The organism is Oribacterium sp. NK2B42, from assembly GCF_000424445.1.
Lineage (GTDB): Bacteria > Bacillota > Clostridia > Lachnospirales > Lachnospiraceae > Oribacterium.
The window spans coordinates 1-50,425 of record NZ_AUJX01000032.1; the positions used below are offsets into that span (position 1 = coordinate 1).

Annotated in this window: 30 protein-coding genes and 3 pseudogenes; 30 read left to right on the plus strand and 3 right to left on the minus strand. The window is 45.7% G+C overall.

Annotation, left to right across the window (positions count from 1 at the left end):
* Positions 1-346: 346 nt before the first annotated feature.
* Positions 347-1,591, minus strand: a pseudogene (asnB, locus tag G625_RS19190) (asparagine synthase B); the annotation flags it as partial.
* A 465-nt stretch (positions 1,592-2,056) separates the two neighbouring features.
* Here asnB and G625_RS0109315 point away from each other — a divergent pair.
* From G625_RS0109315 to G625_RS0109345, 7 genes are all read left to right on the plus strand, one after another.
* Positions 2,057-3,259 carry an LL-diaminopimelate aminotransferase gene (locus G625_RS0109315; RefSeq protein ID WP_029200912.1) on the plus strand — a complete coding sequence of 401 codons (1,203 nt, stop codon included), beginning with the start codon at positions 2,057-2,059 and terminating at the stop codon, positions 3,257-3,259.
* A 170-nt stretch (positions 3,260-3,429) separates the two neighbouring features.
* Positions 3,430-5,538 carry a glutamine synthetase III family protein gene (locus G625_RS0109320; protein WP_029200913.1) on the plus strand — a complete coding sequence of 703 codons (2,109 nt, stop codon included), beginning with the start codon at positions 3,430-3,432 and terminating at the stop codon, positions 5,536-5,538.
* A gap of 251 nt (positions 5,539-5,789) precedes the next feature.
* Positions 5,790-10,511: a glutamate synthase-related protein gene (locus G625_RS19195; RefSeq protein ID WP_084152835.1), complete on the plus strand. Its 4,722-nt coding sequence runs from the start codon at positions 5,790-5,792 to the stop codon at positions 10,509-10,511.
* Between the two features lie 561 nt (positions 10,512-11,072).
* Positions 11,073-12,680: a CTP synthase gene (locus tag G625_RS0109330; protein ID WP_029200914.1), complete on the plus strand. Its 1,608-nt coding sequence runs from the start codon at positions 11,073-11,075 to the stop codon at positions 12,678-12,680.
* 176 nt (positions 12,681-12,856) lie between these two features.
* Entirely contained in the window at positions 12,857-14,071 is a 1,215-nt protein-coding gene (locus tag G625_RS0109335) for a glutamine synthetase family protein (RefSeq protein ID WP_029200915.1), read from the plus strand.
* 158 nt (positions 14,072-14,229) lie between these two features.
* Positions 14,230-14,832, plus strand: coding sequence for an ANTAR domain-containing response regulator (locus tag G625_RS19200; RefSeq protein WP_049895823.1), 603 nt, complete (start codon positions 14,230-14,232; stop codon positions 14,830-14,832).
* A 181-nt stretch (positions 14,833-15,013) separates the two neighbouring features.
* Entirely contained in the window at positions 15,014-16,345 is a 1,332-nt protein-coding gene (locus tag G625_RS0109345; protein ID WP_029200916.1) for an MATE family efflux transporter, read from the plus strand.
* A gap of 152 nt (positions 16,346-16,497) precedes the next feature.
* Here the strand turns inward: G625_RS0109345 and G625_RS0109350 are convergent, their stop codons facing one another.
* Complete coding sequence (locus tag G625_RS0109350) at positions 16,498-18,294, minus strand: hypothetical protein (RefSeq protein WP_156885084.1); 1,797 nt, start codon at positions 18,292-18,294, stop codon at positions 16,498-16,500.
* Between the two features lie 348 nt (positions 18,295-18,642).
* Here G625_RS0109350 and G625_RS21240 point away from each other — a divergent pair, with 348 nt between their 5' ends.
* The 23 genes and pseudogenes from G625_RS21240 to G625_RS23500 all read left to right on the plus strand — a co-directional run.
* Positions 18,643-21,924 carry a zinc ribbon domain-containing protein gene (locus G625_RS21240; protein ID WP_029200918.1) on the plus strand — a complete coding sequence of 1,094 codons (3,282 nt, stop codon included), beginning with the start codon at positions 18,643-18,645 and terminating at the stop codon, positions 21,922-21,924.
* 122 nt (positions 21,925-22,046) lie between these two features.
* Positions 22,047-22,595 carry a hypothetical protein gene (locus G625_RS22745; protein ID WP_049895824.1) on the plus strand — a complete coding sequence of 183 codons (549 nt, stop codon included), beginning with the start codon at positions 22,047-22,049 and terminating at the stop codon, positions 22,593-22,595.
* A 79-nt stretch (positions 22,596-22,674) separates the two neighbouring features.
* Positions 22,675-24,420 (plus strand): zinc-ribbon domain-containing protein, encoded by a 1,746-nt coding sequence (locus G625_RS0109365; RefSeq protein WP_029200919.1) that lies wholly within the window; start codon positions 22,675-22,677, stop codon positions 24,418-24,420.
* A 306-nt stretch (positions 24,421-24,726) separates the two neighbouring features.
* A complete protein-coding gene (locus G625_RS0109370) occupies positions 24,727-25,662 on the plus strand; it encodes a carbohydrate ABC transporter permease (RefSeq protein WP_049895825.1) in 936 nt (311 codons plus the stop codon).
* A 127-nt stretch (positions 25,663-25,789) separates the two neighbouring features.
* Positions 25,790-27,271, plus strand: a complete 1,482-nt coding sequence (locus G625_RS0109375; protein WP_029200921.1) for an ABC transporter substrate-binding protein — start codon at positions 25,790-25,792, stop codon at positions 27,269-27,271.
* Entirely contained in the window at positions 27,264-28,217 is a 954-nt protein-coding gene (locus G625_RS0109380) for an ABC transporter permease (RefSeq protein WP_029200922.1), read from the plus strand. The genes G625_RS0109375 and G625_RS0109380 overlap by 8 nt, the downstream gene beginning before the upstream one ends.
* Before the next feature lie 358 nt (positions 28,218-28,575).
* The gene (locus tag G625_RS0109385) at positions 28,576-28,866 is read left to right on the plus strand and encodes a co-chaperone GroES (RefSeq protein WP_029200923.1); all 291 of its coding nucleotides are present in this window, start codon (positions 28,576-28,578) and stop codon (positions 28,864-28,866) included.
* Between the two features lie 107 nt (positions 28,867-28,973).
* The gene (groL, locus tag G625_RS0109390) at positions 28,974-30,596 is read left to right on the plus strand and encodes a chaperonin GroEL (RefSeq protein ID WP_029200924.1); all 1,623 of its coding nucleotides are present in this window, start codon (positions 28,974-28,976) and stop codon (positions 30,594-30,596) included.
* A 300-nt stretch (positions 30,597-30,896) separates the two neighbouring features.
* Positions 30,897-33,344 carry an ATP-binding protein gene (locus G625_RS21250; RefSeq protein ID WP_049895826.1) on the plus strand — a complete coding sequence of 816 codons (2,448 nt, stop codon included), beginning with the start codon at positions 30,897-30,899 and terminating at the stop codon, positions 33,342-33,344.
* Positions 33,345-33,579: 235 nt separating this feature from the next.
* Entirely contained in the window at positions 33,580-33,855 is a 276-nt protein-coding gene (locus tag G625_RS19220; protein ID WP_029200925.1) for a hypothetical protein, read from the plus strand.
* Positions 33,856-34,108: 253 nt separating this feature from the next.
* Positions 34,109-36,259, plus strand: a complete 2,151-nt coding sequence (locus G625_RS0109405) for a clostripain-related cysteine peptidase (RefSeq protein ID WP_198014885.1) — start codon at positions 34,109-34,111, stop codon at positions 36,257-36,259.
* 283 nt (positions 36,260-36,542) lie between these two features.
* On the plus strand, positions 36,543-38,009 hold the full coding sequence (gene guaB, locus G625_RS0109410; RefSeq protein WP_029200927.1) for an IMP dehydrogenase: 1,467 nt from the start codon (positions 36,543-36,545) through the stop codon (positions 38,007-38,009).
* A gap of 138 nt (positions 38,010-38,147) precedes the next feature.
* Positions 38,148-40,190 (plus strand): NAD(+) synthase, encoded by a 2,043-nt coding sequence (locus tag G625_RS0109415; RefSeq protein ID WP_029200928.1) that lies wholly within the window; start codon positions 38,148-38,150, stop codon positions 40,188-40,190.
* A gap of 3 nt (positions 40,191-40,193) precedes the next feature.
* The gene (locus tag G625_RS22400; RefSeq protein WP_156885085.1) at positions 40,194-40,364 is read left to right on the plus strand and encodes a hypothetical protein; all 171 of its coding nucleotides are present in this window, start codon (positions 40,194-40,196) and stop codon (positions 40,362-40,364) included.
* Between the two features lie 8 nt (positions 40,365-40,372).
* Positions 40,373-40,888 carry a hypothetical protein gene (locus tag G625_RS0109425; protein WP_029200929.1) on the plus strand — a complete coding sequence of 172 codons (516 nt, stop codon included), beginning with the start codon at positions 40,373-40,375 and terminating at the stop codon, positions 40,886-40,888.
* Between the two features lie 14 nt (positions 40,889-40,902).
* Positions 40,903-43,131: an NHLP family bacteriocin export ABC transporter peptidase/permease/ATPase subunit gene (locus tag G625_RS0109430; RefSeq protein ID WP_029200930.1), complete on the plus strand. Its 2,229-nt coding sequence runs from the start codon at positions 40,903-40,905 to the stop codon at positions 43,129-43,131.
* 3 nt (positions 43,132-43,134) lie between these two features.
* On the plus strand, positions 43,135-45,306 hold the full coding sequence (locus G625_RS0109435) for an ATP-binding cassette domain-containing protein (RefSeq protein WP_029200931.1): 2,172 nt from the start codon (positions 43,135-43,137) through the stop codon (positions 45,304-45,306).
* 265 nt (positions 45,307-45,571) lie between these two features.
* Positions 45,572-46,372, plus strand: a complete 801-nt coding sequence (locus G625_RS0109440; RefSeq protein ID WP_029200932.1) for a TrmH family RNA methyltransferase — start codon at positions 45,572-45,574, stop codon at positions 46,370-46,372.
* 26 nt (positions 46,373-46,398) lie between these two features.
* Entirely contained in the window at positions 46,399-47,412 is a 1,014-nt protein-coding gene (gene argF, locus G625_RS0109445; RefSeq protein ID WP_029200933.1) for an ornithine carbamoyltransferase, read from the plus strand.
* Between the two features lie 9 nt (positions 47,413-47,421).
* Entirely contained in the window at positions 47,422-47,727 is a 306-nt protein-coding gene (locus G625_RS0109450) for a DUF6637 family protein (protein WP_044932163.1), read from the plus strand.
* Positions 47,728-47,781: 54 nt separating this feature from the next.
* Positions 47,782-48,990 carry an RNA polymerase sigma factor RpoD gene (gene rpoD / locus G625_RS0109455; RefSeq protein WP_044932164.1) on the plus strand — a complete coding sequence of 403 codons (1,209 nt, stop codon included), beginning with the start codon at positions 47,782-47,784 and terminating at the stop codon, positions 48,988-48,990.
* 154 nt (positions 48,991-49,144) lie between these two features.
* Positions 49,145-49,924: an epoxyqueuosine reductase QueH gene (locus G625_RS0109460; protein WP_044932165.1), complete on the plus strand. Its 780-nt coding sequence runs from the start codon at positions 49,145-49,147 to the stop codon at positions 49,922-49,924.
* Positions 49,925-49,995: 71 nt separating this feature from the next.
* A pseudogene (locus tag G625_RS23500) lies at positions 49,996-50,094 on the plus strand (HPr family phosphocarrier protein); the annotation flags it as partial.
* A 42-nt stretch (positions 50,095-50,136) separates the two neighbouring features.
* Here G625_RS23500 and G625_RS22845 read toward each other — a convergent pair.
* Positions 50,137-50,425: pseudogene (locus G625_RS22845) on the minus strand (hypothetical protein); the annotation flags it as partial.

Sequence of the window (50,425 nt, forward strand, 5' to 3'; positions counted from 1 at the left end):
CATCCATTTCCCCACAGGGTGGATACGCAACCTAGCGGCTTATACAGGTATAGCCTGAGGCTCCCAACCAGCCAAAACATAAATCACCACCGAATGGACTGACAGACTTTGTTCGAGGTATCACCAACCGAAGTTGGCTCCCAAGGAGGAACCGTCAATGATCCTGCCTCGATGATTATATACCTTTTGATCTGTCTGGAGTATATGGGAGCTACAGACATGTATAACTGTTAGTTAAGCTCCTTGATGATATCTGATGAGAGGGGAATCCTCCCTTCAATCATTACTTAGATTTGGAAATTGAAACTATTAACTGTAGTCCTTAATGACTACATCATTACTATACTAGGAGGTATTTTCCCTTGTTATAGGTGTTGAGCTTTTTTTCGGGATCGATATGCATCACATAGTCTGCAAATGCCAGATCGCCGAAAGGTACACGGGCCTCCAGGGAGTTTACGCTGATGCAGCGGTCTGCACGAAGAACATCGTACATATGGAGCTCACGGACACGCTTTTCCGCTTCTTTTTGGAATTCCTCAGCAGAAGGGGCAAAGTCTGTGTATTTGTAGCCGAAAAGCTCGTCTGAAATCTCACCGGTGAGAAGCACACGGATGTCGGACTGCTCATGGATAGCCTTACAAAGGAGATACATACCTATGGAAGCTCTGACGGTTGTGATATCGTAGGTTCCAAGGGCTTCAATAACAGACTCGATGGCATTTATAACATCATTACGGTTGATTATCACTTCGTGGTGGTTCGAGCCGATGTAATCCGCAACTTCTCTTGCGTACTTAAGGTCGATGGCGTCAATGTCCATACCTATGGCATAGGTTTCAATGGGCTTGTTCAGAAGCTTTGCGGAAATAGCGCAAACTAGAGAAGAGTCGAGACCTCCGGAAAGCAGGAAACCGACAGGAGCATCCGCTTCGAGACGCTTCTCTACACCCTTTATAAGAAGGTCATGAATGTTTTTTGAGATGGCATCAAGATCATCCTGCTTATTATATTTATTTACTTTGGAAACATCATAGTAGCAAATGAATTCGCCGTCCTTGTAGTAGTGTCCCGGCGGGAATGGCTTAACTTCATGGCAAAGCCCCACAAGGTTTTTGGGCTCGGAAGCGAAGGAGAGAACACCGTCTGTGGTTTCTCCATAGTAAAGGGGACGGATTCCGAAGGGATCCCTTCCTGCGATGTAGGAGCCGGTTTCTGCATCATAGATAACCATGGCAAACTCTGCATCCAGCATTCGGAACATATCTGTTCCAAACTCTTTATAAAGAGGCAGAAGGATCTCGCAGTCGGAATCTGACTTGAAGGTGTAACCCTTCTTTATAAGCATTTCCCTTAATTTGCGGAAACCGTAGATTTCTCCGTTACATACAATGAAGGAACCATCCAGCTCAAAAGGCTGCATGCCGGCATCATTGAGTCCCATGATAGAAAGTCGATTAAAGCCAAGGAAACCATTACCTGTGTCGATGATCCTTGAGGCATCAGGCCCTCTGGACGTAGTTTTAAGAAGCGCAGTTTTTACAACCTCATACTGTGCGCGCTTATCACAGAAACCAATGATACTACACATATGCTGATACTCCTGAATAATAGTAATAGGTTAAAAGTCCCTGGTATTATTACCACAACAATGTTGACTTCAGGGGACTTACAAAACAAAAAAGGCGGCAAAGATCCCGGTGATTAAACCGACATCTTTGCCGTCTTTATGGTTAGTGATTATTGCGCAGTACATAATAAATGTCAAGGAAAAAATAAGAAGACCACGGGGAGGGTTCTCGCCGGTGAAAACTCTCCCCGGTGTTTCTTCAGGTGGATTTCTCGGTGGAATAGCTTATATGAAATTTTGCAATCCGAAATATTCTTGACAAGCTATTTGTGTCTCGTATAATGATGACAAAGGACAACGGCGTCCCGGTTATGATACCAGGGGTGTGTTGTCCTTTTTAAATGTATAAGTCAGGCATTGCAAGAGCGAAAGCCGGGCAATATGCGGTACTTATGCGGCATTAACAAAATTACAGGAGCATTCATAATGTCTGCAAATATAAATGAGAACTATTTAAAACTTAACGAGAGCTATCTTTTTTCTGAGATCGCAAGGCGCATCCGTACCTGGCAGGAATCAAATCCTGAGGTTTCAGATAAGCTTATCCGCATGGGAATCGGAGATGTGACGAGACCTCTTCCTAAAACTGTAGTTAATGCTATGGTGGAGGCAGCCAGGGAAATGGGAGAGCCGGAGACCTTCAGAGGTTACGGACCGGAACAGGGATATGATTTCCTTAAGGAAGCTATCAGAAATTACTATACAAAATTTGGAGTGGAACTTAATCCTGACGAAATATTCATTTCCGACGGTGCAAAGTCAGACCTTGGCAACATACTGGATCTTTTCGATAAAGACAATACTGTCCTTGTTACAGATCCTGTTTATCCGGTATATGTAGACACCAACATGATGGACGGAAGAAAGATAATCCTTGCAATGTCTTCAGAGGACAATGGCTTCCTCCCGCTTCCGGCACCTGAATACAAGGCAGACATCATTTACCTCTGCAGCCCCAACAATCCGACAGGTGCGGTTTATGACAGAGAAGGACTCCGGAAATGGGTTGATTTCGCAAGAGAGAATGATTCCGTAATCCTGTTTGATGCAGCCTATGAATGCTTTATCACCGGTGACTACCCTCACAGCATTTACGAGATTCCGGGAGCAAGAGACGTAGCCATAGAGTTTTGCAGCCTTTCAAAGAAAGCAGGTTTCACCGGGACAAGATGCGGTTATACTGTGGTTCCCGATACCCTTACAAGAGGTGAAGGAAATCTCAATAAAATGTGGCTCCGCAGGCAGACTACAAAGTTTAACGGCGTAAGCTATATCATCCAGAGAGGCGCAGAGGCTGTATTCTCAAAGGATGGTGAAAAAGAAATCGAAGAAAATATCAGGTATTATCGTGATAATGCAAAAATTATTACAGATACCATGGACAAACTTGGCATTTACTACACCGGCGGCAAAAATTCTCCATATATATGGTTAAAGTGTCCGGGAAATATGGACGGTTGGGACTTCTTTGACAGGCTCCTTAAAGAAGCTTACGTAGTCGGAACCCCCGGCGCCGGCTTCGGAAAATCCGGAGAGAACTTTTTCAGACTTACGGCATTCTCTACACATGAGAATACAAAGGAAGCCATGGACAGATTCGAGAAATTTGTCGGTGGGATAATGTTTTAACAATTAAATAATCAACTTAATAACAAAAGAGGACAATGGCGTTCGGTTATATAAAACTGTGTCACTGTCCTCTTTTTCGTTATATATAAGTCCGGTATCGGGCAGCTTTTAAACCTTAGGGAATGCCTGAGAGGATGATCATATATGTTTACAATGAGGGAGGAGAAGTTATGAGTACATCTACAATTTCTGACATTTACGGAAGCCTTGTATTTAACGACAAGATAATGAGGGAGAGACTTCCTAAGGATATTTATAAGGCTGTTCACAAGACCATACAGAATGGTTCACATCTTGAAATAGATGTAGCCAATACTGTTGCCGCAACCATGAAGGAGTGGGCATTGGAAATGGGAGCTACCCATTTTACTCACTGGTTCCAGCCTATGACAGGACTCACAGCTGAGAAGCATGACAGTTTCATTACCCCTACCTCAGACGGAGGAGTACTTCTGGAGTTCTCCGGCAAGGAGCTTGTAAAGGGTGAGCCGGATGCATCATCCTTCCCTTCAGGAGGCTTGAGAGCTACCTTTGAGGCAAGAGGATATACTGCATGGGATCCTTCTTCTCCTGCATTTATAAAGGACGGAACACTGTACATACCGACAGCATTCTGCGCATACACAGGTGAAGCTCTCGACAAGAAGACTCCGCTTCTCAGATCCATGGAGACTTTAAGTGAATCTGCCACAAAGCTTCTTCATGTTCTCGGAAAAACAGGAGTTACAAGAGTTGACACGACTGTTGGTTCAGAGCAGGAATATTTCCTTATCGACAAGGATCTCTACAAGGAGAGAGAAGACCTTCTTCTTACAGGACGTACACTTATCGGTGCACCTGCTCCAAAGGGACAGGAAATGGAGGATCATTATTTCGGAGTTCTGAAGCCAAAGGTTTCAGCATTCATGCATGACCTTGATGAGGAGCTCTGGAAACTGGGTATCCCGGCAAAGACCAAGCATAACGAGGTTGCACCTTCACAGCATGAGCTTGCACCTGTATTTGAGACTGCAAACATTGCAGTTGACCATAACCAGCTTACCATGGAGATGATGAAGAAGGTTGCCGACAAGCACAATTTCGCATGTCTACTTCACGAAAAGCCATTTGAGGGAATCAACGGCTCCGGTAAGCACAACAACTGGTCAATGATCACATCAGAGGGCGAGAACCTTCTGGATCCCGGCAAGAACCCTGAGAAGAACACTCAGTTCCTGCTTTTCCTTGCTGCAATTATCAAGGCTATCGATGAGTATCAGGATATCATGAGAGTGTCCGTTGCTTCTGCCGGTAATGATCACAGACTTGGCGCAAACGAAGCACCTCCGGCTATCGTTTCCGTTTATGTAGGTGATGCCCTCGAGAGGGTACTTGAATCCATCGAAAATGGTGAGGCTGATTTCAAGTCGGATGCTGCAGCCCAGATGGAAACAGGTGCACACGTACTTCCTCATTTCAGAAAGGACAACACCGACCGTAACAGAACATCGCCTTTCGCATTTACAGGAAACAAGTTCGAGTTCCGTATGCCCGGTTCCTCACTTTCAGTTGCAGACCCTAACATCGTCCTTAATACCGCTGTTGCCGAGGCTATCGATCAGATTGCAGACAGACTTTCAGGAACAGCACCTGAGAACATCGAGGAAGAGGCCGGAAAGCTTATTAAGGAACTCATTGAGGAGCACAGAAGAATAGTATTTAATGGAAACGGCTACACAGACGAGTGGGTAGAGGAAGCCGAGAGGAGAGGTCTCTTTAACCTTAAGTCACTTCCGGAAGCTATGCCGAGACTTATTGCCGAGAAGAACAAACAGCTCTTCATAAAGCATCATGTATTTACCGAATCCGAGATAGATTCAAGATATGAGATATTCCTTGAGAACTACGCAAAGACCATCCGTATCGAGGCTTTGACCATGCTTGAGATGGTTAAGAAGGATTTTACAGAGGGACTTCTCAAATATCAGACAGAGGTTACAGCTACTGCACTTTCCAAGAAACAGCTGCTTTCAGATGCAGTCTGCTCTATTGAAACAGGCATCCTTGCAAAGCTTGATGCAGAGGCAGTTGAGATAAGCAAGGGCATAGAGAAACTGGAAAAAGACCTTCACTTTACAGAGGGACTCGGGGACAGCCTTTCACAGGCAAGAGCTTACCATGACAAGGTACTGAGCGACATGGAGGAGCTTAGAGCACATGTTGACCATGCAGAAAGCATGATCCCTGAGAGCTGCCTGCCATATCCGACCTATTCAAAGCTTCTTTTCTCATTGAGATAAGAACATACATAAGACAAAGATTTCCTGCATAGCTGCAGGGCAGATCCTGCAGGAGTGGATGCCTGCCTACGACTTGTTTTTTGATCGTGGGCGGTATCATTCCTGCTTGATTTGTACTATAGGACTTTTATTCCTTAGTGATATGGGAAAAGTGATGAACAGATATATCTTGAAGGTGTTAATCATCAAATGGGTTGGCGTGGCAGCTATTAAGGTTTAAATAGCAGCGTTAACAGATGAGGAGAATAAAAATGGAGAATTATCAAAATACAAATCAGGAGGCCGCCAATGTAACTGCCGGTAACTGCTTCATAGTTCCGGAAGAACTCCGCGGCCACAACACATTATGGAGACCGGTTTCCTCAGGACACCCTGAGGAGCTCGGCAACGATGCCTGCGGAATAGGAACCGTTGTAAACATTGACGGTACAAAGGACGGAAAGGTTCTTGATGATGCCCTTCATATAGTAGAAAAGCTGGAGCATCGTGCCGGAAAGGATGCCACAGGTAAGGTGGGAGACGGTGTAGGTATACTTCTCCAGATAAGTCATGATTTCTTTAAAAAGGCAGCACAGGAAGCCGGAATCGTGCTTAGAGAAGAAAGAGATTACGGCGTTGGAATGTTCTTTTTCCCTGAGAATGAAAAGAAGAGAACCTTCGCAAAAAGGATGTTTGAAGTCATCGCAAAAAAGAACGGGCTCACGGTCCTTGGCTGGAGACCGGTTCCCTCGCATCCCGAGATTCTGGGAAAGATAGCATTGGACTGCATGCCCTGTATAGAGCAGTGCTTCATTGAAAGACCTGGGGGAGTGGAGAGAGGCATTGATTTTGACAGAAGATTATATGTTCAGAGACGTGAGTTCGAGCAGTCCTCTGAGGACACCTATATCTGTTCTCTGAGCTCCAGAACCATCGTATATAAGGGAATGTTTCTGGTGGGACAGCTTCGTGCTTTCTATGATGATCTGAGGGATCCCGATTACAAGACTGCCATAGCCATCGTTCACTCTAGATTCTCAACAAATACAACTCCCAGCTGGGATCGTGCCCACCCCTACCGCATGCTTGCCCATAACGGAGAGATCAATACCATCAAGGGAAACATTGACAGGATGCTGGCCCGTGAAGAAACCATGCAGAGTCCCTTCCTTGACAAGGAGGTTGAGAAGATATTCCCGGTGGTGGAGCGAAACGGTTCCGATTCCTCCATGCTGGACAATACTTTGGAATTCATGTATATGAACGGTATGGAGCTTCCTCTTGCCATGACTGTGACCATTCCCGAGCCCTGGAAGCATAACAGGTTTATGGATCATGAGAAGAGGGATTTCTATCATTACTATGCCACCATGATGGAGCCCTGGGACGGTCCCGCAGCCATCATTTTTTCCGACGGGGATGTGGTGGGAGCAACCCTTGACAGAAACGGTCTGAGACCCTCGAGATACTACATCACCGACGATAACAGACTGATCCTTGCCTCTGAAGTGGGAGTTCTTGACATTGACTCAAAGCATATCGTAGATAAGTCAAGACTTCAGCCCGGGCGTATGCTCCTTGTGGATACCAGACAGAAAAGGATAGTATCGGATTCCGAGATAAAGAAGCATTATGCCGAGAAGAATCCTTACGGAGAGTGGCTTGACAGAAATCTTCTGCATCTTGAGGATATCAGGATCCCTAACCACAAGGTGGAAACCCATGACAGGGAGCAGAGAGACAAGCTTTACAAGGCTTTTGGATATACTCATGAGGATGTGAAGTCCATAATCCTTCCCATGGCGCAGAATGGTGTGGAGGATACGGCCTCCATGGGACATGACACGCCTCTTGCGGTGCTTGACAATAAACATCAGCTTTTGTTCAGATACTTTAAGCAGCTTTTTGCCCAGGTTACAAATCCGCCCATCGATTCACTTCGTGAAAAAGTGGTTACGGATACTACAGTTTATCTTGGTTCTGACGGAAATCTCCTTCAGGAAAAGGCGGAGAACTGCCGGGTTCTGGAGATAACAAATCCTATTCTTACGGGAGTAGAGCTTTTGAAGATAAAAGAGCTTTCAGCTCCTGGCTTCAAGTCAGCTGTTGTGTCGCTGCTTTACTACCAGAATACTTCTCTTGAAAGAGCCCTCCAGCAGTTAAATATCACTGTGGACCGTGCCTATCAGAGAGGCTGCAACATTATCATCCTCAGTGACAGGGGAGTTGATGAAAACCACGTTGCCATCCCTTCGCTGCTTGCTGTGAGCTCCGTCGAGCAGCATCTGGTGCTTACAAAGAAGAGGACTGCGGTTTCCCTGATACTTGAGTCCGCAGAGCCGAGAGACGTTCATCAGTTTGCGGCGATCCTTGGCTTTGGCGCCCGTGCCATCAATCCATATCTCGCACATGAGTGTATAGCCGAGATCATCGATGAAGGATATCTCGACAAGGACACACATACCGCTATCGAAGACTACAACAAGGCGGTCCTCCACGGCATAGTAAAGATTTCGGCGAAGATGGGTATATCCACCATCCAGTCCTACCAGTCGGCGAAGATATTTGAAGCCATCGGGCTTAGCCGTGAGTTTACGGACAAGTATTTTACAGGCACTGTTTCAAGGGTAGGAGGCATCGGCATAAAAGAAATATCCGAAGGCGTAAACTGGAGGCATGAGCTGGCCTTTGATCCTCTGGGACTCAATGGGGCAGATGGGGATGAGTCAATGTTTTACAGTGTACCCGCCCTTAAGAATAGGAAGATCTCTTTAGAGGCTTCCGGGGAGGAAAATGAAAAGCTTCAGAAGCTGAGGATGGCAAATTTCTGCAATGTTAAAGATAAGGATGAACACCTTTATACTCCAAAGACCATAAAGGCACTGCAGCAGGCAGTGCAGAAGGGGGACTACAAGAGGTTTAAGGAATACAGCGCCATGATAGATGATGCACCTATTCCCCATGCCCTTCGAGGCATCATGGAATTCGCTCCGAAGAATAAGCCGGTTCCTCTCAGTGAGGTTGAGCCGGTGGAGTCCATCGTGAAGCGTTTCAAGACAGGTGCAATGTCTTACGGCTCCATATCTCTGGAAGCCCATGAGACTATGGCCGTTGCCATGAACCGCCTTGGCGGAAAGTCAAATTCGGGCGAAGGCGGAGAGGATCCTTCAAGATACGGAACAGAGAGGAATTCTGCCATAAAGCAGGTGGCCTCGGGACGTTTCGGCGTTACGGGATCCTATCTTAATTCCGCAAGTGAGATACAGATAAAGATGGCTCAGGGCGCAAAGCCGGGCGAAGGCGGACATCTTCCGGGAAAGAAGGTTTACCCCTGGATCGCAAAGACCAGATTTTCAACTCCCGGTGTATCCCTGATCTCACCGCCGCCTCATCACGATATCTACAGTATCGAGGATCTGGCGCAGCTTATTTATGATCTTAAGAATGCAAACCGCCGTGCAAGGATTTCGGTGAAGCTGGTTTCCGAAAACGGCGTAGGAACCATCGCCTGCGGTGTTGCCAAGGCAGGTGCCCAGGTCATCCTGATCTCTGGTTATGACGGAGGAACCGGTGCGGCCCCCATGACTTCCATTCATCATGCGGGACTTCCCTGGGAGCTGGGAATCACTGAGGCTCACCAGACACTTATCCGTAACGGACTTCGCAACAGGGTAATGCTGGAGACGGATGGTAAGCTTATGACCGGTCGTGATGTTGCCATCGCAGCACTTCTCGGTGCCGAGGAGTACGGCTTTGCCACAACGGCTCTTGTGAGCATGGGATGTATGATGATGAGAGTCTGTCATAAAGATACCTGCCCCTTCGGAGTTGCCACCCAGAACGACAGGCTTCGTGCAAAGTTCAGGGGCAAGCCGGAGTATGTTATGAACTTCATGAGGTTTATAGCAGAGGAGCTTCGGGAAATCATGGCAGAGCTTGGCTTCAGAACTGTGCAGGAGATGGTTGGACGTACCGACTGCCTGACTTTTTCCGAGGAGCGTGCCAATGTTACCGACCGTGCCAAAAAGGTTGATCTTTCAGCCATACTCGATCCTGAGTTTGCAAGTCTTCCCGAGAATGTACGTCATTTTGATCCGGAACATGTTTACGATTTCCATCTGGAGAAGACATTGGACGAAGACGTGCTCCTGCCTAAGTTTAAGGGGGCTCTAGAGAAGGGTGAGCATCACGAGGAGAAGGTCAAGGTTTCAAGTACAAACCGTACCTTCGGAACCATCCTGGGCTCTGAGATCACCGACAACTACTGGATGGGCACAAAGACACAGGAGCTTCAGGATGACACTTTTGTGGTTGAAGCCTACGGCGGCGGAGGACAGTCCTTCGGTGCCTTCATTCCCAAGGGGCTCACCATCAGACTTCACGGTGATGCAAATGACGGCTTCGGAAAGGGACTGAGCGGCGGAAAGCTGATCGTGACACCGCCTAAAGGAAGGGCTTTCCGTCCGTCCGAAAACATTATCATCGGTAACGTGGCGCTTTATGGCGCTACTTCCGGAAAGTGTTATGTTGAAGGTATAGCCGGAGAACGTTTCTGCGTGAGAAACTCCGGAGCTACTGCGGTGGCTGAGGGCTGCGGAGACCACGGTCTTGAGTACATGACCGGCGGCCGGGCAGTTATCCTCGGACACACCGGAAAGAATTTTGCGGCAGGTATGTCCGGTGGTATCGCCTATGTTCTTGATGAAGATCATTCACTGTATCTGAAGCTCAACAAGGACATGGTGCAGCTCCGGGAGGTGACGGAAAGATATGACGTGAAGGAACTTAAGGCCATACTTAAGGACTATGTTCAGGAGACCGGCTCCGAGCTTGGAAAGGATATACTTGAGAACTTCGACAGATTCCTTCCGAGCTTCAAGAAGATAGTTCCGAACGATTACCAGAAGGTGCAGGACGCTGTAAATCATTTTGAGGACAGCGGTTCATCACCCCAGGATGCGGAAATGGAAGCCTTTAAGCTGCTGTTTAGCTAAAGGGCTGAACTGAGGAGGGGTATAGGGGAGGTCAGACCTTTTCTGAATGACCTATATCTCCAAAAACAGAATATGAGTCAATGAAGAACCTGATTCTGAATGACCTATATCTCCAAAAACAGAATATGAGTCAATGAAGAACCTGATTCTGAATGACCTATATTCCAAAAAAACAGAATATGAGTCAATGAAGAACCTGATTTTGAATGACCTATATTCCAAAAAACAGAATATGAGTCAATGAAGATCTTGATTCTATATGACCTATATCTCTAAAAACAAATTATAGGTCAAGGAGCGACCGATTTATAAACCTAAAATAAATAGTAAAAACCCTATTTACAAATTCCTGTTTTGATTGTATCATCTTCATGTTTTTTATAAATATCAGGAGGTGACAAGGGCGTCACGGGGGCAATGGAAAGTGTCCCCGCCACTGTCACCTCTTTTTTTGTGTATAAATCCGAATCTGAGATTTCCAGGCATTGTGTGAGCTTGGTATTGCGTAAGCGTAAGCGGAGAAATGCGTGGATTTATGCTTGTATTATGAAAGGGGACTCTATGATCAAGTACATTTTTGTAACCGGCGGTGTAGTTTCAGGACTCGGAAAGGGCATTACTGCAGCTTCTCTTGGAAGGCTTCTCAAGGCAAGGGGCTACAAGGCAACCATGCAGAAATTTGATCCATACATAAACATTGACCCGGGTACCATGAACCCCATCCAGCATGGTGAGGTTTTTGTAACCGATGATGGTACCGAGACGGATCTTGATCTCGGTCACTATGAGCGTTTCATTGACGAGTCCCTGGATCACCGTTCCAATATAACCTCCGGAAAGGTTTACTGGTCTGTTCTCAACAAGGAGCGTCACGGAGAGTACGAAGGCCACACAGTTCAGGTCATCCCTCACATCACAAATGAAATAAAGTCCGATTTCTATCGCTCAACAGATCCTTCCGAGGACCGCATTGCCATCATTGAGGTAGGCGGCACAGTGGGAGATATCGAGTCCCAGCCCTTCCTTGAGGCCATCCGTCAGTTCCAGCATGATATCGGACGTGAAAATGCCATCATGATACACGTGACTCTCGTACCATATCTTCATGCCTCCGAGGAGCTTAAGACAAAGCCCACACAGATGAGCGTTCGTGAGCTTCAGCGTCTCGGACTTCAGCCGGACATCCTTGTATGCCGCACCGAGTATCCGATCCCCAAGGACATCAGAGAGAAGATCGGTATGTTCTGTAACGTACCTTCAAATCACGTGCTTCAGAGCACAAATGCCGAGTTTATTTACGAGGTTCCCCTTCTCATGGAGCGTGAGCACCTTGCACAGTCAGTGTGCGAATGTCTACACCTCCCATGCCCCGAACCGGACCTTACTTCCTGGAGGGCAATGGTAGAGAATCTTCGCCATCCTGAAAAGGAAACCGTCATTGCCATCGTCGGCAAGTACACACAGCTTCACGATGCCTACCTTTCCGTTGCGGAATCCCTGAAGCACGGTGCCATCGCGAATAATGCAAAGGTAAACATCCGCTGGGTGGATTCCGAAGAGGTTGAAAAGGAGGGAGCAGCCACTTTATTAAAGGGGGTTAACGGCATCCTCATCCCGGGCGGGTTCGGTCAGCGCGGAATCGAAGGCATGATTATGTCGGCGCAGTATGCCCGTGAGAATAAGATACCTTATCTCGGAATCTGTCTCGGAATGCAGATCTCCATCATAGAATTTGCCAGAAATGTTCTTGGCTGGAAGGATGCAGACTCCACGGAATTTCAGCCGGAGACCACACATCCTGTCATCGATCTTATGCCTGAACAGAAAACAGTCACAGACCTTGGAGGAACCATGCGTCTCGGATCCTATCCCTGTGAGCTGAGAGCGGGTTCAAAGTCGGAAAGACTTTACGGAACCACCTCCATAACCGAGCGTCACAGACACAGATATGAAGTTAACAATGATTACAGGGAAGATCTGGAATCAGCAGGAATGATGCTGGTCGGACAGTCTCCGGACGGCCATATAGTTGAGATGATCGAACTTAAGGAGCATCCCTATTTTGTTGCTACCCAGGCACACCCTGAATTTAAATCACGACCCAATAAAGCACACCCTCTTTTCAGGGGACTTATTGAGGCTGCATTAAAAAATCAGGAGAACATCTGAAAGTAACAGATCAGCTGATGGACCACCGACCCCGTCCCCAAGGTGCGACACAAAATGGATCACCGACCCCGTCCCCATGGTCCGTCGGCTGGCAGTATTTTAAGAAAAGCGAGTTTACTGCAATGAATTTCAGTAATAAAATATTCAGTACTTATGAAAAATTCGAGGTGGAAAAAATGAATTCATACGAAGAGGTTCTTGAATTTGTCGAAGACGAAAATGTCAAATTTATCAGACTCGCATATTTTGATGTATTTGGAGTTCAGAAGAATATAGCTATAATGCCAGACGAGCTCAGGAGGGCATTTTCCGAAGGTATAAGCATTGACGCAAGCTCCGTAGCGGGCTTCGGTGCAGAGGTTCACTCAGATCTTTTCCTGAGACCGGATCCCACGACTCTTTCCATAGTTCCCTGGAGACCCATAGACGGAAGAGTTGCAAAAATGTTCTGCGACATAGAGTATCCGGATGGCAGCACATTCCAGAGAGACAGCCGCTGGCTCCTGAAGCAGGCAGTAAGAATGGCCGAAGATAAAGGATTCATAATAAACATTGGCACAGAGGTGGAGTTTTACATCTTCAAGCTTGATGAAAATGGTAATCCCACCAAGATACCTCAGGATAATGCAGGCTACATGGATATAGCGCCTGAGGATCACGGTGAGAACATCCGGAGAGAAATAAGCTTTGCCCTGGTTGACATGGGTATCAGACCCGAGGCCAGCCACCACGAAATGGGTCCGGGACAGAATGAAGTGGATTTCCGTTATGCAGAGCCTCTTGAGGCTGCGGATAATGCCTCTACCTTCAAGTGGGTGGTAAAGTCCATAGCGAATTCGGATGGCGTTTGGGCAGATTTCAGTCCGAAGCCCCTTACCAACGAGCCGGGAAACGGTATGCATATAAACATTTCCGTAAGATCCAGGGACGGTAAGGATTATACCGATAACTTTATGGCGGGCATACTTGAACATATTCGTGAAATCACTCTTTTTCTCAATCCAAAAAGAGAGAGCTACGAGAGACTGGGAGATATGAAGGCGCCAAAGTATGTAAGCTGGTCAGCCGAAAACCGTTCACAGCTTATCCGTATCCCTGCCACAAGATCAGATCAAAAGAGAATTGAGCTCAGATCACCGGATCCCACTGCAAATCCTTATCTTGCGTTTATGCTCCTTATATACGCAGGAATCGACGGCATTGAGAGAAAGCTTGAGCCAATGGAGCCTTTGGATGTAAATCTCTTTAAGGCAGACACTTCCATCACCGATAAACTGAAGAGACTGCCACAGTCCCTTGATGAAGCCATCGCCTATGCAAGAAACTCGGAATTTGTAAGAACACTTATTCCGGAAGGATATCTCGCAGCATATTCCGGTGAGGAAGTCTAGAATTTATATTTGGTGATGCCAATGGCGGCATAGGCATCTAAGTTGAAACTCCCGGAGTCAGGACCGGGGAATGAGAAGTCCGGAATCATATTTCGGGCGTATGAACTGATAGTTTTAGGATTCTTGGTACTGCAAAAGTATCGTTTAGGGAGATTAACATGGAGAGAGCAGAAAAAGGGAGCAGTTTGCTGATTGCGGCTGCCATGGAAAAAGTGGCGACTCAGATCAAAGGGATCCTGCCCTCGGGATTTGGCAAGTTGTCATATCAGCCGTCCATGACAAAGGTTAAGCAAAAGCTTATGGAGGAGAGTTTTGATTTATTGATCATTTATACTCCTCTTCCTGATGAGTTTGGTCTTCAGGCTGCACTGGAAATCGCAGCAAAATATCAGGCCATGAGTATACTGATGCTTGTAAACAAAGATGTTTACCAGGAGGTTCTTTACCGGTCAGGAGATTCAGGCATCATGGTTATGGCGAGACCTGTAAATCCGGCATTGTTCACATCATCAGTAGAGATGCTTTGCACGGTAAGTCGTAAAGTGCAAAGGATTTTAAATGATAATCAGAAGCTGCAGCGAAAGCTTGAAGATGAGAGATATGTGACCAGGGCCAAATGCCTGCTTATCGAAAGATGCGGCATGACAGAACCCGAGGCTCATAAATATCTGGAAAAAGAGGCCATGAATGCCTCCATCACAAGAAGAGAGGCTGCAATCAGAGTCATCCGTGAAAACGGAAGGATAGTTACAAATATGTAAAATTTCGGCCGAAGGATCAGTGGGACGGAGTTAGTGGTTTATCGGTAGATGGACCAAGGGGACGGAGTCAGTGGTCCACCGGCTGAACTGAAAGAATAACTGATATAGAGAAAATGATATTGTGAAAAAAGCGTTTGTTCCTTAAAATTGTTGGAACAGACGCTTTTTTGAGGTAGACAACATGGCTCAACATAATCTTTCAAAGGGAAACCTTCTTCACAACATGATATGGTTCTCGCTTCCGTATCTGCTCAGTTATTTCCTGCAGACGCTATACGGACTTGCGGATCTTCTTATTGCAGGGCAGTATAATGGCGCAGATGTCATATCCGCCGTATCCATCGGCTCGCAGGTAATGCATATGGTGACGGTAATGCTTGTGGGGCTTGCCATGGGCTCTACTGTCATGATAGGTCAGTATGTGGGTGCGGAGGATGAGAGAAGGATCAACAAGGCTATAGGAAATACCATCACATTTTTTGCTGTGACAGCGGTGGTTGTGACGGTGCTCCTGAATATCTGCATACATCCGATAGTTTCTGTGCTGTCAACACCGGCTGAGGCTGTACCTGGAACCGTAAGTTATCTTCAGATCTGCTTCACAGGAATTCCCTTCATAATTGCCTACAATGTACTGAGTTCTGTTTTCAGAGGCATGGGAGATTCCAAAAGTCCGCTGATATTTATCACCATAGCCTGCTTTGTAAACATTATTCTGGACATCCTTTTTATGGGACCTATGCACATGGGTGCAGCAGGTGCGGCCTACGGTACTATCCTTGCCCAGGCAGTGAGCGTCGTCATAGCATTTGCGGCTATAATAAAAAAGAAGCTGTTTGAGATCCAGCTGACGGATCTTTACCTTGATAGATTTGTACTTGAAAAGATTCTGGGAGTGGGGGTTCCCATTTCGTTTCAGGACGGATTCATACAGATTTCCTTCCTCGTGATCACAGTTATAGCCAATCAGCGTGGTGTAGACATTTCCGCAGCGGTGGGCATCGTGGAAAAGACCATCAGCTTCCTGTTCCTGGTGCCTTCCGCTATGCTTTCCACTGTTTCTACCATCGTGGCCCAGTCCGTGGGGGCAGGAGACCTTGAGAGGGCGGGAAAGACCCTGAAATATGGTGTGATAATGTCTTTCTCCATAGGTGATTTCTTTGCGGTTCTTTTCCAGTTTATATCACCCCTGTTCTTCGGAATGTTCACTGATGACCCGGTGGTAAAGGAGTACGCGGTGCAGTACATGAGAACCTACGTCATTGATTGCGCCATAGCGGGAGTGCATTTTTCGTTTTCCGGATTCTTCAGTGCCTGCAACAGGTCTGTACTCAGCTTCATTCACAATCTGGTATCGGTCATCCTGGTGCGGGTGCCGGGAGCATGGCTTGCCACGAAGCTGTTTCCGGATACACTTTACGCCATGGGACTTGCAGCACCCGCAGGATCGCTTCTCAGTGTTATCATTTGTACAGGATTTTATATTCATATCAAAAAACAGGAAAAACCTTGACTTGTTACTGTTCACAGTAAAGTTCTTCAAGGAAAACCGCCTGTAGTTTGAGATTAAATACCGTGTATGATTTCAAAAGAGTAAGATATGAAGTATTCTTTTGGTCATACACGGTATTTCTTTTGCATATGAATACTAACTGCAGATGTCCCTTAAATGCACTTTGCTTCCAGGGTCTTTCTGAGGGTATTCCTGTCCATCCGGTACTGCTGCATCAGAGCTTCTGCATAGCTTAGGAAGGCCCGGCACATGAGTGGGTGAGTAAACCCAAAGGAAAGCTCCGGCTTTTTCCCGTGGATGATACTTGCACTGTCTTCAGTGATCATCAGTTTCATATTGGGAAATGGCGTTTCCGGAAGGATATACAGGCGGTAGTTAGGATATATCTCTGACAACCGGATGATATTCCGAAGGTGCATGGAATATTGCTTCGGAGTATAGAAGAGTTCACTGATCCCGTTTTGCTCCCCGATCCGTACTTTTCCGGAAAACAGCTCTTCATCATCAGCAAGTGTGACACACTCGTTCACCCTTGCTTTTTCAAGCCTCAAAAACATTGTATCCCGAAGAGCCTTCCATTTTTCATACAGTGCCGGTTCATCAAAAGAACTAACCAGTTCTTCCGACATAGTCGCAAGGGACAGACCGCTCTGAATAACCGTGAGTTCCGAATCGCCTTCAGCTGCCGGTGCGGCAGGAACTTTCAAAAGGGGCTGCGCATTCTCCAGCATACTTTCAAATCCCGACAGACAAACTTCCAGTATATGCGGGTCCGTATAGTAATGATAAACCCCTGACGCTTCCGTACCGATGGGGTGAAAAGCTTCTATACAGGCTTTCCCCGGGCAGAGGAAAACGGTATGAGAGAATCTCGGGTTTCGTTTCCGGGTGCTGTATCGGGACTCTACCATGCCGGACATATAGAGCGGCAGCCAGCTTTTGATGGCGTCCGTCATCTCTGAAAGATCACGTTCTACATTGTGAATGATCCGTACCCTTGTACCGTTTTTGACACAGGCACTCATAAGGGCTGCCCAGCGCATAAGGTAACCTTTGTCTCCGGTAAGCCACGACTGATCTTCATCCGAATACAGTAATAGCAGTCCGGCTTTATCTCTCCATGCATCGAAAAGAAATCGCAGGACTGCGCTTCGTATTCCTTCTCTTCCGAAGTATTCGGTTTGTTCCGACCGGATGATCTCTTCCGGGACGGTTTCTTCCGGTGCCGGAAGGGAAAGTTGAGTCTCTGTGGAAAAGGTGTCAAAAAAACCCAGCAGGCTTTCCGCGATACCGGCATCCCGGTCAGTGATATATCCGTCATCAAACAGCCAGGCGGAGATGGCTTCTTCATCGATCATATCGGCAGAGATACCCATGAGCCCGGCAAGACCACTGAGTTTTCCTCCGGCGGCTGCTCTTTCATAGAGAACAGAAGAAATCCTTGCAGTTACATTGCTCTCCGGAACGGGAGTACGTACCCCTGTCCTGAAGCGGCTGACCATGGATGCATCCATATGGATATAATGACTGAAACGGGCATTGGACAGATCCGTCAGCTTCATCACCGCATCCAGACGTTCCCCGAAGAAATGATAGACCGGCTTTGGTTTTTTTATGACCTTTGGAGGCACCGGCGACGCAGCATCTTTTTTCACATTTACCGGCTCTCCTTCGTAGAGCCAGTCCCTTATCTTATCTTTGATCTCATCTGCGTTTTCACCCGGATCTGCACCGATACATCCACAGAGTATATCAAGTTCATTACGATTATCTGCATAGAGATACAGCCCTGTGACAAGTTTCCGTATCGTCGGACCGGTTCTACCGGGGATCCGGGCAGAGCTTCGCAGACGACTTATATTGGTCCGGTCAAATCCGGCAAGCTTTGCCACCTGACCGTTTTTTGCTCCTAAGCATTGGAACAGTTCGTTGATCCTGGCAAAAAACATGATAGTCTCTCCTTTCCGCAAGCCGGCCGCATCACAAATGGTGATGAAAAGCAATTCCATGCCAGCTACTTCTTTAGTCAAGAATACTACACAAGCGTGACAAACGAAAGATGCATTGCATATGATTTTGGCACACTTCGTGAAAGAGGCAAAAAGCTTATAATTAATTTAGGGAACTTATGTCGTCGAGACAGTCCCTGATGTATATGAAAACCAGAACTTGAGTTTCAGCTGATCCTGTCAGAAAAGACCAGACAGAAAAGTGAAACGGTGATATCGTGAAGCGCCGGTCCGTATCCGGATGAAACAGTCCGGTGCAGAGATCAGCTCTAAAAAAGGAATCCTACTATGGCTGGAAAGATGAAATACTGTCGTAAGTGCGGTATGCAGTCGCCGGCAGAGGCGATATTCTGTCCGACCTGCGGCACTGAATTTATGAAGACTTCCGATCCTGATCGAAGCCGTGTCAGGCCGATCAAATATTGCAGATCCTGCGGAAAAGAAAACGCGGCAGAAGCTAAGTTCTGCCGGTACTGCGGGTATCACTTCACGGTAGCTGCCGGGGGCGGGGTCAAAACTCAAAAGCATGAGGCATTCAAAACTGAAAAAAAGGTAAGGCAGGCACATCCTGCAGCATCCGGAAAAGACAGCCGGAAACGTATTCTTGCAGGAGTGCTGATAGCCGCGATTTTTGTTGTGACGGCTTTTAAGTATCCGGGATTCCTTGTAAAGAAAGGAAGACCCGAAGACATTGGAAGCACCTACCAAACAACAGGAAAAAAAACCGGTAAAGATGCAGGTGGAGATTCAGTATCTGCCAACGGTGCAGGGGACGGTATGGTTTATGATGACTTGGCTGATCCCATGGCTCTTTCAGCAGGTGAGATCCCGCTTCGGTATACCTCCGCTCAGTTGGAAGAAGCTCCTTTACAGTCTGCTGACGTGATCCCAAATCAGGGAAGTGTGGTACTTGGAGAAGTGAGTGTAGATATCCCTTCCTGGGAGCTGGAAGCAGCGGGAGACCGCATCGAAGTCCGTGACCTTCCGAAACTCACTCAGGGAAAGGACGGCTGGTCCATCAAGGCTTATGATTTCTCGCTGGCTTCCGGTACACATGAGTTTGACAGTGATATCCGTATCACCATCCCTCGCGGGAACGACGGAAGCACAGGCTGTGTCTGGTACAATGCTGAGACCGGCAGATGGGAGGATATCTATAGCGAGGTCAGTGAGGACGGAAAGAACTATATCATCTATACAGATCATTTCAGTCTCTTCGGAAAGAAGTATATCTTTGATGAAAAGCGGCTTGACCTGATCGTCGATGACGGCAGGCGCCTTGATCTGAAGCATGGAATATTTATAGAAAACCGTCATAAGAACAGGCGCATGGAAGAGTCGGTGCGGATCGACTACGAACGCATGTGGAACTTGTTTCAGAACAGAACCCTGGAAGATGTAAAAGACCTTCACCGCAGCATGGCACTGCTGACGAAAACGGCGAGGGATCGCTCCGCAATGACCGAGGAAGGTTATCATCCTGCCGCCGATATCCTGGCGGAAGCTGTGGGTGATTACGGAATCGCTGAAGGGGCATTTCAGGTAAATGCGGGACTTCGTTACGATAAAGTGCCTTCCACGAACAAAGCAGCAGCGGCTGCAAAAAAAGTCCCTGAAACAAAACTATGGCCGGAACAAATAGGTCAGGTCATGACGATGCTCGACGTCATCCTTACAGGCTATAAGATCCGGGCAGAAGCCCTGGATAAAACCACGAACTCCTATTCCCAGGCACTTTGGGATACCGTCAAGGAGCATAAGCTGGATCTTTTCAGCACCTCGACAGGAGTTGTGGGAACCTTCACCCCCGAAGTACTGAACCCGGTCATGGCTGTGATCGGGCTGGCACTCACGGCATATTCCATAAAATACAATGAATATATCACTGAAGGAGTTGATGAATGGTATAAACAGTACTATCCGGATGAGGGAGAGGTATACCGGCGCTTCTATCAGGATGCCGGAGTGACTCTGTATTACGATTCTGAGGAGTTCAGTAAGGCTGCTCAAGATGACTATCACGTAGCCCTTATGGAAAAACCTGTCAATATGGATGACAAGAGGTTCAAGGAGTTCAGTAGCTTCATTAACTCAAAAAAAGGTCTTCGTACAGATACCTACAAGGGGTTTGCAGCTGCATTTTCCAAGCTGATGGAACTCTATGCAGATCAGCCGGAACAGCTTGAGACCATTTTCGATGATTTTTACCGTTCTGTAGCCGGTGCCTTCTGGAAGCTGCCGGTGAAGGAGACCCAGGGAGCCCGCGGACAGGGGCCAAGGTATAAATTCCTTGATGAGTACAAGTATCTCGGAAAGGATCCCTACAATCTGCAGGCACGGGAGCAGATCAGGATTTCTGATTCCTATATTAAAAAGTTAAGAGTCGATACAGTTGGTATCCTTGATAATGTCACCTACAGATATCAGAGGAAGGCCTGTGATGTTGTGATGCAGAAGATGGAAAAGGAGGTTCTGCCGATACTGAACAGAACCCTGGTATTCCACGTGATCGACGAGGCAGTTGGCAGTGGGAAGACATTTGCCGATTCCGTATACTGCGTAGACTGGCAGAGCATCAATTCCAACCGTAAGTATCGTTCCCTTCCTGATGGGGAAAGCATATTTGATGACAAGTTCAAGACACCTATGTGGTTTGAAGGAGCAGACAGACCTGTATTCCTGCCCATCGACAGTGACGGAAGCGAGAATTCCGTTCGCAATTACTGGCCGTATACGCCGGGCTTCCTGCCTCAGGCAAACAAGAAAAGTGATATCGTTTTTCGCTGTACCTACTACCACTACATGATGATGGGCGCTCCGAAGAAGATGGTCTTTAAAGACTTGAATTCCGGTAAGGAAGTAAAGGCCGATATCGAGATCCCGAAGATCGATCCGAAGGACGGGACCCGCGTCACGGATGTATATATCACCGTGAATGGAAAAAAGGAGATCCCGCAGCTTCAGCTGATGCTGGAGTATTTACGTATTGACGGTTCTCCGGAGAACAACCTTGTAGAGGTATTCCCCAACGGAGAGGTAAGGTTTACCCTTGCGCCGCTCAATGATTACCGCAATGGGTTGAGCTTTGACACTTACAGTATTTATAACTATCCCGCCCTCACTTTCAACGGCAGGGTAGTAACGTGCACCGCTTTTGATGATCCAAACAGAGCTCCGGGAGATGATCCGCCGGAGGTTACAAAAGAGAACTGGTATATCATAAAAGGATATCTCACAGGCTCTCCATCTCCGTTCTCCCATGACATAACAAAGTATTGGAATGGCGAATATGACGGGAAGGACGGATATAAGGTGAACAGGATCAGTATCGCTCCAAAGAGAAATGATACCTATGTGGACACGTTTGGAGACTACTCAACATTCAGTATCGAAAGGTCCCGGAAAACGGGTAATGTTCGGGTCACGATCCGCATCAGAGGAGATGTATACTACTGGAGCTATGGAAAGGGACTTAAGGAAACCTTATATTATGATATCGATCTGGGGAAACTCGATCCGATAAATCTCACAAACATTGAGGATCCTGTGGTGAGTAAGATAGGTTCATAAAGGTCAGGCTCCGGCCTCCCATAGAGAATAGAAAGACCCTATAGCATTACATGAGTTTTTGATGCAGAAAAACCAACAGTTCAATATCCGGAAGAAATGGCCGGAAGAAGGGAGAGATTAAAATGATCAAAAAAGGAATTATGACAGGTGTGATGGCTCTGCTGCTCGGCGGTGTTATGTGCTTTACCGCTTTTGCGGGAGAGTGGGTAGAGGACAGCAGCGGATGGTGGTTCCGGAACAGTGACGGAAGTTTCCCGTCCAATGGCATCTATGAAATAGGCGGGAAAAAGTATGCGTTCAATGATTCCGGGTACTTAGTCCAGGACAACTGGTATCAGCATCCCGAGACCGGAGACTGGTACTATGCTTCCGGCAGCGGAGCACTGGCATCTGACCAATGGGTAGGAGACTATTATATGGGCAGCGATGGGGCAATGGCAACCGATACCTGGGTCGATGGATATTATGTCGGAGGCGACGGAAAATGGGTTGAGGGGGCTACGAAGAGCAGTTCTTCAGGAAGTTCCTATTCGTCCTATGATGAGTATGGAGATGTACATAACCCGTTCCGGGACGCACCTCTGGGCTACGGATACGACCACAGCAGTAGCAGCAGCACCTCATACAATAATGATCTTGAAACCAAGGACTTCCGTCACCACTCATACTAGTCCGTCAGATCACTGCTATATAACTATTGGCAAGTGAAGTGAATTTGGCATACAGGGGTTTGCAGAAAGGAGTTACACTATGTTTTGTCCGAATTGTGGAGCACAGCTTCCGGATGACAGTACATTTTGTGAAAAATGTGGGGCAAGGCTGGAAAAACCTGTTAAGCGCGACGGCTCCGGGATGACAAAATATGCAGTCATCGGGATCGCAGTTATCCTGCTGGTCGCAGTTGCAGCGCTTTTTTTGAGACCCGGCACGGGATCAGAAAAAGCCGCAGCGACGGAACCATTGAAGGAGAGCACTTCAAATCCGGCACAGCAGAGTGCTGCGGCACCGGTTCAGGAACCTGCGACAGCAGTGTCTATGGGTGAAAAAGAAGCTGCTTCTGATGCAGTTGAAAGTGTATCAGGCGGACAGACGGACCGGGTGGTGTCTCCCCACTGGGTGAAAGGAACCGGAAATCCGGCTGCGCCGGTGGTCCTTTATGATACCCTGAGTGAGGCGGAGAAGATCTATTATGACGCCTTGGAGGAGCACTATACAAACGGTACAAGGGAAGTCAGGATCGGAAAACAGAAAGGTTCGGGAATGGATGAATTTGAGCGGGCGAAATATGCCTTTATGAACGATCATCCATACATCGGAGAAGCTCATCACTATACCTCCAGCAACCTTCTTCCTGTGACAGCCGGAAGCGATGAATTCCGTATCATATTTGAAGACAGGCGGGATCATGCTGCTGATCTTGAGGCGATTCGGGCGGAAACAGACCCGTTCATAAAAAACCTGAGCGGGAAGGCCAGTGAAAAGGTACTTGAGATCAACAATTACATCACAGACAGGGTGTTTTATGACTATGCTTATCTTGAGGATTATACAAACCAGGTCGATGAAAGCGGCTTTCGTGCCGTAGATCCGGAAAACATGCCTGTAGAACTTGCGCACAGTGCCTATGCGGCTATTGTTGAACGGGTCGCAGTATGTGACGGATATGCACTGGCATTTGCTTACATCTGTCAGGAAGCCGGTATCCCATGCTATGTACTTATGGGAGATGCGATTACCGCTGAAGGTGAGACCCTCACTCATGCGTGGAATATCGTGCAGCTGGAAGACGGCAACTGGTATGAGATCGATACAACCTGGAATGACAGCAGAGGAGATCATACGTATTTCTGTATTCCCAGCTCGGAAATGGAGAAGAATCACACCAGGAAACAAGGCGATATGTATGGCTTTGCCGATGTGATCCCAAGAACTGACGAAGAAAGTGACACACAGGGGAAGCTTACAGGGAATGGATCGGAACGACCAGCTTTTGCAGATTTTTACTGGGCAGATCTTCTGATAGAGAAAAAACAGAGTCCGTTTACCGGAGGAAGGCAGCTGACCGACGCTTCGGAGATATCCGGAGACTGGAAAGTGATGATGATGAACATTCCTTCTGATGATGATATCTTCAAGTATCGAATGCTTCTTAACATGCAGATCAGCATTAACGGAGACACAGCTGAAGTCACCGCCGACTGGTACCGTAATTATACTTTGGTTCCCGAGACGATGCAGCCGTTCTCAGTATATGACGCTTCAAATGATTCCGACGTGGTCTATGCCGGACTTTTCTCATCCTCTCCGGATGAGAAGACACTTACCGTTCAGGATCTTGTCAATGACGCAGCGTCAAGATACCTCTTTAACGGCGGAGGTAATATCGAGACTATCCGTATAGACAAGTTTTACGAAAACAACGGTGTGCAGTACGGAGTCGGTTCGGTTTTGGGAAACGACGGGGAATACATCGCGCGGATAACTCTGGTGCGGTAACCGAACTTATACTTACCAACGTGAGTGAGTCATGAATAGTGTAGTAATTGGCTGAACTTTTATAAATCCGGCCGATCTTTTCGCTACATATTTCCATGTTGAATCAAAAAGACGCATTGACCTTTGGGGTCATGCGTCTTTAAGGGCATGATCTTCGGATCATGTCTTTTTTCTTAAATTATAAAAACCTCATGATATAATTATTATTGAGCATTATAGTTATAAAAAAATAACCGATAATATAAGAATAGTAAAATTTTTTATCGGGTTGACACACAATATCCGATGGAAAGGCAGAGGAAAATCGTGGAAAAAAACCATTTCAAAGATATCAATCAATATGTAAGTCCGGAAAACAGTGCTTACTCCAAAAAGGCGAACACTGTGGTGAGCTTTGTGTATATCGCTCTTTCAGTGATCATGTTCCTGCCAGTACTCCTTGTAATCATAATCTCGTTTTCCTCTGAGGATAGCATAAATGAAATCGGGTACAGCTTTTTTCCAAAAGGATTATCTCTGAAGGCTTACGGCTACCTCTTTAATTCCGGTGGCTTTCTTGGAAGAGCCTTTCTGAATTCCCTTTTGATAACTGCAGCCGGTGTTGTTTTCGGCCTTATGCTCATGTGTCCCATAGCTTATGCATTATCCCGAAAAGAATATAAATTGAGACGAGGAATCCTTTTGTTCCTTATGATTCCAATGCTTTTTTCCGGTGGTCTTGTGTCGTCCTATATGGTGAACACCCAGATTTTTCATTTGAGTAATTCTTATTATGCCCTTATTCTGCCAAATCTCTGTTCAACCTGGTTCATCATGATACTGAGAAATTACTTTCAGAATGCCATACCGGATTCCCTCATAGAAGCAGCGGAGCTGGACGGAGCCGGCCATTTTCAGATATTCAGACTCATAGTGGCACCCGTGGCGAAGCCTGTCATCATGACAGTTGCCCTGTTCCAGACCTTCAACTATTGGAACAGCTGGTATCCATCGCTTTTGTATCTTGACAGTAATCACACAGAGCTTTATCCACTCCAGTATGTTCTTGTAAATATGGACCGAAGCATTCAGACTCTCGTCAGAGATACCCAGTATCTTTCGGGAATGAATGCCTATACTCCGCCCACCATCACCATCAGAATGGTCATGGTAGTGGTGGTTATACTTCCGGTGATGCTGATACTTCCGTTCTTCCAGCAGTTTCTGAAGCGAGGAATGACAGTCGGAGCCATAAAGGGCTGATATGGACAGGCGTGAATTTCATCATTATCAGTGCCGAAAAGCATGGGTTCATATAGGAGCCAATTAGATTGGTATCTGAATGTCAGAAATAAACGGCGAAAAACATGAGCTTAAATAGGAGATTGGTATGCTGCGTAAATTTATAAATAGGATAGTGGCTGTATTTTTTGCGATATCGCTTTCTGTTTTAATGCTTACAGGCTGCGAAGCCGCAAGAAAAGACGATGACAGCATCGTCCTTCGATGGGTTACCTACCAGGCCTCGGATGTGCCTCTTGATATAAAAGAAGTGGTGGAGGCTGCCAATGCCGTGTCGAAGGAGAAGATAGGAGTTACCGTAAAGCTTGAATTTCAGCCCTCGGATAAACTTAATCTGATGATGGCCTCCGGGGAATATTATGACATGGTCTTTACCTCTTCATGGGTAAATCCGTTTGATAAGGGAGCTTCAGCCGGGCTTTATCGTGACGTAACGGATTTAGTGAAGACAGAGACACCTGCACTATATGATTACATAGATCCCTTCTGGGATGCCGGAACGGTTAATGGGAGAATATATGGGATTCCGCTTCTTAAGGATATGGGTGCCGAAGAAATGTTCCGCATAAATTCGGATTATTTTGAAGGAAAGAAGGGGATGGTCATCCCGGAAAGAATGAATTTTGAGGATATAGAACCCTTCCTTAAGGCTTACAAGGAGGACTTTCCGGGCAGGTATCCCCTGGATATGACCAGGGGCGGGATACCGGGATATATGAATTCTGTGGAGAGGGTAGTCCAGACTCTGGTGGTGCTGCCTTTTGGTGAAGGTCATGAAGCCTCAAATGTGATACCGTTTTACGAGTGTGATCAGCTGATGGACAGGTTCAGGCTCTTACACAAGTGGTATAAGGCGGGGTACATTCATCCCGATGCCGCAACCATAGAATCAACGACCTCGGATAAATCCATTCCGGTTCGTTTCGGAGTTGCCTGGAAAGGATATCAGGGATACTCAAATCCCGAGAACTGGGGATTTAATGTCAAAACCTCAATCTATGAAGGTCCGTTTTTATCCCGCTCCAGCGAGCAGGGAGCCATGATCGGTATATGTGCAGCCTGTGATGATGAGCACACAAAAGCATGCCTTAAGTATCTCGAACTGCTCAGCACAGATAAAAAGTTCAGGGATATCCTGGCTTACGGGATAGAAGGCAAGCATTTTGAATATCTGGAAAACGGTACCGTCCTTCGAACTGATACGGGACTCAGCAGATACAATACTTCTCTCTATCAAACGGGAGCTGCAGCCGCTGCTTCCGTGGAATCTGTCAGCAGGACTTTTCTGGCGGACCCCGATCAGTGGAAGGGCGTATTTGAGGAATACGAAACAGATGGTATATACAGTGCCATCAATGGGTTTGCCTATGATCAGGCCAGAAAAGAAGATATCATTGCCGCTTTGAATGCAATCTACAGTGACTATAAGACAGAGCTCATCACCGGTACAAGCGATCCTGATAAGGTACTTCCGGTGATAAAAAAGCGAATGGAAGAGGCAGGCATGAAGGAACTGGTGGAGGATGTAAGGCAGCAGCTGGAGGAGTGGAAAAAACTTAATCATGAATAAAGCTTCTGTAAAGAAAGAAATAGGCTACTCAAAAAAGAAGAATCGTGACCTGACGCTTATGGCGCTTCCGGCCATAATATGGTTCATCTGCTTTTGCTATATTCCCCTGTTCGGAATATGCTTTGCGTTTAAAAGGTTCACACCGGTACCCGGAGAATCTCTTTTTAAAAATCTGTTTGTGAACAGCAAGTGGGTGGGACTTGAAAATTTTTCATTTCTGCTCCGGTCTTCGGACATGCCCGGGATAATGTTTAACACGCTTTTTTACAACATTATCTTTATAATACTCAACATAGTCATACCTGTTTTTCTGGCGATTTTTCTTACGGAGTTACACAGCGAAAAACTAAAGGGCAGCATTCAGATGGTTATGGTTCTTCCGTACTTTCTGTCCTGGGTCATAGTCGGATATCTGGTATATGCTTTTCTTGCCACGGATGAAGGAACTGTCAATCATATCCTCGGCTTTTTTGGAAAAACAGCCGTTCAGTGGTATCAGAGTCCAAAATGCTGGAGATTGTTTCTGATAATTCTCGGAGTATGGAAGTCCGCAGGCTACAGCATGATTATTTATCTCTGTGCCATTACTTCCATCGACAGAACCCTGTATGAGAGTGCGGATCTTGACGGAGCCACCTTTATGGAAAAGGTGCACTATATCACCTTGCCGCATCTCACTCCGACCATATGTACCATCTTTATATTGAGCGTCGGGAATATACTTAATTCGGATTTTGGACTTTTCTATCAGGTGCCCATGGACTCCGGCTCCCTGCAGGGAGTCACACAGACCCTGGACGTATATGTCTATAAGGCTCTCATGCAGCAGGCAAACTTCAGTTTTTCGGCAGCGGCATCGTTTTTACAGAGCCTGGTAGGTTTTGTACTCCTGATGGTGACCAATAACATCATCGCTGCCATCGACAGGGACAGCAGTCTGATGTGAGAAGGCAGTGTGACCAAACTCGATTTAAAGTTTATGAATGCCATTCTGAGTGCTATACGCACTATCTTCGTGAGAAGAAAGTGTGACCCAACTTGATTAAAGGTCAGCGAAATGCTTTATCCGGGAGCGTTTCGCTGGCTTTTTTTATGGTTGGAATGTGAATAAAATGTGAAATCTTAAAATTGTTAGCACTCGACCCTTGACGTTGCTAATAATGCGTTTTATAATACGTTTTGTTGCTAGAGAAAAAGTCTTTCAGACATAAAAACAGAAATCCGGTTAGCTTAGATGTGGATTTTTGTAAAAATTCTATATCCCGTTCTAGCCGGACAAGTTAATAAATTAGGAGGTCAATCAAATGAAGTTAGTTCCATTATTTGACAGAGTAGTTCTTGAGAAAGAAAAGATGGAAGAGACCACAGCAAGCGGTATCGTTCTTCCCGGACAGAATGACAAGGAGAAGCCAGGTCAGGCAGTTGTTGTTGCAGTAGGTCCCGGCGGAGTTGTTGACGGAAAAGAGATCACAATGCAGGTTAAGGTTGGCGATCACGTTCTTTTCTCAAAGTATGCAGGTTCAGAGGTTGAGATCGACGGAACCAAGTATACAGTTGTTAAGCAGAACGACATTCTTGCAGTTGTAGAGAAGTAAGATTACTGTGAGGCAAAAACATTTGCCTGAGTTATCGAAAGATTAATACAGATTTCCCGTCGTGATTTCGAAAAAGTAACGGCGGAGAGCTTGAGGAGGAATTCAAAATGGCAAAGGAAATTAAGTACGGCGTTGAGGCCAGAAAGGCACTTGAGGCCGGCGTTGATCAGGTAGCAGATACAGTTAAGGTAACCCTCGGACCTAAGGGCAGAAACGTAGTTCTTGATAAGAGCTATGGCGCACCGCTTATCACAAACGATGGTGTTTCGATCGCTAAGGAGATCGATCTTAAGGATGCATATGAGAATATGGGTGCACAGCTCGTTCGTGAGGTTGCATCAAAGACAAATGATGTTGCAGGTGACGGTACAACAACTGCTACTGTTCTTGCACAGGCTATCGTTAAGGAAGGAATGAAGAACCTCGAGGCAGGTGCCAACCCGATCATCCTTCGTAAGGGTATCCACAAGGCAGTTAAGGCTGCTGTAGAGTCCATCAAGGCTCAGTCTTCAAAGGTTAAGGGCAAGGATCAGATCGCTAAGGTTGCCGGAATTTCTGCAGGTGATGAGCACGTTGGTGAGATGGTTGCCGATGCTATGGAGAAGGTTTCCAAGGATGGTGTTATCACTGTTGAGGAATCAAAGACCATGCTTACAGAGCTTGATGTAGTTGAAGGTATGGAGTTCGACAGAGGATATATCTCAGCTTATATGTGCTCAGATATGGACAAGATGGAAGCAAATCTTGACGATCCTTACATCCTTATCACAGACAAGAAGATCTCAAACATCCAGGATATCCTTCCTGTACTTGAGAACATCGTAAAAAGCGGCGCTAAGCTCCTTATCATCGCAGAGGATGTTGAGGGTGAGGCTCTTACAACACTTATCGTTAACAAGCTTCGCGGAACCTTCAATGTAGTTGCTGTTAAGGCTCCGGGTTATGGTGACAGACGTAAGGAAATGCTTCAGGATATCGCTATCCTTACAGGCGGACAGGTTATCTCTTCAGATCTCGGTCTCGAGCTTAAGGATACAACTATGGAGCAGCTTGGTCGTGCTAAATCAGTTAAGGTTTCCAAGGAGAAGACAACTATCGTTGACGGTGAAGGTCAGAAGTCTGACATCGAGTCACGTATCGCTGAGATCAAGCAGCAGATTTCTACAACCACATCTGATTTCGACAGAGAGAAGCTTCAGGAGAGACTTGCAAAGCTTTCCGGCGGCGTAGCTGTTATCAGAGTTGGTGCTGCAACTGAGACAGAGATGAAGGAAGCCAAGCTCCGTATGGAGGACGCTCTCAATGCTACACGTGCAGCAGTTGAAGAGGGTGTTATCGCAGGCGGCGGATCAGCTTACATTCATGCTCAGAAGTCTGTTGAGAAGGTTGTTGAAGAGCTCGACGGAGATGAGAAGACAGGTGCAAAGATCATTCTTAAGGCACTTGAGGCTCCTCTTTACACAATCGCTTCAAATGCAGGTCTTGAGGGCGCAGTTATCGTAAACAAGGTAAAGGAGACTCCGGACGGACAGGGCTTCGATGCTCTTCACGAGGAGTATGTAGATATGCTTGAGGCCGGAATTCTTGATCCTGCCAAGGTTACAAGAACAGCTCTTCAGAACGCAGCTTCTGTAGCTTCAACACTCCTCACAACTGAGGCAGTTGTAGCTGACATTAAAGAGCCTGTAGCTCCCGCAATGCCTAACCCGGGAATGGGCGGAATGATGTAATAAAAGTAAAAGTTTGAACTTTTAAACTTATTTGGTGTGTCTGGTATGTGTCCGTATAAATCCGGCATATGACAGGCTCATGGATTACAAATGTAGATCAGGTAAGACCCCGCAGAAAATCACTGCGGGGTCTTATTTTTTACGATAAAAACAGTCTGTGTCATAAGAAATACGTTCTGTTAACAGAGGATGTATTTTGGGGGAATTATAAGTATAATGAGAGTGTAGATGTTGTCCTTTAGTAGGTTATGAGGACAGAAGCTTTTGTCCGAATGGCCGCATAATATGGAGGCTTGAATCATGGTAAATAAAAAACCGGGGTTTACGGCGACGTTCGCCATCATTATTTCGGTTATGCTCCTTGCGGTGAACTTTCTGCTGGGTGGCATACTTGTGAACAACTCCAAAAAGTCTATGATCACACTCATTCAAAACCGTATGCTTGATATCTCAAATACCGCTGCGGATATGCTTGACGGAGATGCCCTCAGAAGCCTGAAAAAAGAAGACAAGGACACGCCCGCCTACAGGCAGGTCAACGATACTCTCGCATATTTTCAGAACAATATCGATCTCAAATATATTTACTGCGTTACGGCAAAAAGCGAAAAAGAATTTGTATTTTCCGTTGATCCCACCATAGAGGATCCGGGTATTTTCGGGGAACCTGTAGTGTATACCGATGCGCTCTACCGTGCAAGCAAAGGTGTTCCGTCAGTGGATGAGGAACCTTACTCCGATGACTGGGGACGATTTTACAGTTCATACAGTCCGGTTTTTGATTCAGCGGGAAATGTTGCCGGTATAGTGGCTGTGGATTTCGATGCCGAGTGGTATGACTGGCAGTTTAAAAAACAGGACATTTCCATACTTATCAACAGTATTGCCTCCGTTATCATCGGTATCCTTCTTGTTTTCATCGCTACAGGAGGGCTCAGGCGCAGGATGAAAACCATTTCGGAGGATATTGCAGATGCCACAAGAGATGTGGAGGAACTCAGTCTGAAGGTTGATCTCGAAACCACCATGGCAGACAGCGGAAATTATGAACCTACCGATGTACAGGAGCTGGCAGTGCGTATCCGTAAAGTCAGGGATGGACTGGCCAAATATACCGGCAATATCAATACCCAGGCCAATAACATGATCAATGCACTTTCTGCGGAATACAGAGGAGTATATTATATAGATCTGGATAATGATGATGGAATCTGTTACCGGACACATAGTAAGATAGATAACGGTATAGGGAGAGGAGAGCATTTTCCCTATATAAAAACACTCACCAAATATGCCGAGGATTATGTAAGTGAAGATTACCGTGAGGATTTTCTGAAGTTTATAGCTCCTGAGACTATCCGGGAAAATCTGAAGGATGAGCCTGTATGTACCTTCCGCTATATGATAGATCAGGAAGGACACCAGTCCTATGAGATGATCCGTATGGCGGGGATACGTCATCATGATTCCGAACCAAATCATGAAATCCGGGATATCAGCATGGGTTTTGCGGATGTGGATGCCGAGACCAGACATACCCTGACACAAAGCCAGGTGCTTTCCGATGCACTTTTATCCGCGGAATCAGCCAGCAAGGCAAAAACAGCATTCTTATCAAATATGAGTCATGAGATCCGCACACCTATGAATGCCATCATTGGCCTAAACCGTATCGCACTGGATGATCCCAACACTCCGGAAGTCACAAAGGAATACCTGAAAAAGATAGGTACGTCTGCGGATCATCTGCTGATGCTTATTAATGATATTCTCGATATGTCACGCATAGAAGCAGGTCGTATGGTGCTGAAAAAGGAAGTATTTTCACTTCCTGCTTTACTCGGGGAAATCGATGTGATCATAGGAGGCCAGTGCAAAGAGAAAGGATTAAACTGGAAATATGACCTGAGAAACACCGCCGGTGAATGTTTCATCGGGGATAATATGAAGCTCAAGCAGGTACTCATCAATATCCTGGGGAACTCCGTAAAATTCACTCATACAGGAGGCAATGTAGATCTGGATGTGGAATGTATTTCCCATTTTAAAAATTCTTCCGTTTTCAGGTTTGTCATAAAGGATACCGGAGTAGGAATGGACAGCGAATTTCTGCCTAAGCTGTTTGATGCTTTCAGCCAGGAGTCTTCTTCAGTGACCACAAAATATGGCAGTACGGGTCTCGGAATGTCTATCACGAAGAGCATAGTGGAAATGATGAATGGTGACATAAAGGTTGAAAGTCAAAAGAACGTCGGCAGCACATTTACCGTAACTGTTACACTTGAAGATTCGGATACGGTTCCTGCCGATACAGTGCCTGATGTACCGGAGGAGTCCGATTATGAGATCTTAAAGGGAAAGCGTATCCTGTTGGCGGAGGATATGGAAATAAATGCAGAGATAATAAAAATGCTGCTTGATGAAAAAGAGATTACGGTTGAACATGCAGGAAACGGACAGATTGTTGTTGATATGTTCTGCAGTAGTACTGAGAACTACTATGATGCCATCCTTATGGACATGAGGATGCCTGAGATGGATGGACTCGAAGCAACCAGGATGATTCGGAAGCAGGACAGAAAGGACGCGCATACCATACCGATAATAGCTCTTACCGCCAATGCTTTTGAGGAGGACGTTCAGCGTTCGCTTCAATCCGGTCTGAACTCACACCTTTCAAAACCGGTTGAGCCGGATGTCCTGTATTCTACTCTGGTAAAGGAATTGAAAAAGAAGAACGTTCTTTGAATTGCACCCTTAATGTAAATTTCGTATAATTAAGCTCGGATTGCACAGTTGTAATCCGGACTTTTTCGAAAAAATGCCGGTTTTACATATAGTACGGTTGAATGGAGTCAATTAGATCAGCATTTGTATGGCAGAAATAAACGGCGAAAATGTTAGTTTATAGAGCTGATTAGATCTGCATCCAAGTGTCAGATATTAAGGTTTATAGTCAGTGTTAATAGATTAGGAGAAATATATGGATGATTATGTAGAGCACATGGTGAAAAGAAACGACCCTGTATACTGGAAAGCAGCATTGGGCATTGCAGCAGTTCTTACGGTTATCTCACTGTTTTTGGCCCTTCAGTATGCATTTGCACTGCTTTTGCTCCTTGCGATGATGGCAGCCGACTATGCAATCTGGCTGTTTTCAAGTGTTGAATATGGAGAAACCCACACTGCTTTTTTGCAACAGTCCAGTCGGCTCTTATCCGCTCATGCCCCGGCTGAACTATTATATTTTGCAGTTTAAGATACATATCTGCTTATGGTTATTCTCGACTTAAAATTGACGTAAAGCAGATATTTGATTCAGGTGACATTTACGAAAACCTTACAAAAATGAAGGAACAGACTTTTTTATTAAAGTCTGTTCCTTTTTTGTATGGATAACTTCAACCAAATTAAGGCGGATTTTTGTTAACATGTAAGAACAGAGACAGTAGCGGTTCCGGTAATGTCAGATGAAGAACCGTTTCTTCTCAAAGGGAAGGGTTTATGATATTATGAGAGAGTTTAAGAGCAGAAAAAAACAGGATGATAATAACGAGACCTGGGAGAATGAGGAGTTACAGGAATTTAGAAAGGACTCCGTGGAATTCTTCAGGAAGCATAAGAAGGTTCTTGCTTTGGGTGCCGGCTTTACCATAGCCTTTATGCTTTTATTCGGAACCATAGCTTTTGGAATCGTTAATCGTGCCGCTACAGTTGAACAGGTACAGCAGCTTGCGGAGGTTGAGACAACCGGTGAGGTCATTAAGATCACAACCGATGAAGGTCTTACAGAGGCTGCACTTGATCAGTCAGAGAAAATCAACACTACTATAGAGACCGGAATTCCGGAAACAGCGGAGACGGCAGCTGCGACAGGCGAAGATCGTGCTTCGAAAGCAGCTGCCGGATCCGGCGCGAAGGCTTCAAACGGTAATGTTTCCGGTGGTAAAGCTTCAAAAGTAAATGATTCCGGTGCAGCAGACAATAAAGCGGCGGGAGCGGACCGCAGTGTGGATTCTGAAAAGAAAGAGGCTGATGTTTCGGCCGAAGCAGTTGCATCAGGTACTTCAGCCGGCAGCGTTTCGGGAAATACCGCACATGAAGATCAGGAGGCTCTCAATCAGATTTTGGGTGTAGGTTCATCCGCGGCAAAGCTTGATAAGGCATCTTCTGATGGGACAAAAAAGACCACGGAGACCCATATCATTCTCAGTAATGAGCCTTATATGGACGGTTCCTCTGATACAAATGCGGTTTCAGATACTGAGACAAAAGAAAATGCTCAGGAGACAAAAAATGCAGTCGAGGCTGAAACTCCTGCAGAGACCACAAAAGAGACTGCAGCTGAAACAACAAAAGAGACTATAGCTGAAACGGAAACCGCAGCGGAGACTGAAAAGGAGACAGAGGCTGCATCAGAAACCGTAGCCAAGGAGAAAAAGAGTGCCACATCAACAAACAGCGGCACAGTAACACTTCCTTTGGATAAAAAGAAGCTTACGGTTCTTGTATATATGATCGGTTCTTCTCTCGAGACCAAATCTAACCTTGCAGCAAACAGTCTTGTGACCATGCTTTCTGCAAATCTCAACACAGATGATATGAATGTTATCATCGAAACAGGCGGGACCAAGGATTTCCATAACATTTCAACTGCGGACAAGGAATTTGACGAGTCTAAGATTGAAAGATGGATGGTTAAGGGCACGAAGCTCATTTATCTCGGTGATGGCGGAAACACTTCCGAAGTCAGCATGACAGACGGTGATTCATTTGAGGCTTTCCTTAAATATGTAAAGAAAAACTTCCCGGCAAAGAGATATGAGGCGGTTCTCTGGGGACAGTCCGGCGGACCTGTAAGCGGTTTTGGATATGATGAGGTTAATGGTTCGGGCGAGCAGCTTACACTGACAGAAATGTCTACGGCTCTCGGCAATGCAGACATGGATCTGGATCTTTTGCTTTTTGATGCGAGACTTATGGGAGCCATGGAAACCGGCTACGGGCTTTCATCTCATGTGGATTATATGATCGCGTCGGAAGATAATGAGTATTCCATCGGTCTTAACTATACAAACTGGTTGAAAAAGCTGAACAGCAATCCTGAGTTATCAGCTATAGAGCAGGGTAAGCAGGTTATAGATGATTTCATTGCCGTAAACAAGGGAAAAGGTGAAGGCAAGGATGAAATGGTAGGCGCTTATTCACTGGTGGATCTTAAAGCCCTTAAGCGAAACACTTCCGACAGGCTGAAGGCATTGGCAGAGCTTCTGAAGAGCGCTGAGAAAACCGAAAACGGAAGAGACCATCTGAGACAGGCAAGTAAGGAGGCTTACAGATTTGCACCTAATTACAGCTATGATCTTGTGGATTTCAGCAGTTTTCTCGGAGCAATAGAGAGCAACTTCACAGGCAGCGGAAGTGATGGCATCAATTACAAAGATATAAGGGAAGCTGCGGCAGCTCTCAGGAGTTCTGTTGAAAATGCCGTTGAGATCAGCAGATATGTGACTCCCAATGATGACGGCGGTGTATCCGGTCTCACCATTTATTTCCCGCAGCCCGGCACAGATGCAGAAAAGAAGGAGAAAATGCTCAAAAAGTATGAGGGACTGAATTTCAGTACTTCCTATCAGCAGCTTATCAAGCAGTATACTGAATAAGTTATATGTAAGGCGGCTATGCATAGGACATGTACCTTCGCCTGGCTGCATCAGACTTAAGAAGTTGATATTACTAAGATTTCTAAATAACATACATAGAATTGCTTATGAAAAGGAGGGTTGATTTTAAACCCTCCTTTTGTTATACTCGTTAAAATTTTAAAACAAATACCCATTCATAACCTGGATCCAAGTCCTTCAAGGGGAAAAGGACCTTTTAAACAGACAGAGTGACATATTGAAAAGTGTCAACGATTGTTTTTATTTTGAAAGGAGATTTCCGATGGCCAAGATTATCGGCGATGGCATCACATTCGATGATGTACTGCTCGTACCTCAGTATTCAGAGGTTGTTCCCAATTCTGTTGATGTTTCAACTTACCTTACAAAATCCATAAAGTTAAACATCCCGTTTATTTCTGCAGGTATGGATACCGTTACAGAGCATCAGATGGCTATCGCCATGGCACGCTGCGGCGGCATAGGCATCATCCACAAGAATATGTCTATCGAGCAGCAGGCAGAGGAAGTAGATATGGTAAAGCGTTCAGAGAACGGCGTTATCACAGATCCTTTCTTCCTTAGCCCGGAGCATACTCTTAAGGATGCCAATGACCTCATGGGCAAGTACAGGATTTCAGGTGTACCGATCACAGTGGATCGTAAGCTTGTGGGTATCATCACAAACCGTGATCTGGTTTTCGAAGAGGATTTCACAAAGCAGATCAAGGAGTGCATGACTTCCGAAAATCTCATAACAGCAAAGGAAGGAACAACTGTTGAGGAGGCAAAGCAGATCCTCGCAAAGGCAAAGGTTGAGAAGCTTCCTATCGTAGATGATGATGGAGTTCTCAAGGGTCTCATCACAATCAAGGATATCGAGAAGCAGATGAAGTATCCTAATTCTGCAAAGGATTCACAGGGAAGACTTCTTTGCGGTGCAGCCCTCGGAATCACTGCCAATGTTGTAGAAAGAGCAGCTGAGCTCGTAAAGGCACATGTTGATGTGGTTGTACTTGATTCTGCTCACGGTCACAGCGGAAACGTACTTAAGTGTGTATCACTTCTCAAGGAGAAGTTCCCGGATCTTCAGATCATTGCCGGTAATGTTGCCACAGGTGCCGCAACCGAAGCTCTTATCAAGGCAGGAGCTGACTGCGTAAAGATCGGTATCGGACCGGGATCTATCTGTACAACCCGAGTTGTTGCAGGTATCGGTGTTCCTCAGATCACAGCAGTTATGAATTCTTACGAGGTATCTTCAAAGTATGGTGTACCTATCATCGCAGATGGTGGTATCCAGTATTCCGGTGATGTTGTAAAGGCTATCGCAGCAGGCGGAAACACAGTTATGATGGGTTCTGTATTTGCGGGGTGTGATGAGGCTCCGGGTGAATTCGAGCTTTATCAGGGACGTAAGTACAAGGTATACAGAGGCATGGGCTCAATGGGTGCCATGAAGCAGAAGAACGGTTCTGCAGACCGTTATTTCCAGGCCAATGCCAAGAAGCTCGTACCTGAAGGTGTTGAGGGACGTGTTGCTTACAAGGGTAAGGTAGAGGATACGATATTCCAGTTTGTGGGCGGTCTCAGAGCAGGTATGGGATACTGTGGTGCAAAGGATATTCCTACACTTCAGAGTACAAGCGAGTTCGTGAAGATCTCAAGTGCATCCCTGAAGGAATCACATCCACATGATATTCACATCACAAAGGAAGCGCCTAACTACTCGGTTGAGGATAACGGCTGATATCCGTGTTTTGTAAAAACACTGATGCCGCAAAATTCATAAAACAAATATTTATTTTTCAGGCTGTTCCGAAAAGGAACAGCCTTTTTGTGGTATAATCAACATCAAATAACAGTAAATCAATCGGAGGCTTTTTCAATGATAGAAGGATTTATAAGAGTTGCTTCCGCAACGCCCGGGATAAAGGTTGCGGATGTTTCACATAATAAAGAAGCGATAATCAGTAACATAGTGGAGGCGGAGAAGCAGGGAGTTAAGCTTATCGTTTTCCCGGAGCTTGCATTAACGGCATATACCTGTGCGGATCTGTTCCACCAGACGATTCTTATTGATAAAGCAGAAAAAGCACTGGATGAAATTGCGGAAGAAACCAAAGGAAGAGAAATTGTTGTAGTAGTGGGAACCACCTGGTATACGGATCATAAGCTTTATAATACAGCTGCTGTTCTTCACGATGGACGTATTCTTGCCATTATCCCCAAGAAGAATCTTCCGAACTATGGTGAGTTTTATGAGAGAAGATGGTTTAATCCCGGAAGCGAAGCTGTGAGATTTTTAAAGCACAGATCAAAGGCAACCGGAGAAACCTATGAGATACCCTTCGGTATGAATATATTGCTCGAAGCCGAAGACTTTAAGGATTTTGTTCTTGCAGCTGAAATCTGTGAGGACGTATGGGTTCCGGAAACTCCCTCCACAAAGCATGCCCTTGCGGGAGCTACCGTCATTGCCAATACTTCCGCCTCTGATGAAACAGTCGGAAAGGACAGTTACCGCCGGGAGCTTATCCGTTCCACTAGTGCCCGTCTTGTGGCAGCTTACATCTATACCAATGCAGGCGACGGTGAGTCAACAACAGACCTTGTTTTCGGAGGACAGGATATCATTGCGGAGAATGGCTCCATAGTTAAAGAAGGAAAGCGCTTCGAGACAGGACTCTACATTGCGGATATCGATCTCCGTAAGCTGGATCAGGAGAGGTCCAGAACCACCACGTATCCTTCTGTTTCCGAGGAGCTGAGAGAAAAATATGAGATCGTAAGATTCAGTTTTAAGCCGGAGAAGTTTGAGTCTGAAACGGAGGATTCTGAAGCCTCAGGAGAAGCTGTTGGAGAAAAGCTCCTTGCCGAAGCATTAGATCTCAGAAGATACATCGATCCTAAACCCTTTGTACCCGGCAATCAGCAGGAGAGAACCCGGAGGTGTAACGAAATCTTCACCATACAGGCGCTGGGACTCAAAAAGAGACTGGAGCACATCGGCTGCAAGACTGCAGTTATAGGTATTTCCGGAGGTCTTGATTCCACACTGGCACTTCTGGTTACCGCAAGAGCCTTTGATCTGCTGGGATTACCGAGAGAAAACATTATCTCTGTGACCATGCCGGCTTTCGGAACCACAGACAGAACCTATAACAATGCCGTGACTCTGACAAAGAGCCTTAACGCCACTCTTAGGGAGATCAATATCAAGGAGTCGGTTTTACTTCATTTCAGGGATATCGGACATGATCCGGAGGATCATTCTGTCACCTATGAGAATTCCCAGGCAAGGGAGCGGACCCAGATACTTATGGATATCGCAAATCAGACCGATGGAATAGTTATAGGAACAGGAGATCTCAGCGAGCTTGCCCTCGGATGGGCGACCTATAACGGAGACCACATGTCCATGTATGCGGTTAATGCAGGCGTTCCGAAAACTCTGGTGAGATATCTTGTTAAGTATGTAGCTGATACTTCAGAGGATAAGGCATTAAGCTCATGTCTTTATGATATCTTTGATACACCTGTGAGCCCGGAGCTTCTTCCTCCGACAGGAGACGGAAAGATATCCCAGAAGACAGAGGATCTGGTGGGACCTTATGAGCTCCACGATTTCTTCCTCTATCAGATAATGAGATTTGGTTTCAGCCCGAAAAAGGTTTATATGCTGGCTTTGAAGGCTTTCTCACGAGAAAATCAGGGGGATTCGGACGATGCTGAGATATACGATGCTGATGAGATCTTCAAATGGTTAAACAAATTCTATTGGAGATTTTTCACTCAGCAGTTCAAGAGAAGCTGTCTCCCTGACGGACCAAAGGTTGGTTCTGTGGCAGTTTCTCCAAGAGGAGATCTGAGGATGCCGAGTGATGCGGTAGTAAAGCTGTGGATCGAAGAATTGAAAGAATTGAGGTAAATTATGGATAATATTAAGGATGACAAAAAAGTTCTTGAAAAAAGTGAAGATCTGAATAAGGCTGCGGAGACAGAGTTTATTGATGGATTTTCCGGATTCGAACCCATACCCGATCAAGATCTGAAGAAGGTTATGGGCGGTCAGGATATCATGACAAAAAGCGATAAATTTTAAGGACAATTATGGATAAAAAACAGCTTTTTAGAAAGAAAAGTTATGAGCATATCAATTCCCCTGAGAAGCTCGATCAATATCTGGATATTCCCGGTCCCAATACCTGGGCACTGATCATAGCCCTTTTTATAGCAATAGGAGCGGCCATACTGTGGGGCATCTTTGGCAGCGTTCCCGACACAGTGGAGGCAGTTGGCATCAGAACACCTAGGGGTATAACCTGCTTTGTGTCTTCCCAGGAAGCTCATCGCATAGAACCGGGTATGAAGGTAGTTGTAAGTGATGATAAGAACAGCATAGTCGGAACGGTGGATCTGGTTGGAATGAGTGTGTCTTATGACAATGCGGGACAAGCCGTTAATGCGCCCTGGCTGTTGGAACATAACCTTAACGATACAGAATGGGTGAGTTCTGTAATCGTAAAGCTTGATGATAGTGACATAGACAAGCTGGCCATTAACGCAGAGCTTAAGGCAAAGGTTGTGGTGGAAGAGAGCGCACCATATAAGATACTGTTTGACTGACTTATGGGAGGCATATGAGTAAGATCAATAATATTCCTATAGTTATGATGATGGAGAATACAGAGTGCGGTGCCGCGTGCCTCAATATGATATTGGGATACTACGGCAAATGGGTCTCTCTTGAGCAGGTTCGCCAGGACTGCGCCATAAACAGGGATGGAAGCAATGCCCTGAACCTTGTTAAGGCGGCACGAAATTACGGTCTCCGGGGAGGCGGATACCGGGCTTCCGTTGATGCCCTCAGGGATGTTTCAGAACCCTTGATCCTTCACTGGAATTTCAGTCATTTTGTTGTTCTCTGTGGATTTGACAAGGATAAGGCTGTGATCATCGATCCTGCCATGGGCAGGGTTAATGTTTCCATGGAAGAGTTTGATGTTTCATATACAGGAGTAGTACTTAAGTTTGAGCCGGGTCCGGAATTCAAGAAAGAGGGACACCGTGATACTGTTATCAATTTTGTGAGAAGCAGACTCAGAAACTCCCACAGAACCTTTTTGGCAGCGGCGCTTTTTTCGATCCTGGTGGGTCTGGGCGGCCTGATAAGCCCATTCCTCAGCAGGGTATATCTTGATTATATCCTTTCGGGATCAAATGAAGAATGGTTCACAACAGTTATAGGATTTATGGCCTTGATGGCAATCTTCATAGGTCTTTCTTCCATAGTTGAAGCTGTCTATGGTCTTCAGGTGGAAGCCAAGCTTGGTGTTAATGCCGGCACCAGGTTTATGTGGCATGTTCTCCATCTGCCGGTGGAGTTTTTTAAGCAGCGTTATGTGGGAGATGTGGTCCAGAGACAGGAAAGTAACCAGAATATCGCCAGGCTTCTGATAAAAAGCCTGGCACCTATAGTGATAGAAGTGGTTTTTACCATTTTTTTTGTTGCAGCCATGCTTCATTATTCTGTTATGCTTACGCTGCTTGGGGTTTTGGTCTTGTTCCTGAACCTTGTTATCACTGAGAGAGCAACCATGGTTGATATAAACAGAAACCGTGCCCAGCTACAATATAAAGGGCGTATGGACAACGCCACCATCGCCGGAGTTGAGATGATCGAAACCATAAAGGCATCTGGAACGGAGGATGAATATTTTGAACGATGGGCAGGGCTTCATGCAAATTTCCTTAATTATGGAAATACCACAAGAGGAGCCCGTTTGGAGGTGTATCTCGGATTTTTCAGGGATCTCGCAAACTGGGCGGTTGTTATCGCCGGCGGCTGGTTGATATTACAGGGAGAGATAACAGTCGGTATGCTTCTTGCCATCCAGGGTTTTCTGTCCAATGTTTCTACACCGTTACAGAGTCTTATCTCAGTGGGCCAGCAGTTCCAGGAGCTTGTCAATGCCATTAACAGAGTTGAAGATGTAATGAGATACAAAGCGGACGTTCCGGAGACCTTCAGCGAGGAGATGGAGAAGGCCGGGATCGTCTTGCCAAAAGAAGGCTCAGACTCTGAGAAACGGGACTTAGATAAGGATCGTATAGTTGAAAAACTATTCCAAAACGAAGATCCCGAAAAACTGAGCGGAGAGATTGAGTTCAGGAATGTTACCTTTGGCTACAGCAAACTATCGGATCCTTTTATTGAAAACTTCTCATTAAAGGTTCCCGCAGGCGGCAGTGTAGCATTTGTGGGATATTCAGGCTGCGGCAAGAGCACCATGGCCAAGCTTTTGTCGGGACTTTATAAGCCTTGGTCGGGAGAGATACTTTATGACGGAACTCCTATCAATGATATACCAAGGGATATATTCACCAGTTCACTTTCTGTAGTTGATCAGGATATCGTTCTTTTCGAGGATGAGATAGCTGAAAATATTTCTCTGTGGGATAAATCAATAGAGGATTTTGACATCATCCTTGCCGCAAGAGATGCTCATATCCACGATGAGATCATTTCAAGAGAAGGCGGTTATCATGGCATGATCCGTGAGAACGGAAAGAACTTTTCCGGAGGACAGAGGCAGCGTATCGAGATCGCAAGAGTCCTCGCTGAGGATCCGTCCATACTTATACTTGATGAAGCCACCAGCGCCCTTGATGCTGAGACCGAATATAAGGTCATGGATTCCATCAGGGATCGAGGCATTTCGACGATAGTAATTGCCCATCGTCTTTCCACTATTCGTGAGTGTGATGAGATCATTGTTATGGACAAGGGGAAGATTGTTGACAGAGGAACGCATGATGAACTTATGTCAAGGGGAGGCTTGTATCACCAGCTTATTACGATGGAGTAAAGAATGGGACTTCTTGATAATCAGATAAAAACCAGAAGAAAAAATGATAATGATGCCATGGAGCGGGCGTTGGGCGAGCTTCGCGCGGCGGTCATGGGAGAAGAGATTTACTTCCAGAGCAAGGGCACAAAAGATGATGCCCTTAAGGAAATACTTATTTATTACGGGGTTAAATATGAAGATCCCCCAAGTATCCTTGACTCCTTTGAAGACCGGATGAATTTCATGCTCAGTCCTACAGGTATCATGAAGAGACACGTCAGGCTTGCCGGAAAATGGTGGATCCATGATGCCAATCCCATACTGGCTTATACCAAAACCGGAGAGGCATTGGCCCTGCTTCCGAAAAATTTCGGAGGATATCAGTGGTATGATTATAAAAGCGGTAAGTATATCAAGGCACAGAAGGATAATGTGGATATATTTACCGGGGAGGCTATCCTTTTTTACAGACCTATGCCCATAAAAAAAATGACTCTTATGGATTATTTCAGGTATATAGTGACTGAAATAAGAACCTACAGGATCATATATTTTGTTCTCCTCAGTATGATGGTCAGCTTTATGGGACTTGTGACGCCTGTCTTTACAAGAATGATATTTGATACTGCTATCCCCATGAAGAGCAGGCGCGGTCTTATGGTCATAGCTGCCTCTTTCCTGGGAATTCTTGTTTCGACCATGCTGATAAAGCTCAGTAAAGCCATGTCACTCAGAACTATCCAGAGGAAAGCCGAGATTGCTTCAGAATGCGGGATCATGGGAAGAGTTCTCAATCTTCCTGTGCAGTTTTTTGAGAATCATAATTCCGGTGAGATGCAGAGAAGGATAATGGCGGGTAAGGAGATCGTTGAAAAGACCACAACTATAGCATTGGCTGCCATAGTCGGGGCTGTACTCGCTGTAGCCTACCTCATCCAGATAATGGTTATGGTTCCGGAGCTGTTTCCTGCCACCATCGCTATAGTTGCCATACAGATATTTTTCTTTGTCCTAATAGCATGGATACAGCAGGACTGGAATTATACTCTTCTTGAGGTTAAGTCAAAGATAAACGGACTTACCTATCAGCTTTTTTCCGGAATACAGAAAATAAAGCTTGCCGGTGCGGAAAAGAGAGCATTTGCCAAGTGGGCAAAGCTGTTTAAAGAGGAGTCTGACTGTAATTACAATGCTCCTACCATCACAACTCTTCCGGTGGTTCTTGAAGAGTTTATAGTTTTGGCAGGCACTGTGGTGCTTTGCGTGATAGCGGTGAGAAAAAATCTCAGTGAAGCCGATTTCATGACATTTTCTTCGGCTTTTACATTATTTCAGGCATCCTTTTCGGCATTGATCTCTGTGGAAGGTGAGATATGTATGATAGGACCTTTGACCCGGGAACTCATGCCTATTCTTGAGGCTGTGCCTGAGGTCGGAGAAAGTAAAAAGCCTATACCGCGTATGACCGGAGGTATAGAGCTTAGTAATGTCAGCTTCAGATACTCTGATGATGGTCCCATGGTACTTAAGGAGATAAATCTCAAGATACAGCCGGGACAGTATGTGGCCATTGTCGGGCATACGGGCTGTGGCAAGAGTACCCTTATGAAGCTTCTTCTTGGGTTCGTGACCCCTACTGAAGGTGGGATATACTACGACGGAAGGGGTCTGGACTCCATTGACCTTAAGAGACTGCGCAGAAATATCGGAGTTGTTTTGCAGAATGCCCATCTTTTTGCAGGTACGATTTTTTCCAATATTTCCATCGCCTGCCCGGGGCTTACCATGAAGGAAGCCTGGAAAGCGGCAGAAATGGCTGATATAGCAGATGATATCCGGGCTATGCCACTTGGTATGAGAACTATGATCTCTGAGAGTGGCGGCACTATATCCGGAGGTCAGAAGCAGAGGCTTATGATAGCCCAGGCTATAGCCTGCAAGCCCAGGATCCTTATGTTCGATGAAGCCACCAGTGCTCTTGATAATATCTCCCAGGATCAGATAGCAGAGTCACTTTCGCAGCTTAAGTGTACCCGTATTGTGATCGCCCACAGATTAAGTACGATCAAAAAGTGCAGCAGGATCATAGTGCTGGATGGCGGGCAGATAGTTGAAGACGGTAAGTATGAGGAGCTTCTGGACAGGGGCGGTCTGTTCTCAGAGCTCATAAAGCGGCAGCAGGTGGATATGTGAGAACGGCTCATCAGGATGAGCTCCGGCTCCTGGTCCACTCACGTCCGGTCAAGCTGTTGTGAGAACTTAGTTGGTTAATATATTTTATTTTCATAAAACAGTTGAAAAAGTCCAAAGGGTGAGCAATATTTATAATGCACACTCTTTGGACTTTTTCTTTTTTGTGACATAAGTCCTGCTTCTGTTGGGCAGATAGGAGCCGACAAAAGCGTATCTGTATGTCAGAGATAAGCGGCGAAAAACATGCGTTTATAGAGGGGAATCATTGGAGAAGATCATATCTACCGGTAATAAATTGGTAAAAGAGGTTAGGGAACTTGAAAAGAAGGCAAAGCTGAGACGGGAAACCGGACTCTTTGTGGCCGAAGGCGAGAGGCTTTGCAGTGAGATCCCTGCGGATTCCATAGTCCGTATATTTGTTACCCCGGATTACCATGGACGGATGCCAGAGGGTTTAGTGTGGGATAAAGTTAAAAATACGTATACAAGAGCCGGAGGAGATATTGCTGTATATCAGGTGTCGAGGCAGATCATGGAATTCATGTCGGACACAAAAACAAGTCAGGGCATACTTGCTATCGTAAAACAGAAACATTACAAATCTTTATCCGGAGATTTCTTTATCATTCTTGATACCCTGCAGGATCCGGGAAACATGGGAACCATATTCAGAACAGCCGAGGCTGCGGGAGTAAAGGGAATAATCATGAATCGGAACTGTGTCGATATTTATTCACCCAAGGTTGTCAGAGCTACAATGGGGGCAATGTTCAGGATGCCTTTCATTATATGTGAGGACCTTTCTGCCGAAATAATAAGAATGAAGGATAAAGGCATAGCTATATATGCGGCACACCTTAAGGGTGAGAAGAACCATTGGGAATTCGATTACAGTAAACCTACGGCGTTCATGATAGGAAACGAAGGCAATGGTCTCAGTGATGAGATCGCAGCACTGTCGGATGCATATATGCGTATTCCGATGATGGGAAAAACCGAGTCATTAAATGCAGCTGTTGCAGCAACTGTACTGATGTATGAAACGGTCAGACAGCGTATGAACTGATGACAGAGTCGAAAGGGGAGGATATTATGGCAGATTTAACCGGAAGAGATTTTCTAAAGCTTCTTGACTATTCACCTGAGGAGATAAATTATCTTCTCGATATGGCAGCACGTTTAAAGGCTGAAAAAAAGGCAGGTCCGGTAAATGGACAGCCGATGCACAAGGCAAGCTTCGAAGGAAAGAACATTGCACTGATCTTTGAGAAGGATTCCACCAGAACCAGATGTTCCTTTGAGGTTGCGGCTTCAGATCTCGGTATGGGGTCAACCTATCTCGGACCCAGTGGTTCCCAGATAGGAAATAAGGAGTCCATCGCAGATACCGCCAGGGTACTTTCAAGAATGTATGATGGTATCGAGTATCGCGGTTTCGGACAGGAGCTTGTGGAGGAGCTTGCGAAGTATAGTGATGTTCCTGTATGGAACGGTCTCACCAATGAGTTCCATCCAACTCAGATGCTTGCAGATATGCTTACCATACGTGAGCACAAAGGGAACCTTAAGGGACTTAAGCTGGTTTATATGGGTGATGCCAGATACAATATGGCGGATTCCTATATGGTGACCTGTGCAAAACTCGGAATGCATTTCGTAGCCTGTGCTCCCGAAGAGTACTGGCCGGATAAGAAGCTTATAGAAACCTGCAAAGAGATTGCTTCTCAGAATGGGGCAGTTCTTGAGTTTACAGAGGATGTTAAAACAGCATGTACCGATGCTGATGTTATTTGTACCGACGTTTGGGTATCCATGGGCGAACCGGATGAGGTATGGGAAAAGAGAATACATGATCTCAGCCCATATCAGGTTAATGCAGAGGCCTTTTCATATGCAAAGGAAGATGCTGTTTTCCTGCATTGTCTCCCGGCTTTCCACGATACAAATACAAAGATTGGCAAGAAGATATATGAGAAGTACGGTTTAAAAGAAATGGAAGTGACAAACGAGATTTTTGAGTCAAAGCACAGTGTGGTATTTGACGAGGCGGAAAACCGTATGCATACTATCAAGGCAGTTATTTACACTACACTTGGCGGAAAGTAAGAGGTGCAGATGGCAAAAATAAATACTGTATCAAGAGGTACAGCAAAGAATCTCGATTTCATACATATCGTTCTTGGGATAGTGATCATCGTCATGTCAGTTATGGCTTTCACGAATCCTGTCGATAATATGGTATTGTTTCCTTTGATATTTTTTGCTGCGGCCGCACTTAAGATAATTTGCGGAGTTACGGTAGTTTCAAGATATGATACCGAACATGACAAGAAGCAGCGTTTTCGTGGTTCGCTTCAGATTGTTGCGGGAATGATCATTTTTGGAATAGGAATCATTTCGGCAGTATCTATTTGGTTTTAAACAGAATAATGATCAAAGGATTTTCGGATGTTTAAACCATAAAAAGGAGTAAAGATGGCTAATAAAAAGGGTGTTGGTGAAAATGCTTCAAAGGCTTCTGACAAGAAGGAGCTTAGCAAAGAGGAACTTGTAAAAAAGATAGAGCTGCTGTGTAAAAAAGGCAAGAGCAATAAAAACTCAATCGATCAGTCCGACATAAATGAGATGTTCGCATCAGATGATATAACTGAGGAACAGATGGAGAATATCGGTCGTCTCATAGAAAACCGTGGCATCGAGATCAATCCGATCGTTGATGAATCTGTTTTGAAGGGGATGGAAAAGGGTGTTCTTCTCGGTGATGCAGATGATGATATCGAACCCATAGATGATGAGCTTGAAAAAGAAGAAGAGGAAAATGTAGATCTGGATGCCGTCAATCTGCTTGAGGGTATAGGTACAGAAGATCCTGTACGTATGTATCTCAAGGAAATCGGAACAGTTCCCCTTCTTACAGCCGAGGAAGAGTATAGTCTTGCTACCCGTAAGGCTAATGGAGATGAGGATGCAAAGCAGCGTCTTATCGAGGCAAACCTTCGTCTTGTGGTTTCCATTGCTAAGAGATATACAGGCAGAGGTATGAGTTTCCTGGATCTGGTCCAGGAAGGAAACCTGGGACTTATCAAGGGTGTTGAAAAGTTTGATCCGGAAAAAGGTTTTAAATTGTCTACTTATGCAACCTGGTGGATCAGACAGTCTGTAACCAGAGCTTTAGCAGATCAGGCCAGAACTATCCGTGTGCCGGTTCACATGGTAGAGACTATAAACAAGATGTCCAAGATGCAGCGTAAACTTACATTGGAGCTTGGATACGAGCCCAGCGTTAAGGAGCTGGCAGAGCATCTTGATATGACTGAGGAGAAGGTTCAGGAGATCATGCAGATCGCAAGAGAACCGGCTTCACTTGAAACACCTATAGGTGAAGAGGATGACTCCAATCTCGGAGATTTTGTCGCAGATTCCAATATCGTATCCCCTGAGGGAAATGTTGAATCTGTAATGCTGAGAGAGCATATCGATTCACTTCTCGAGGATCTCAAGGAGCGTGAACGTCAGGTTATAGTCCTCAGATTCGGACTTGAGGACGGTCATCCGAGAACCCTCGAAGAGGTAGGCAAGGAGTTCAATGTTACCCGTGAACGTATCCGTCAGATCGAAGCGAAAGCACTTCGTAAGCTTAGGAATCCTGTCCGTTCAAAGCGGATCAGAGATTTCCTTCAGTGATGAATGGTTTTTGATAATTGAGAATAGACAGCCGGCTATACAGCCGGCTGTCTTTTTGCGAAAAAAGATGATAGAATGTATCCACCGGGGACGGTTCTCGCCGGCGAGAACCGTCCCCAGTGGATTTCTGTTAACGAGTATAAGCTGAAAGTATATGGATTGCGAAAGGGAAATAATGGAGTACATTAAACCGGAACCCAATACTAAAAACTATATGATGCTGCTGAATAAGATCATCGAATCATGGCAGAAGGATCCTGAAAAAAAGGGGAGAAGGCCAAGACTGCTTCTTCATAGCTGCTGTGCGCCATGTTCCAGTGCGGTTTTGGAACGGATGTGCCAGTATTTTGACATTACCCTGTTTTACTATAACCCCAATATCTCTACAAAAACCGAGTTCGATCACAGAGTATCCGAGCTGAAAAGACTTATACATGAGATGGGGATAGACAAGGAAAGGATGGATGAAGACGGAGCTTTGCTTGGGAAGGTTTCGGTGGTGGTTCCTGAATATGATCACAGGGAATTCCTGGAAATTGCAAAAGGTCATGAGAAGGATCCTGAACGCGGAGAGCGGTGTCATTTATGTTATCGTCAGAGACTGGAGAAAACTGCAGAATATATGGATACCATAAGGAAAGCTGCCGAGTCCGGCAAGGGAGCCGGTGAAACGACCTATGACTATTTCTGCACAACCCTTACCATTTCTCCGATGAAATCAGCGGAGATCCTTAACAGGATTGGTGAAGAGGTGGGGACTGATCATGGAGAAGCATTTCTCCCCTCGGATTTCAAAAAAAATGGTGGATATCAAAAGTCCATCGAACTTTCCAGGGAGTATAACCTTTACAGGCAGAATTTCTGCGGCTGTGAATTTTCCAAAGCGGCCAGTGAAAAAGAACGGGAAGAACGTATGGCGTTTAGAGATAAATAGAGTTATAATCAACCTGTTAAAATTTAATTCTTTTTTACCCGAAATAATTACTTTAAGGAAGAGGATTACAAATGGTATCAGGAGAAGTAACCGTAGTTAATGAGTCAGGATTACATCTTAGGCCTGCAGGAGTTTTGACACAGACAAGTATAAAGTATAAAAGCAATATTTATGGTGTTAGTTGGAAAATGGGTCGGTAACCATGACTCCAATCAAATGATCGTTAAGCCGTACCTTTTTACATCTGAAATACTGTAGCGTATAGCAGAACCCGGTCTTAACATACCATCCTTTATAGCACGAATCGAAATATCTGTTTTACGGTACATATACTCAAATAGTGTACAGTAACGATTTATGTATTTTGTGGCCACACCACGGTAAAACTCATACTGTTTTTTGATAACTGAATGAAGGTTATTTACCGTGTTAAGATTGTAAAAGCTGGTCTTCTCGTTTTCGACATTCTTGATACTACAATCCGCCAATGTTTCGAGAATG

Coding starts and splice junctions, on each gene's coding strand:
- G625_RS19220 (WP_029200925.1), top strand. CDS start 33,580: ATGGATGATTATGTAGAGCACATGGTGAAAAGAAACGACCCTGTATAC.
- G625_RS0109385 (WP_029200923.1), top strand. CDS start 28,576: ATGAAGTTAGTTCCATTATTTGACAGAGTAGTTCTTGAGAAAGAAAAG.
- G625_RS21250 (WP_049895826.1), top strand. CDS start 30,897: ATGGTAAATAAAAAACCGGGGTTTACGGCGACGTTCGCCATCATTATT.
- G625_RS0109330 (WP_029200914.1), top strand. CDS start 11,073: ATGATCAAGTACATTTTTGTAACCGGCGGTGTAGTTTCAGGACTCGGA.
- G625_RS0109415 (WP_029200928.1), top strand. CDS start 38,148: ATGATAGAAGGATTTATAAGAGTTGCTTCCGCAACGCCCGGGATAAAG.
- G625_RS0109350 (WP_156885084.1), bottom strand. CDS start 18,294: ATGTTTTTTGCCAGGATCAACGAACTGTTCCAATGCTTAGGAGCAAAA.
- G625_RS0109335 (WP_029200915.1), top strand. CDS start 12,857: ATGAATTCATACGAAGAGGTTCTTGAATTTGTCGAAGACGAAAATGTC.
- G625_RS22745 (WP_049895824.1), top strand. CDS start 22,047: ATGATCAAAAAAGGAATTATGACAGGTGTGATGGCTCTGCTGCTCGGC.
- G625_RS0109405 (WP_198014885.1), top strand. CDS start 34,109: ATGAGAGAGTTTAAGAGCAGAAAAAAACAGGATGATAATAACGAGACC.
- argF (WP_029200933.1), top strand. CDS start 46,399: ATGGCAGATTTAACCGGAAGAGATTTTCTAAAGCTTCTTGACTATTCA.
- guaB (WP_029200927.1), top strand. CDS start 36,543: ATGGCCAAGATTATCGGCGATGGCATCACATTCGATGATGTACTGCTC.
- G625_RS19195 (WP_084152835.1), top strand. CDS start 5,790: ATGGAGAATTATCAAAATACAAATCAGGAGGCCGCCAATGTAACTGCC.
- rpoD (WP_044932164.1), top strand. CDS start 47,782: ATGGCTAATAAAAAGGGTGTTGGTGAAAATGCTTCAAAGGCTTCTGAC.
- G625_RS0109435 (WP_029200931.1), top strand. CDS start 43,135: ATGGGACTTCTTGATAATCAGATAAAAACCAGAAGAAAAAATGATAAT.
- G625_RS19200 (WP_049895823.1), top strand. CDS start 14,230: ATGGAGAGAGCAGAAAAAGGGAGCAGTTTGCTGATTGCGGCTGCCATG.
- G625_RS0109460 (WP_044932165.1), top strand. CDS start 49,145: ATGGATTGCGAAAGGGAAATAATGGAGTACATTAAACCGGAACCCAAT.
- G625_RS0109375 (WP_029200921.1), top strand. CDS start 25,790: ATGCTGCGTAAATTTATAAATAGGATAGTGGCTGTATTTTTTGCGATA.
- G625_RS0109450 (WP_044932163.1), top strand. CDS start 47,422: ATGGCAAAAATAAATACTGTATCAAGAGGTACAGCAAAGAATCTCGAT.
- G625_RS21240 (WP_029200918.1), top strand. CDS start 18,643: ATGGCTGGAAAGATGAAATACTGTCGTAAGTGCGGTATGCAGTCGCCG.
- G625_RS22400 (WP_156885085.1), top strand. CDS start 40,194: ATGGATAATATTAAGGATGACAAAAAAGTTCTTGAAAAAAGTGAAGAT.
- groL (WP_029200924.1), top strand. CDS start 28,974: ATGGCAAAGGAAATTAAGTACGGCGTTGAGGCCAGAAAGGCACTTGAG.
- G625_RS0109380 (WP_029200922.1), top strand. CDS start 27,264: ATGAATAAAGCTTCTGTAAAGAAAGAAATAGGCTACTCAAAAAAGAAG.
- G625_RS0109320 (WP_029200913.1), top strand. CDS start 3,430: ATGAGTACATCTACAATTTCTGACATTTACGGAAGCCTTGTATTTAAC.
- G625_RS0109365 (WP_029200919.1), top strand. CDS start 22,675: ATGTTTTGTCCGAATTGTGGAGCACAGCTTCCGGATGACAGTACATTT.
- G625_RS0109425 (WP_029200929.1), top strand. CDS start 40,373: ATGGATAAAAAACAGCTTTTTAGAAAGAAAAGTTATGAGCATATCAAT.
- G625_RS0109345 (WP_029200916.1), top strand. CDS start 15,014: ATGGCTCAACATAATCTTTCAAAGGGAAACCTTCTTCACAACATGATA.
- G625_RS0109315 (WP_029200912.1), top strand. CDS start 2,057: ATGTCTGCAAATATAAATGAGAACTATTTAAAACTTAACGAGAGCTAT.
- G625_RS0109430 (WP_029200930.1), top strand. CDS start 40,903: ATGAGTAAGATCAATAATATTCCTATAGTTATGATGATGGAGAATACA.